The sequence below is a fragment of the Streptomyces sp. NPDC093018 genome, from assembly GCF_040684035.1.
Lineage (GTDB): Bacteria > Actinomycetota > Actinomycetes > Streptomycetales > Streptomycetaceae > Streptomyces > Streptomyces murinus.
The window spans coordinates 109,659-166,050 of the sequence record NZ_JBFBFF010000004.1 but is presented as its reverse complement, the minus strand read 5'-3'; the positions used below and the strand labels follow the sequence as shown (position 1 = coordinate 166,050).

The following is a 56,392-nucleotide window of genomic DNA, read 5'->3' as shown; positions in this document are numbered from 1 at the left end:
GGTGCAGGTGGTCTTGGTGCTGCGGTCGTACAGGCCGATGGCGACGGTGCTCTTGCGGTTCGCGAGCGCCGCGGTGATGTCCTTGGTCAGCTTGGCGGCGAGGCCGGCCTTGCCCGACGTACAGCTCACGGCGGGCGTCGTCGCGGCGGCCGGGGTGGCGGCCGCGACGGTGGGTATGAGCAGCGCGGCACCGAGCGCCGCGGCCGACGCCTTGGCGCGCCGGCTGAAGCGGTGGGTCATGGAGGGTCCCCCTGGGAACGACGTGTGGACGCACCCCTGATGGGCACGTACGGCCCTTTGACTCGCAGGGGTGATCGGAAGTTGCACACATGTTCTCAAGACGAGCGTTCCAACTGACCAAAAACCGGCAATGCTTCGTCCATGCCGGAGCAGAACGAGTTCCCTTTCGACCGGTTGGGGCTGAGGCGCGGCCGGGTCACGCCTCGAAGTCGTACTCCAGGACGTACGCGGCGGAGTCGAGGACCATCTCGTTGAGCTCGGCCACCCGGCCCTCCGCGTCGAAGGCCGTGCGGGCGAGGTGGATCACGGGGGCGCCGGGTGGCAGCTGCAGCCGCTCGGCCTCGGTCCGGCTGGGCATCCGGGAGCGGAGTTCCTCGCGGAAGCGGGCCGGGGCGTGGCCGAGGTCGGCGAGGCGGGCGTAGACACCGCCGGGGCCGGTGTCCGGCTGGGTGATCGGGGTGCCTGTGACAAGGTCGGCGGGCAGGTAGGACGTGGCCAGCAGGACCGGCTTGCCGTCGAGGACGAAGCGACGGCGGCGGACGCACAGGCTCACGGCCTCGTCCAGGCCCATGACCCCGGCCACGGCCGCCGACGCGGGCTCGTGCGCCACCCCGACGGAGTCGACGGCGAGTTCACGGCCCCCGATGTCCGCCGCCCAGACGGACCGGCCCTCGCCCCATCCCGCCCGCGCGAGCCGCTCGATGCCGCGACGCCGGATTGGCCGGAAGTCCCTTGCGAACGGCGTCCGTTCCATGTCCTGACCGTTCATATGGCCCACTCCGCATGTCCCTCGTGGTCGGTGCCGACCACATACGACGGTACGGCGAACCCGAACCCGACGGCGCAGGCCGTGGCCAACGCCGAGGGTTCGGCGGCAGAAAGCGGTGTGTGACCGTCTTCTACTGCTCCAAGTGCGGGTGCGAGCTCACCGGGGATCTGGTGGTTCTGCCTGCCGTCCCGGATGTCGACGACCCGGACGACGGCCGGGGCAAGAAGAGCGGGCAGGCCCGGTCCACAGTCCCTCGTGGGTGCTGTGCCATCGACCCCGAGCCGTGGGGCGCCGATTGCATGGGGCCCAATGAACTCCACCTCGACCCCGTCCGCGTCTACGCCGGGTAGCCGGGGTTCGCTACGCGCCCTGCCCCAGATGCGTCGGCGCGAACATCCGCAGTACCGCAGGGAGTACGACCACCGAAGGGCCCGGGGTCGAGAGGGCTCGGGTCAGGTCGGATTCCAGGGATTCCGGGGTGGTCCGTACGCCCGGGACGCCGAAGGACTCCGACAGGGCGACGTAGTCGGGGCGGGTCAGTTCCGTGGCGGTCGGTTCGCCGAAGGCGTCCGTCATGTATTCACGCAGGATGCCGTAGCCGCCGTCGTCGATGATCAGCCAGGTGACCGGGAGGTCGTGCTGGCGGGCCGTGGCCAGTTCGGCGATGGAGTAGAGGGCGCCGCCGTCGCCGGAGACCGCGAGGACCGGGTGGGTCGGGTCGGCGACCGCCGCGCCCAGGGCCGCCGGGAAGGCGTAGCCGAGGCCGCCCGAGCCCTGGGAGGAGTGCATCAGGTTCGTGCCCCGGGGGTCGAAGCCGCACCAGGCCCAGTAGGACAGGATCGTCATGTCCCAGAAGGACGGGGAGCGGGCCGGCAGCGCGCGGCGGACGGCCGTCAACAGCGACTGCTCCAGGGTGAGTTCCTGGGACGCGATGCGGTCCGAGACGCGGGAGAGCACCTCGCGCACCCGCTCCGCCGCCCCGGGGTCATGCCGCTCCGTCGCCGTCTCCAGCAGCGCCTGGAGCGCCAGGCGGGCGTCCGCGTGGATGCCCAGCGCGGGGTGGTTCGACTCCAGCTTCCCGAGGTCCGCCTCGATCTGGATGACCCGGCCGCGCGGCTTGAACGTGTGGTAGTTCGAGGAGAGTTCACCAAGGCCCGAACCCACGACCAGCAGGACGTCGGCGTCCTCCAGGAAGTCCGTCGTGTGCCGGTCCTCCAGCCAGGACTGGAGGGACAGCGGGTGCGCCCAGGGGAACGCGCCCTTGCCGCCGTACGTCGTGACCACCGGCGCGTCCAGCAGTTCCGCCAGCCGGCGCAGCTTGCCGGAGGCGTCCGAGCGTACGACGCCGCCGCCCGCGATGATCGCCGGGCGGGCCGCGCCCGACAGCAACTCCGCTGCCACCGCCGTCAGTTCGGGGCGGGGGACCAGGTCGTCCGGGGTCGCGTCCATCGCTGTCACCACCGGCAGTGACGTCGGGGCCCCCAGGACGTCCTGGGGGATCTCGACCCACACCGGGCCGTGCGGGGCCGTCAGCGCGGACTTCCAGGCCGCGGCGATCGCCGAGGGGATCTGGGACTGGGTGCGGGCCGTGTGCACCGACTTCACCACGCCCCGGAACGACGCGGCCTGGTCGGGGAGTTCATGGAGATAGCCGTGGCGGCCGCCGCCCAGGCCCGCCGTCGGGATCTGGCTGCTGATGGCGAGCACGGGCGCGGAGGCGGCGGCCGCCTCCTGGAGCGCGGCCAGCGAGGTCAGCGCGCCGGGGCCGGTCGACAGCAGCAGCGGCGCCGCCTCGCCGGTGATCCGGCCGTACGCGTCCGCCGCGAAGCCCGCGTTGTTCTCCACCCGCAGGCCGACATAGCGGAGGGACGACCTGCGCAGGGCGTCGAACACGCCCAGCGCGTGCTGGCCCGGCAGGCCGAAGACGGTCGTCGCGCCCAGCCCGGCCAGGGTCTCCACGACCAGGTCTCCGCCGTTGCGGCCGGGGGGAGGGTTCAGCGCGGCCTCCCGCTGGGCTGCGGTCGGGCGGAGTACCAGGTCGTGGTCGTGCGTCACGTCGGTTACGCGTCCTTCCGGGCCGCCGCGATCTGGCGGGACATGATGGTGGTCAGTTCGTACGCCGTGTGGGAGGCCGCCACGGACGTGATCTCGGCGTGGTCGTAGGCCGGGGCGACCTCGACCACGTCCGCCGAGACCAGGTTGCAGGATGCCAGGCCGCGCAGGATCTCCAGCAGCTCGCGCGAGGTCATGCCACCCGCCTCCGGCGTGCCCGTGCCGGGGGCGTGCGCCGGGTCGAGGCAGTCGATGTCGATGGAGATGTACAGCGGGCGGTCGCCGATGCGCTGGCGGAGCTGGTCGGCGACCTCGTCGGCGCCCCGGCGGTAGACGTCCGCCGAGGTGACGATGCCGAAGCCCATCTTCTCGTCGTCGGTGAGGTCCTGCTTGCCGTACAGCGGGCCGCGGGTGCCCACGTGCGAGAGGGCGGAGGTGTCGAGGATGCCCTCCTCCACCGCGCGGCGGAACGGCGTGCCGTGCGTGTACTCGGCGCCGAAGTACGTGTCCCAGGTGTCCAGGTGGGCGTCGAAGTGCAGCAGTGCGACCGGGCCGTGCTTCTTGGCCACCGAGCGCAGCAGCGGCAGCGCGATGGTGTGGTCGCCGCCCAGGGTCATCAGACGGGCGCCGGTGCCCAGCAGATCGTCCGCCGCGGCCTCGATCGTCTCGACGGCCTCGTTGATGTTGAACGGGTTCACCGCGATGTCGCCGCCGTCCGCGACCTGCACGAGCGCGAAGGGGGACGCGTCCTGCGCGGGGTTGTAGGGGCGCAGCAGCCGGGACGCCTCGCGGATCGCGTTGCCGCCGAAGCGGGCGCCGGGCCGGTAGGAGACACCGGAGTCGAACGGCACGCCCACCACGGCGACATCGGCGGTGCCGACCTCGTCAAGGCGGGGCAGCCGGGCGAAGGTCGCGGGGCCGGCGTACCGGGGGACGCGGGAGGAGTCGACGGGGCCGCGGGGCGTGTCGTTGCTGCTCATTGCGTGTGCCTTCTTTCCTGCGTCCTGACTGCGGCCCGGCCGCGGTCCGACCGCGTCCCGACTGCGGCCCGACCGGCTTCTCGCCGCGATTTCCTGGGATCGACATTAGGTGGCCGGGCAGCCACTACGAAGTGTACGTTTTATCCATACAAGGGACCTGGAGTGGAGGAAGTGCACACCATGGCCGACGCGCGCCCCACGGCACCGGCCGCCCCGGCCGCCGCTCCCGTCCCGCCGACCCCGCCGGTCCCCCTCTCCGCCCTCCTCGCCCGCGACGACCTCGCGCTGCGCCAGCTCGCCGGGCCCACCGGCCCGGATGTCGTCATCCACTGGGCGCACACCTCCGAGATGGCCGACCCCTTCCCCTATCTCCTCGGCGGCGAACTGCTCCTCACGGCCGGGGTCCAGATCCCCGACGCCCCCTCGCCCGACACCTTCTTCGACTCCTACGTCGCCCGGGTCGTCGCGGCGGGCGGTGCCGCCCTCGGCTTCGGGCTCGCCCCGGTGCACGACACGGTGCCGGACGCCCTGGTCACCGCCTGCGCCACCCATGGGCTGCCCCTGCTGGAGGTCCCGCCGGGTACCACCTTCTCGGGGGTGGCCCGCGCGGTGTGGCAGCTGATGGCGCAGGCCCGCCTCGCCGAACTGCGCCGGGTCACCGAGGCCCAGCAGAGCCTCGCCGCGGCCGCGGCCCACGCCGATCCGGTGCCGTCCGTGCTGCGCCGGCTCGCCCAGCGGCTCGGCGGGCACGCGGTGCTCTACGGCCCCGACGGCACCGGGATCGCGGCGGCCGGCCGGGAGCCCGCGCCCGCCGTCACCGAGGCCCTGCGGAAGCTCGCGGCGGTGGTCCGCCCGGCCACCCCGTCCGGACAGGCCGCGTCCGCACAAGCCCCGTCCGGCCAAGCCCAGACCGGCCGCACTCCGCCCGGAAAGGCGCCCACCGCCCCCGCCGGACCCGCCCCCGCCCGGCCCTCCTCCGCCACCGACACCGCCGACGGCGTCCAGCTGTCCGCGTACGCCCTCGGCTCCGGCGAGGGCTTCGTGCTCGGGGTCGCGGCCCAGCGGCGCGAGGGCGGGGACCACACCATCGCCTCCGTGGGCGCGGTGCTGCTGTCCCTGCTGACCGGGGAGCACCACAGCGGGGCCGGGGCCGCCCGCTCCTCCGCGCTGGTACGGCTGCTGCTCGGGGCCGCGCCCCAGGAGGTCGCGCCGCTGCTCGACCCCGGTGACGGCACAAGCGGCGGCACAGGTGATGGCGCAAGCAGCGGCGGCGGCGAGCGGATCGTCGTGCACGCGCGCCCCGAGCGGCAGACCCCGGACACCGTGGCCGCCGCCGCCCTCGGCACCGCCCTGGGCACGCCCCTGGTCGACCTCGACCCCGGCGGGGAGGTCGTACGGCTGCTGGTGCCCGCCGGACGGGAACCCGCCCCGGTGCCCGGCTGGACCCTCGGGGTCAGCGCCCCCGCGGGGCCCGGCGGCTGGCCGGCCGCCGACACCCAGGCGGCCCGCGCCCTGGCCCGCGCCCGCGCCACCCGCGTCCCGCTGGTCCGGCACGGCGCCCGCCCCGGGCTGTCCGAGCTGGTGCCCGAGGCGGCGGCGCGGGCCCATGCCCAGGCCCTGCTCGCACCGCTCGCCGCGCAGCCCGCGCTCGTGGACACCCTGCGCACCTGGCTCTCCCTGCACGGCAGTTGGGACCGCACCGCGGTCGCGCTGGGGGTGCACCGCAACACCGTGCGGCAACGCGTCGCCCGCGGCGCCCTGCTGCTCGGCGCCGACCTGGACGACCCGGACGTACGCATGGAGTTGTGGTTCGCGCTGCGGCACGGCTGACCCCGCGCACCGCCCGGGAGAAGGTGATGCCCGTCCCAGCGGGCGAAACCTCTGGGACGCCCGCGCCGGGCTGCCCCACAATGGATGCCATGCCGATATCCGGGACACCCAGCCGCGCCCAGCTCGTCGACCATCTGGTGAGGACCCGTATCGCGGGGGACGTCGCCACACCTCGCGAGAACAACCTCTCCCACTACCGGCTGCTGGCCAACGGCGACCGCAACTTCTGGCTCGGCCTGGAGCTGGGCGACCGCTGGGCGGACGAGCAGGACGTGCTCGCGGTGATGGCCGAGCGGGTGGGCGTCAACGACGACCCGGAGTACCGGTACGGCCAGGACACCATCGACCCGGAACTGACCGTGGACGGCCTGGACCGGCTCGCGGCGCGGCTGCGCAAGGCGGCCGAGGGGCGCGAGCGGGTGCTGTTCGCGACCGGCCACCCCGGCGGGCTGCTGGATGTGCACCGGGCCACGGCCGCCGCGCTGCGCACCGCCGGCTGCGAGATCGTCGTCATCCCGGACGGGCTCCAGACGGACGAGGGGTACGTCATGCAGTTCGCGGACGTGGCCGTCCTGGAGCACGGCGCGACGCTGTGGCACACCCACTCCGGGGAGCCGATGCGGGCCATCCTCACCGGACTTGAGCAGGCCGGGCGGCCACTGCCGGACCTGGTGGTCGCCGACCACGGCTGGGCCGGGTACGCCGCGCAGCACGGCCTGGACTCGGTCGGCTACGCCGACTGCAACGACCCCGCGCTGTTCCTCGCCGAGTCGGAGGGCACCCTCCAGGTCGCCGTGCCGCTGGACGACCATGTGGTCAGCCCGCGCCACTACGACCCGATGACCGCGTATCTGCTGGCCGCGGCGGGCCTGACCGAGGACTGAACGAGGCCGGTCCGGACGAGGCCCCTCTGAACAAGGCCGGTCCGAACGAGGCCGGGAACAAAGGGATGTGCGGCCCCGCGCGCGGAGCCGCACATCGTGTCACATCGGGTCGGGACTCGGCTCAGCGACCGTGACCTCCGCCGCCGTGGCCTCCACCGCCGTGGCCTCCGCCACCGTGGCCTCCGCCATGACCGCCGTAGCCTCCATGGCCACCGCCGTAGCCACCGTGGCCGCCATAGCCACCGCCGTAGCCACCGTGGCCATAGCCGCCGTAGCCGCCGTAGCCCCAGTCGTCATCGTCGTTGCCCCACCAGCCGCCGTGTCCGCCGCGGCCGTGGTCACCGTGACCACCGTGGCCGCCGCCCCAGTCACTGCTGTAGGAGCTGTGAACGTTGGACGGGCTCGCCGAGGCGGTGCCCGCCGCGCCGATCGCGGCTCCGCCTGCCAGCAGCAGGCCGGTGGCGGACATCGCGACGAGGCGCCGCGTGCGTGTTGCTCGCATGGGAATTACCTTCCATCGTCTCTCGCGGCCCCCCAGGGGGAACACGGCGAGGTGGATGGCCGCCGCCGCGCGGAAAGACGCACGGCGCGGTCTTCGGATGTCACCGCGAGATCAATGTGTGGCACGGTACGTCTGTACGGTCGACGCCTGCGGTCCACCCGGACGCTGGCGCGCCATCAGGTGCCGCGGCTGAGGTCAGAGGTGTCCCGAAACCTCGCCGGCCGCTCATACCGTGCATTCGCGGCTTTCACTCACTGAGCCTAGTACTCCACACGTCAATTGGCACCTCAGGAAGCCGGTCCACGTCCGGGCCGGCGCGGGACGCGGACGACGCCCTCCTGGATGACGGTGATGGCCAGCTGTCCGTCCTGGGTGTATATACGGGCCTGGCCGAGGCCGCGGCCGCCGTGCGCGGAGGGCGACTCCTGGTCGTACAGCAGCCATTCGTCGGCGCGGAAGGGGCGGTGGAACCACATCGCGTGGTCCAGGGAGGCGCCCACCACGTCGCCGACCGCCCAGCCGCCGCGGCCGTGCGCGAGCAGCACGGAGTCGAGCAGCGTCATGTCGGAGACATAGGTGGCGAGGACGACGTGCAGCAGGGGGTCGTCGTCCAGCTTGCCGTTGGTGCGGAACCACACCTGGCTGTGCGGCTCGCGCGGCTCGCCGAAGCGGCCGTACGGCGGCTCGTCCACGTATCTCAGATCGACCGCCTCGCGCGCCTCCAGGAAGCGTTCCACCACGTCGGGCGCGAGATGGCCGTAGCCGCGCAGCCGCTCGTGGGAGGTCGGCAGGGTCGCCGGGTCGGGCGCCGAGGGCATCGGCGCCTGGTGTTCGAGTCCCTCCTCGTACGTCTGGAAGGACGCCGAGAGATGGAAGATCGGCTTGCCGTGCTGGACGGCGACCACGCGGCGGGTGGTGAAGGACCGGCCGTCGCGGATGCGGTCGACGGTGTAGACGATGGGCGCGCCGGGGTCACCGGGGCGCAGGAAGTACGCGTGCAGGGAGTGGGCGGGACGGTCCGCGGGGACCGTGCGCCCGGCGGCGACCAGCGCCTGCGCCGCGACCTGCCCGCCGAAGACACGGGGGACGACGGCGGAGCGGGAGCGGCCGCGGAAGATGTCCTCCTCGATCTGTTCGAGGTCGAGCAGATCGAGGAGGTCCTGGAGTGCCTGGCTCATGGCGATCAGTTGTACCGGGCGGTGATTGCCGGGGCCTTACAGACCCATGTCCTTGGCGATGATCGTCTTCATGATCTCGCTGGTGCCACCGTAGATGCGGTTGACGCGGTTGTCCGCGTACAGGCGGGCGATCGGGTACTCGTTCATGTACCCGTAGCCGCCGTGCAGCTGGAGGCAGCGGTCGATGACGCGGTGCGCGACCTCGGTGCAGAACAGCTTGGCGGAGGCGGCCTCGGCGGGGGTCAGCTCACCGGCGTCCAGGGCCTCGGTCGCGCGGTCGGCGACGGCCTCGGCGGCGTCCACCTCGGCCTGGCAGGAGGCCAGCTCGAACTTGGTGTTCTGGAAGTGCGCGACCGGCTTGCCGAAGACGGTGCGCTCCTGGACGTAACTCTTGGCGAACCGGACGGCGGCCTTGGCCTGGGCGTAGGCGCCGAAGGCGATGCCCCAGCGCTCGGAGGCCAGGTTGTGGCCGAGGTAGTAGAAGCCCTTGTTCTCCTCGCCCAGCAGGTCCTCGACGGGGACCTTGACGTCCACGAAGGCCAGCTCGGCGGTGTCGGAGGTCTTCAGGCCGAGCTTGTCCAGCTTGCGGCCGACGGAGTAGCCCTCGGACTTGGTGTCCACCGCGAACAGGGAGATGCCGTGGCGGCGGTCCTCGGCGGTGGGCGCGGCGGTGCGGGCGCACACGATCACCCGGTCGGCGTGCACACCGCCGGTGATGAAGGTCTTGGCGCCGTTGAGGACGTAGTGGGTGCCGTCCTCGCTGAGCTTGGCGGTGGACTTCATGCCCGCGAGGTCGGAACCGGTGCCCGGCTCCGTCATCGCGATGGCCCACATCTCCTCGCCGGTGACGAACTTCGGCAGGTAGCGCTTCTTCTGCTCGTCCGTGGCCAGCATCTTGATGTACGGCAGGGCGAGCAGCACATGCACGCCGGAGCCGCCGAACTGGACGCCCGCGCGGGCGGTCTCCTCGTAGAGGACGGCCTCGAACTTGTGGCTGTCCAGGCCCGCGCCGCCGAACTCCTCGGGGACGTTGATGCCGAAGATGCCCAGCTCACCGAGCTTGTAGTAGAAGTCGCGGGGCGCCTGGCCCGCCGCGAACCACTCGTCGTACACCGGTACGACCTCGGCCTCGATGAAGGCGCGCAGGGTCTCCCGGAACGCCTCGTGATCCTCGTTGAACACCGTACGGCGCACGCCGTCCACCTCCACGTACCTCGGGCATGCCGGAAAGGGGCATGTCTAAGCGCTTGCTCATCCGAGCGTACCGGCGGGTAGGGAGGGCGTCCAGGGTGAGGTGCGCCACGGATCCGGTGGCACTCCGGTCAGTTGCCCGCTTTGCCGTAGCGCCGGAAGGCGGAGGTGTCCACGCTCCAGGGCCCGAAGGGTACGGAGTCGCCGTAGATGTACGAGTCCTTGCGCATGTAGCGGCCCTTGCACGGGTCGGAGTGGACCTCGATGGTGCCGGTGCGGGGGTCCACGATCAGGTAGTGCGCGATGCCCATGGCGGGGTAGTCGGCCAGCTTCTCGATGTAGTCGTTGGTGGGGTTGGAGGGGGAGACGATCTCCACCACGGCGAGGACCTGGGTCGCGTCGACGGCGAGGCCCTCCTCGTCCAGGACCGCCTCGGGGATGACCATCGCGTCGGGAAGCCGCATGCGGCCGATCGCCGGGTGCTCGATCTCCGGCCCGCTCGCGCAGATGTGGCCGGGATGTGTGGTGCGGAGCTGCTCGTCCAGCTGCATGCAGATGCGGTGGACCGTGCCCGCGTGCCGCTTCGACGGGCGCATCATGGCCAGTATCGGGCCCGACGGTCCGATCTCCACGCTCCAGGCCCCTTCGAGCCGCTCCGCGTAGGCACCCAGCTCCTCGGCGATCGCGCGCATCTTCGCGTACTCCATGACCCGATCCTAGTGGCCCACGTCACTCTCCCGCCGCCGCGAACGCCCCCCGCGCCATCCGGTGCAGCAGCGCCGACATCGCCCCCCGGCCGGGGAGGGTGCCCGCGCGGCCCAGGTGGGGGGTGGAGTTGAGGAGGCCGAAGACCGAGTGGACGGCGGAGCGGGCGGTCGGCTCGGTCAGCGCCGGGTAGACCTCGCGGACCACGCCCACCCACAGCTCGACGTACTGCCGCTGGAGCTGGCGCACCAGCTTGCGGTCGCTGTCGCGCAGCCGGTCCAGCTCGCGGTCGTGCAGGGTGATCAGCGGCCGGTCGTCCAGGGCGAAGTCGATATGGCCCTCGATCAGGGAGTCCAGGACCGCGGTGGCGCAGGCGTCCCCGTCGGCCTCCGCGAGCCGCCGCCTGGCCCCGGTGAGCAGCTGGCCGCTGATGCCGACCAGGAGCTCGGCGAGCATCGCGTCCTTGCCGGGGAAGTGCCGGTAGAGGCCGGGGCCGCTGATGCCGACGGCCGCTCCTATCTCGTCCACGCCGACGCCGTGGAAGCCGCGCTCGGCGAAGAGGCGGGCGGCCTCCTTGAGGATCTGCTCGCGGCGGGTCGGGGCGTCGGTTCTGGCCATGAAGACGATTCTAGACAGCACGGTTAGCGGTCGTTAACCTGAAGGAAATGGTTAACGCTCATTAACCGGTTCGAGCACCGGGTGAGGGGACCGCAGGATGCAGGAGGCACCGGAACTCCGGAGCGCGGCCGAGCCCGCGTCGGAGGCCTGGCGGGCCAATGAAGGGGCCCATCTCGCGCTGGTCGAGGAGCTGCGCGGCAAGCTCGCCGCGGCGGCGCTCGGCGGCGGGGAGCGGGCGCGGGCCCGGCACACCGCGCGCGGCAAGCTGCTGCCGAGGGACAGGGTCGACACACTCCTCGATCCGGGCTCACCGTTCCTGGAGCTGGCCCCGCTCGCGGCCGACGGGCTGTACGAAGGGCAGGCGCCGGCCGCCGGTGTGATCGCCGGGATCGGCCGGGTCAGCGGGCGCGAGTGCGTGATCGTCGCCAATGACGCGACCGTCAAGGGCGGCACGTACTACCCGATGACGGTGAAGAAGCATCTGCGCGCCCAGGAGGTGGCCCTCGACAACCGGCTGCCCTGCGTCTACCTGGTCGACTCGGGCGGCGCCTTCCTGCCGATGCAGGACGAGGTCTTCCCGGACCGCGAGCACTTCGGGCGGATCTTCTACAACCAGGCCCGGATGTCCGGCGCGGGCATCCCGCAGATCGCGGCCGTCCTCGGCTCCTGCACGGCGGGCGGCGCGTACGTCCCGGCGATGAGCGACGAAGCGGTCATCGTCCGCAATCAGGGCACCATCTTCCTGGGCGGCCCCCCGCTGGTGAAGGCGGCCACCGGTGAGGTGGTCACGGCGGAGGAGCTGGGCGGCGGCGAGGTCCACTCCCGGATCTCCGGCGTCACCGACCACCTCGCGGAGGACGACGCGCACGCCCTGCGCATCGTCCGGAACATCGTCGCCACCCTCCCGGCCCGGCAGTCGCCGCCCTGGGAGGTCACCGCGGCGATCGAGCCGAAGGTGGACCCGGCCGGGCTGTACGGCGCGGTGCCGGTCGACTCCCGTACGCCGTACGACGTCCGGGAGATCATCGCCCGCGTGGTCGACGGCTCCCGGTTCGCCGAGTTCAAGAGCGAGTACGGCCAGACGCTGATCACCGGTTTCGCGCGCATCCACGGGCACCCGGTCGGGATCGTCGCCAACAACGGCATCCTGTTCGCCGAGTCCGCGCAGAAGGGCGCGCACTTCATCGAGCTGTGCGACCAGCGCGGCATCCCGCTGGTGTTCCTCCAGAACATCTCCGGCTTCATGGTCGGCAAGGACTACGAGGCGGGCGGCATCGCCAAGCACGGCGCCAAGATGGTGACCGCGGTGGCCTGCACCCGGGTGCCCAAGCTGACGGTCGTGGTCGGCGGTTCGTACGGCGCGGGCAACTACTCGATGTGCGGCCGGGCCTACTCCCCCCGCTTCCTGTGGATGTGGCCCAACGCCAAGATCTCCGTCATGGGCGGCGAGCAGGCCGCCAGCGTCCTCGCCACGGTCAAGCGCGACCAGCTGGAGGGCCGCGGCGAGAGCTGGTCCGCCGAGGACGAGGAGACGTTCAAGGCGCCGATCCGCGCGCAGTACGAGACCCAGGGCAACGCCTACTACGCGACCGCCCGGCTGTGGGACGACGGCGTGATCGACCCGATGGAGACCCGTCAGGTGCTCGGACTCGCCCTGACGGCCTGCGCCAACGCGCCACTGGGAGAGCCCCAGTTCGGCGTCTTCCGGATGTGAGGAGGGGAATCGTGTTCGACACAGTGCTGGTCGCCAACCGGGGCGAGATCGCGGTACGCGTCATCCGTACGCTCCGCGAGCTGGGCGTGCGCTCGGTGGCGGTCTTCTCCGACGCCGACGCGGGAGCGCGGCACGTCCGGGAGGCCGACACGGCGGTCCGGATCGGCCCGCCGCCCGCGGCCGAGAGCTATCTGTCGGTGGAGCGGCTGCTGGAGGCCGCGGCCCGCACCGGCGCGCAGGCCGTCCACCCGGGCTACGGCTTCCTCGCCGAGAACGCCGCCTTCGCGCGGGCCTGCGAGGAGGCGGGCCTGGTCTTCATCGGCCCCTCGGCCGACGCCATCGCGCTGATGGGCGACAAGATCCGCGCCAAGGAGACGGTGGCGGCCGCCGGAGTGCCGGTGGTCCCCGGCGGCCGTGACCCCGAACTCGCCGAGGCCGCCCGCACCTTGGGCCCGCCGGTGCTGCTGAAGCCGTCGGCCGGCGGTGGCGGCAAGGGCATGCGCCTGGTGCGGGACCTCGCCGTCCTGGACGAGGAGATCGCCGCCGCCCGCCGCGAGGCCCGCGTCTCCTTCGGCGACGACACCCTGCTGGTGGAGCGGTGGATCGACCGCCCCCGGCACATCGAGATCCAGGTGCTGGCCGACGGCCACGGCAATGTCGTGCACCTCGGCGAGCGCGAGTGCTCGCTGCAGCGGCGCCACCAGAAGATCATCGAGGAGGCGCCCAGCGTCCTCCTGGACGAGGCCACGCGCGCGGCGATGGGCGAGGCGGCCGTGCAGGCGGCCCGCTCCTGCGGCTACCGCGGCGCGGGCACCGTGGAGTTCATCGTGCCGGGCGGCGACCCCTCCCAGTACTACTTCATGGAGATGAACACCCGGCTCCAGGTCGAGCACCCCGTCACCGAGCTGGTGACCGGCCTCGACCTGGTCGAGTGGCAGCTGCGGGTGGCCGCGGGCGAGCCGCTGGGCTTCGCCCAGGACGACGTGACGCTGACCGGGCACGCCGTCGAGGCCCGTATCTGCGCCGAGGACCCGGCCCGCGGCTTCCTGCCCTCCGGCGGCACCGTCCTGCTGCTGGACGAGCCGGGGGGCGACGGCGTGCGCACCGACTCCGGGCTCAGCGAGGGCACCGAGGTCGGCAGCCTGTACGACCCGATGCTCTCCAAGGTGATCGCGTACGGCCCCGACCGCGCGACCGCGCTGCGCAGGCTCCGGGCGGCGCTCGCGGGGACGGTCACGCTGGGCGTGCAGACGAACGCGGGCTTCCTGCGCCGGCTGCTCGGCCATCCGGCCGTGGTGGCGGGCGAGCTGGACACCGGCCTGGTGGAGCGGGCCGTGGACGACCTGGTCACCACGGACGTACCGGAGGAGGTGTACGAGGCGGCGGCGGCCGTACGACTGGAGGCGCTGAAGCCCACCGGCGAGGGCTGGACCGACCCCTTCTCGGTGCCGAACGGCTGGCGGCTCGGCGGCACCCCGAAGCCGCCCGCCTTCCATCTGAAGGCCCAGGACCCGGTGACGTACACCCCGCGCGGCACCGCCACCGTCACCGGCGACACGGTCGCGGTCACCCTCGACGGGCTGCGGCACACCTTCCGCCGCGCCGGTGACTGGCTCGGCCGGGACGGCGACGCCTGGCAGGTGCGCGACCACGACCCGGTGGCCGACTCGCTGTCTCAGGCGGCGCACGCGGGCGCCGACTCGCTGACCGCCCCGATGCCCGGCACCGTGACCGTCGTCAAGGTCGCCGTCGGGGACGAAGTGGCCGCCGGGCAGAGCCTGCTGGTGGTGGAGGCGATGAAGATGGAGCACGTCGTCTCCGCCCCGCACGCGGGCACCGTCGCCGAGCTGGACGTCACGCCGGGCAGCACGGTCGCCATGGACCAGGTGCTGGCCGTCATCGCGCCGAAGGAGGAGACGGAGTGAGCGCCGAGCGGCTGCCCATGGTCGTACCGGCCTCGGACCTGCCCGCCCGGGTGCGGATCCACGAGGTCGGCGCGCGCGACGGGCTGCAGAACGAGAAGGGTGCCGTACCGACCGAGGTGAAGGCGGAGTTCATCCGCCGCCTCGCCGAGGCGGGCCTGACCACGATCGAGGCGACGAGCTTCGTGCACCCCAAGTGGGTGCCCCAACTCGCCGACGCGGAGGAGCTGTTCCCACGGGTCCGCGAGCTGCCCGGGGTGGAGCTGCCGGTCCTGGTGCCCAACCAGCGCGGCCTGGAGCGGGCGCTGGCCCTCGGCGCCGACCGGATCGCGGTGTTCGCCAGCGCCACCGAGTCCTTCGCCAAGGCCAACCTCAACCGCACGGTGGACGAGTCCCTCGCGGTGTTCGAGCCGGTGGTGCGCGGGGCCAAGGACGCGGGCGCGTGGGTGCGCGGCTATGTCTCCATGTGCTTCGGCGACCCGTGGGAAGGCGCGGTCCCGCTGCATCAGGTGGCCCGCGTCTGCACCGCGCTGCGGAACATGGGCTGCGACGAGCTGAGCCTCGGCGACACCATCGGCGTGGCCACCCCCGGACATGTCCAGGAACTCCTGAATTTGCTCAACGAGGAGGGCGTGCCGACCAACGAGATCGGCGTGCACTTCCACGACACCTACGGCCAGGCGCTCGCGAACACCTACGCGGCCCTGGAGCACGGCGTGACGACGGTCGACGCGTCCGCCGGCGGGCTCGGCGGCTGCCCGTACGCCAAGTCCGCCACCGGCAACCTCGCCACCGAGGACCTGGTCTGGATGCTGCACGGCCTCGGCATCGAGACCGGCGTCGACCTCGGCCGGCTGACCGCCACCAGCGTGTGGATGGCCGCCCATCTGGACCGGCCCAGCCCCTCGCGCACCGTCCGCGCTCTCTCCCACAAGGACCAGTGATCAGCATGGACCACCGCCTCAGCCCCGAGCTGGAGGAACTCCGCCGTACGGTGGAGGAGTTCGCGCACGATGTCGTGGCGCCGAAGATCGGCGACTTCTACGAGCGGCACGAGTTCCCGTACGAGATCGTCCGCGAGATGGGCCGGATGGGTCTGTTCGGGCTGCCGTTCCCGGAGGAGTACGGCGGCATGGGCGGCAACTACCTGGCGCTCGGCATCGCCCTGGAGGAGCTGGCCCGGGTGGACTCCTCGGTGGCGATCACCCTGGAGGCCGGTGTCTCGCTCGGCGCGATGCCCATTTACCTCTTCGGCACCGAGGAGCAGAAGCGCGAGTGGCTGCCCCGGCTGTGCTCGGGCGAGATGCTCGGCGGCTTCGGTCTGACCGAGCCGGACTGCGGCTCGGACGCGGGCGGCACCCGTACGACGGCCCGCCTGGACCCCGACACCGACGAATGGGTGATCAACGGCTCCAAGTGCTTCATCACCAACTCGGGTACGGACATCACCGGGCTGGTCACGGTCACCGCGGTCACCGGCCGCAAGCCCGACGGCAAGCCGCTGATCTCCTCGATCCTCGTGCCGTCCGGCACCCCGGGCTTCACGGTCGCGGCGCCGTACTCCAAGGTGGGCTGGAACGCCTCGGACACCCGTGAACTCTCCTTCGTGGACGTCCGCGTGCCCGCCGCCAACCTGGTCGGCCAGGAGGGCCGGGGCTACGCCCAGTTCCTGCGCATCCTGGACGAGGGCCGCATCGCCATCGCCGCGCTGGCGACGGGTCTGGCGCAGGGCTGTGTGGACGAGTCGGTGAAGTACGCCAAGGAGCGGCACGCCTTCGGCCGGCCGATCGGCGCCAACCAGGCGATCCAGTTCAAGATCGCCGACATGGAGATGAAGGCGTACACGGCGCGGCTCGCCTGGCGTGACGCGGCCTACCGGCTGGTCGCAGGTGAGCCCTTCAAGAAGGAGGCGGCGATGGCGAAGCTGTACTCCTCCACGATCGCCGTCGACAACGCCCGCGAGGCCACCCAGGTCCACGGCGGCTACGGCTTCATGAACGAGTACCCGGTGGCCCGTATGTGGCGCGACTCCAAGATCCTGGAGATCGGCGAGGGCACGAGCGAGGTGCAGCGGATGCTGATCGCACGGGAGTTGGGGCTGGCGGGCTGAGCCTGCCGGGGCAGCGGTCGAGGGGGCGTGTCCACGTGGGCACGCCCCCTCGCTTTCCTGTGCCACGGGCCGGTTACGGCGTGGTGCAGTACGCGTACGCCGTGACCGTGCCGGGCAGCAGCCCGGTCGGACCGGTGGCCGTCACGTCCCGCTGGCCGGGGTTCGTGTCATCGGCCTTCGAGGCGGTGACCTGGATCAGGTCGGACGACAGCGCGTACCCGCCGCTGAGCAGCTGAGTACCCGCCGGGCAGGTCGCCGTCACGGTGACGGACCCGAGGAGCGGCGTGACGGTCTCGGGGTCGCCGACGACGGTCTGGGTGACCGCAGTCGTTCAGCAGGTTGCGGCCACCGGCGCATACGTACGGCTTGTGGGCGTCGGCGTCCGTATTCGCCGTGCCCGCGGCGGCGGTCCCCGCGAACACGGACGCGGTCAGCAGCACACCCCCCCTGCCGCGCCCCACCCGGCACGCAGGCCAGAGCGACGCCCGCGCGGCGAGGACTCCGGCCGGGCCCGCCGTCAGGGCGCGGACTCCCACAGCTCGACCCCCGCCGCGACCCACTCCCGTACCGCGCGCCGCTCGTCGGGGGTCCAGTCGCCGCACTCCCCCACGAACAACTTCTCGTACGCACCGTCATGCACCGCGCCCTGCCGGGGCAGCCGATGACCCTCACCGAGCCCGCGCGCCAGGTCCTCGAAGAAGTTCCACGCCTCCAGCACCGCCCCCGCGGGCACCCGCCGACGCACCGGGTCCGCCAGCCAGCGCTGCACCCGGACGAGTTCCAGCGTCCCGACCCCGGACGCGGCCACCCTCCAGCCCTGCCGCCCCGCGAACACCCGCGCCTGCCGCCCCGTCGCGAACACCGGCACCCGACGGCGCCCGCCCTCCCCCACCGCCACCACCCGATCGAGCTCGTCCCCCCGCCCCCCGACCCAGAGCACCACCCCACTGCGCCCGGCCCCCCGCACCCGATACGCGTAGAGCCTCCCGCCCCCGGCCACTCCCATGAACCCCGCCTCTCCCGAGCACCCCCCACAGTCAACGCAGTTGAGCGATCGACGGCAAAGGCGTTCCGCGCCGCGTGGAGCACCCGCCTGCGGGAACCCGTACCACCCCCTGGACGGAGGGAAAGGTTAGGCTAACCTAAGCCTCGCACTTGTCCGGCGGGCGCTGCGCCCCGTTCGAAAGCGGTCCTCTCCATGTCCCATGCCCGTGCCATCCACCTCTCCCGCCGCGGCCTGCTCGCCGCGGGCGGCGCCGTAGGGCTCGGCGTCGCGCTCGCGGCCTGCGGGGACGACAAGGGCAAAGCCAAGGACGGCGGCAGCGGGTCGACCGCGGCGAAGTCGGGTCCCTGGTCGTTCAAGGACGACCGCGGCAAGACCGTGAAGCTCGACAAGGTCCCCGCGAACATCGTCGCCTTCACCGGCGTCGGCGCCGCGCTCTACGACTACGGCGTCCAGGTCAAGGGCGTCTTCGGCCCGACCACGACCACGGGCGGCAAGCCCGACGTCCAGGCCGGCGACATGGACGTCAGCAAGGTGACCGTCCTCGGCAACGCCTGGGGCCAGTTCAACGTCGAGAAGTACGCCGCCCTCGCCCCCGACGTGCTGATCACCACGATGTTCGACGACGCCGGCACCCTCTGGTACGTCCCCGAGCAGTCCACCAAGCAGATCGCCGAACTCGCGCCCAGCGTCGGCATCTCCGTGTACGACCGTCAGCTCACCCAGCCGCTCCAGCGGATGTGGGACCTCGCCGAGTCGCTCGGCGCGGACATGAAGGCCGCCAAGGTCACCGACGCGAAGAAGCGGTTCGAGGCGGCCGCCGCCCGGCTGCGGGCCGCCGCCAAGGCCAAGCCGCACCTCAAGGTGATGGCCGGCAGCGCGAGCGACCAGCTCTTCTACGTCTCGGGCACGCACCTGTCCATCGACCTGGAGTACTTCAAGGCCCTCGGCGTGAACTTCGTGGAGCCGCCGGAGAGCGCGAAGAAGCAGGGCGGCGGCTGGTACGAGTCGCTGAGCTGGGAGAACGTCGACAAGTACCAGGCCGACATCATCATGATGGACGACCGCTCCTCGGCGATCCAGCCCAAGGACATCACCAAGCCGACCTGGAAGAAGCTGCCGGCGGTCAAGGCGGGACAGGTCATCGGCCGCTCCCCCGAGCCGATCCTGTCGTACGACAAGTGCGTCCCGCTGCTGACGAGCCTCGCGGAGGCTCTGGAGAAGGCGAAGAAGGTCAGCTAGAGCAGCCCCCACCCCTTCCGACAGGAGCCCCCATGGCCACGGCCGCCGTCGAACCCTTCACGCTGTTCTCCCTCCAGGTCGCACGCACCCGACGGCTCGGGCCCTCCCTGGTGCGGGTCACCTTCGACGGGGCCGAGCTGAAGGGCTTCCACTCCGACGGACGCGATCAGTCCCTCTCCCTGTTCCTGCCGCACCCCGGGCAGACGGAGCCCGTCGTGCCGCTCGACCTGGGAGAGGCGTGGTGGCAGGAGTACCGCGAACTCCCGGAGGACGTACGGGCCGTGATGCGCTCGTACACCCTGCGGGAGCTGCGGCGCGAGCCGGACGAGATCGACATCGACTTCGCCCTGCACGGGGTCGAACCCGGCGCCGCCGCCCCCGCGGGGCCCGCCTCCCAGTGGGCCGCGCGGGCCGTCCCCGGCGACCGGGTACTGGTCCTCGGGCCGGTGCTCGCCGACAACCGGGCCATCCGGTTCCGCCCGCCCGCGGACACCGACCTCGTGGTGATGTGGGGCGACGAGACCGCCGTACCCGCCGCGACCGCGATCCTCGAATCCCTCCCGGCGGGCACCCGGGTGCGCGCCTGGCTCCAGGTGCCGCACGCCGGTGACATCCAGGACGTGCGCACGGACGCCGACGCGGAGATCACCTGGCTGGTGCGCGGCGAGGGCGCCCCCGAACCGCTCGCCGCCCTCCAGAGCGCTCAACTCCCCGACACGGCACACCCGTACGTCTGGATCTCCGGCGAGTCCGGGCAGGTGAAGGCGCTGCGGCGGCACTTCGTCAGAGACCGCGGGGTCGACCGGCGCAGGGTGACCTTCGTCGGGTACTGGCGGCGCGGACTGACCGAGGAACAGCTCCGGGCGACCGGCGAATAGCCGCCCCCGCCTCACCCTCGCCCCGCCCACTTCCGCCCCTTTGCCCCCTTCCCCCCACCCTTGGGCACACGTGTGCCTCGACCCAAAGAACTTAGGTTAGGCTAACCTAAGTTCCATCCCCCACGGACTTCCCCCCGGAGGACCCCCCATGCGCTCCCACCTGCTCAATGGCCTTACCGCGGAGCACTACCGCCGTTCCGTGACCGAAGGAGTCGAGCGGGTGGCGGCCAAACTCGCCGCCACCGAGCGCCCGTTCACCGGCGTCACCGCGGACGAACTGTCCCCCCGCGTCGACGCCATCGACCTCGACCGCCCGCTCGGCGACACCGCCGCCGTCCTCGACGAGCTGGAGGACGTCTATCTGAAGGACGCGGTCTACTTCCACCACCCGCGCTACCTCGCCCACCTCAACTGCCCGGTCGTCATCCCGGCCCTGCTCGGCGAGGCAGTGCTCTCCGCGGTCAACTCCTCGCTGGACACCTGGGACCAGTCGGCCGGCGGCACGCTCATCGAGCGCAAGCTGATCGACTGGACGACCGCGCGGATCGGCCTCGGCCCCGCCGCCGACGGCGTGTTCACCTCCGGCGGCAGCCAGTCCAACCTCCAGGCGCTGCTGCTGGCCCGCGAGGAGGCCAAGAGCGAGGACTCCGCGAAACTGCGGATCTTCGCCTCCGAGGCCGGCCACTTCAGCGTGCAGAAGTCGGCGAAACTGCTCGGGCTCGGCCCCGACGCGGTCGTCACCGTCCCCGTCGACCGCGACAAGCGGATGCAAACCGTCGCGCTGGCCCGTGAGCTGGAGCGTTGCCGCGCCGAGGGCCTGGTGCCCATGGCGGTCGTCGCCACCGCCGGGACCACCGACTTCGGCTCCATCGACCCGCTGCCCGAGATCGCCGAGCTGTGCGACCGCCACGGCGCCTGGATGCATGTGGACGCGGCCTACGGCTGCGGGCTGCTCGCCTCGCGCAAGTACCGGCACCGCATCGACGGCATCGAGCGCGCCGACTCGGTCACCGTGGACTACCACAAGTCCTTCTTCCAGCCGGTGAGTTCGTCCGCCGTGCTGGTGCGCGACGGGGCCACGCTGCGGCACGCCACCTATCACGCGGAGTACCTCAACCCGCGCCGGGCGGTGCACGAGCGCATCCCCAACCAGGTCGACAAGTCCCTCCAGACCACCCGCCGCTTCGACGCCCTCAAGCTGTGGCTGACGCTGCGCGTCATGGGCGCCGACGGCATCGGTGAACTCTTCGACGAGGTCTGCGACCTGGCCGTCCAGGGCTGGCATCTGCTCGCCGCCGACCCGCGCTACGACGTCGTGGTCGAGCCGTCCCTGTCCACCCTCGTCTTCCGCTACATACCGGCCGCCGTCACCGACCCGGCCGAGATCGACCGCGCCAACCTCCATGCCCGCAAAGCCCTGTTCGCCTCCGGCGACGCCGTGGTCGCGGGCACCAAGGTGGGCGGCCGCCACTACCTGAAGTTCACCCTGCTCAACCCCGAGACGACGCCGTCCGACATCGCCGCCGTCCTCGATCTCATCGCCGGCCACGCCGAGCAGTACCTGGGAGAGTCCCTTGACCGCGCTTCCTGAATCCAGCCGCATCCACGACCTCGTGGGGATCGGGCTCGGCCCCTTCAACCTCGGCCTCGCCTGCCTGAGCGAGCCGATCGCCGAACTGGACGCCGTCTTCCTGGAGTCGAAGCCCGACTTCGAGTGGCACGCCGGGATGTTCCTGGACGGCGCCCACCTCCAGACCCCGTTCATGTCGGACCTGGTCACCCTCGCCGACCCCACCTCGCCGTACTCCTTCCTCAACTACCTGAAGGAGAAGGGCCGGCTGTACTCCTTCTACATCCGGGAGAACTTCTACCCGCTGCGGGTGGAGTACGACGACTACTGCCGCTGGGCCGCCGGCAAGCTGAGCTGCGTCCGCTTCGGCACCACCGTCACCGAGGTGTCGTACGAGGACGATCTGTACGTGGTGCGGACCGAGGCCGGTGACACGATCCGCGCCCGGCACCTCGTGCTCGGCACGGGCACGGTGCCCTACCTCCCCGAGTCCTGCCGGGATTTGGGCGGGGACCTCCTGCACACCTCCCAGTACATGCACCGCAAGGAAGAGCTGCAGGGAAAGAAGTCCATCACGGTCGTCGGCAGCGGGCAGAGCGCGGCCGAGATCTACTACGAGCTGCTGTCCGAGATCGACGTCCACGGCTACCAGCTCAACTGGGTCACCCGCTCCCCGCGGTTCTTCCCGCTGGAGTACACCAAGCTGACCCTGGAGATGACCTCCCCGGACTACATCGACTACTTCCGCGCGCTGCCCGAGGAGACCCGCTACCGGCTGGAGAAGCAGCAGAAGGGTCTGTTCAAGGGCATCAACTCGGAACTCATCGACGCGATCTTCGACCTGCTCTACCAGAAGAACGTGACGAGCGGGGACCGGCCGGTGCCCACCCGGCTGCTCACCAACTCCTCGCTGCACAGCGCCCGTCACGAGGACGGGGCGTACACCCTCGGCTTCCGCCAGGACGAGCAGGGCAAGGACTTCGAGATCCGCACCGAGGGCCTGGTGCTGGCCACCGGCTACCACTACGCGCCCCCGGCCTTCCTCGCCCCGCTGCGCGAGCGGCTGCGCTTCGACGGCCACGGCCGCTTCGACGTCGCCCGCAACTACGCCATCGACGTCACCGGGCGCGGTGTCTTCCTGCAGAACGCCGGCGTCCACACCCACAGCATCACCAGCCCCGACCTGGGCATGGGCCCCTACCGCAACGCGAGCATCATCCGCGAGGTGCTCGGCAGCGAGTACTACCCGGTCGAGAAGTCCATCGCCTTCCAGGAGTTCGCCGTATGACCGACCTGACCTTCACCTTCCGGCCCGTCGACCCGCTCGCGGACGCCGAGCTGCTGCACTCCTGGATCACCCACCCGAAGGCCGCCTTCTGGATGATGCAGGACGCGAAACTGGAGGACATAGAGCGGGCGTACATGGAGATAGCCGCCGACGAGCACCAGCAGGCACTGCTCGGGCTCCGGGACGGCGCCCCCGCCTTCCTGGTGGAGCGGTACGACCCCGTCCACCGGGAACTGGTCGGCCTCTACGAGCCGCAGCCGGGCGATGTCGGGATGCACTTCCTGACCCCCGCGACCGACACCCCCGAGCACGGGTTCACCAAGGCCGTCATCACCGCCGTCATGGCCCACCTCTTCGAGGACCCGGCCGTGGAGCGCGTCGTCGTGGAGCCGGATGTCCGCAACAAGGCGGTGCACGCGCTGAACACGGCCGTCGGCTTCGTGGCCGAGCGCGAGATACAGAAGCCGGAGAAGGAAGCCCTGCTGAGCTTCTGCACCCGCGAGCAGTTCACCAAGGCGGTGTCCGCATGACCCCCGCCGAGTCCGTGGCCCATCTGTCCCCCGAGCGCTGGGCGCAGGCCAACCGGCTGCTGATCCGCAAGGCGCTCGCCGAGTTCGCGCACGAGCGCCTGATCACCCCCGAGGCGGACGGCGAGGGCTATGCCGTCCGCAGCGACGACGGGCTCACCGCCTACCGGTTCACCGCCGTGCGCCGCGCCCTCGACCACTGGGAGGTCGACGCCGGCTCGATCACCCGGCACCGCGACGGCGCCGAACTCCCGCTCGCCGCACTGGACTTCTTCATCGAGCTGAAGGAGTCGCTGGGTCTGAGCGACGCCATCCTGCCCGTGTACCTGGAGGAGATCTCCTCCACCCTCTCCGGCACCTGCTACAAGCTCGCCAAGCACCAGCTCACCTCGGCCGAGCTGGCGTCGAGCGGCTTCCAGGCGATCGAGACCGGGATGACCGAGGGCCACCCCTGCTTCGTCGCGAACAACGGGCGGCTCGGCTTCGGGGTCCACGAGTACCTGTCGTACGCCCCGGAGACCGCGCACCCGGTCCGGCTGGTGTGGCTGGCCGCGCACCGCTCCCGCGCCGCCTTCACCGCGGGCACCGGCATCGAGTACGAGGGCTTCGTCCGGGCCGAGTTGGGCGAGGAGACCGTCGAGCGGTTCGGGCGGACGCTGACCGCCCAGGGCCTCGACCCGGCCGACTACCTCCTCATCCCCGTCCACCCCTGGCAGTGGTGGAACAAGCTGTCCGTCACCTTCGCGGCGGAAGTGGCCCGCAGGCATCTCGTGCCGCTCGGCGAGGGCGACGACGAATACCTCGCCCAGCAGTCCATCCGGACCTTCTTCAACACCAGCGCCCCGCACAAGCACTATGTGAAGACGGCCCTGTCCGTCCTCAACATGGGCTTCATGCGCGGTCTTTCGGCCGCCTACATGGAGGCCACCCCCGCCATCAACGACTGGCTCGCCCAGCTGATCGAGAACGACCCGGTGCTCAAGGGCAGCGGTCTGACGATCATCCGCGAGCGGGCCGCCGTCGGCTACCGGCATCTGGAGTACGAGCAGGCCACCGACCGCTACTCCCCCTACCGCAAGATGCTGGCCGCGCTGTGGCGGGAGAGCCCGGTGCCCTCCCTCGCGGACGGCGAGACGCTCGCCACCATGGCCTCCCTGCTCCATGTCGACCACGAGGGCGCGTCCTTCGCGGCCGTCCTGATCGAGCGGTCGGGGCTCGCGCCCGCCGAGTGGCTGCGCCGGTACCTGCGGGCGTACTACACCCCGCTGCTGCACAGCCTCTACGCCTACGACCTGGCGTTCATGCCGCACGGCGAGAACACCATCCTGGTGCTGCGGGACGGGGTCGTGCAGCGGGCCGTCTACAAGGACATCGCCGAGGAGATCGTGGTGATGGACCCGGACGCCGTGCTGCCGCCGGAGGTCGCCCGGATCCGGGCCGACATCCCCGAGGACCAGAAGCTGCTGTCGATCTTCACCGACGTCTTCGACTGCTTCTTCCGCTTCCTCGCCGCGAACCTCGCCGCCGAGGGCGTCCTCACCGAGGACGAGTTCTGGGGGACGGTCGCGGAGATCTCCCGCGAGTACCAGGAGGCGAACCCCCAGCTCGCCGACCGGTTCGCGCAGTACGACCTCTTCGCGCCCGAGTTCGCGCTGTCCTGCCTCAACCGGCTCCAGCTGCGCGACAACCGGCAGATGGTGGACCTCTCGGATCCCTCCGGGGCGCTCCAGCTGGTGGGCACGCTGCGCAATCCGCTGGCCGGTCGCTGACGGCGGACACCGACGGACGGGCGCCCCGGAGTACGGTCCTCCGGGGCGCCCGTTCACCTTCTTCTCAGCCGCTGGGCCAGGGCACCTGCGGCGAGTGGTAGTAGCCGATGCCGAGGGCGTCCCAGCGCGGGCCCTGGGCGGCCAGCCGTACCTTGTAGGTGTTCCAGTCGTGGGTGGCGGCGGGCGACCAGCCCAGCTCGGCCGCGCCGGGCAGCCGCGGGAACGCCATGTAGTCGATGTCGGCCGAGGTCTTCAGCGTCTCCGACCACAGGGGCGCCTCCACCCCCCGCACCGCCGACGCGGGCACGCCCGCCAGATAGGCGCCCGGGTCCCAGTCGTACGACCGCTGGACCTCCACCAGCCCGGCCCAGGACAGCCCGAGCGCGGTGTCCTTGGTGTACTTCATGTCGAGGTAGACCCGGTCGGCCGGGGACAGGATCAGCCCCGTGCCGTTGCGGGCGGCCTGTGCGACCTGCTCCTTCTCGGCCGCGCTGGTGCTGTCCAGCCCCCAGTACTGGGCGAGCGCGCCCTTCGCGGGGTGGGCACCGGTGAGCTGATGCCAGCCGGTGATCTTCTTGCCGTACTTGGCGACGATCGGCTGTACGCGGTCCATGAAGGTCACATAGTCGGCATGGCTGGTGGAGTGCGCCTCGTCGCCGCCGATGTGCAGATAGCGGCCCGGGGTGAGCGCGGCCAGCTCCTTGATGACGTCGTCCACGAAGGTGTACGTGACGTCCTTGGACACGCACAGCGAGCTGAAGCCGACCTCGGTGCCCGTGTAGCGCGGGGGTGCCACGCCGTCGCAGTTGAGCTTCGCGTAGGAGGCGAGGGCCGCGTTGGTGTGGCCGGGCATGTCGATCTCGGGCACGACCTCCACATAGCGGGCGGCCGCGTAGGAGACGAGGTGCCGGTACTCGGCCTGGGTGTAGAAGCCGCCCTTGCCCCCGCCGACCTCGCTCCCCCCACCGTAACTCGCCAGTCTGGGCCAGGAGTTGATGGCGATGCGCCAGCCCTGGTCGTCGCTGAGGTGCAGATGCAGCTCATTGACCTTGTACAGCGCGAGTTCGTCGATGTACCGCTCCACCTGGGCGACGCTGAAGAAGTGCCGGGAGACGTCCAGCATGGCGCCCCGGTAGGCGTAGCGCGGGCGGTCCTCGACGGTGCCGCCCGCGATCTGCCAGCTCTGCCGCTGGACCGTCCTCTTCTCGACAGCTGCCGGGAGGAGTTGGCGCAGCGTCTGCACGCCGTGGAAGAGGCCGGCCGGGGCGCTCGCGGTGAGCGTGACACCGGTGGGGCCGCTGCGCAGCCGGTAGCCCTCGGCGCCGTAGTCCCCCTTCTCCAGATGCAGCCGGATGCCCCCGCCGCCGTGCTCGGTGAGCGGCAGCGGATAACCGGTGGAGGGCCGCAGGATGCCGGCGAGATAGGCGCCGACCCGCCGGACCTCGGCCGAGCCGTCCACGCGGACGGCGGTGGCACGGGTGATGCGGTACGGCGCTCCGCCCGGGGTGACGGAGGCGGGCGCCGGGACCACCTGGTTCAAGGGGGTGACGGGGGCCTTGGGCGGGGCGGGCGCGGCGCCGAGGGTGAAGACACCGGCCGCCGCCACGAGCAGCAGTGAACCAAGGACGCGGGCGGTTCGGGGAGTCGTACGGTCGTTCCGTGTCACATGCGCTCCCTTCGAATCTGGTCGTGACCACTCTCCCGCAGATCCGCCGAAACCAGCCCGACGGATCCGGTGAAACAATCCCGCTATGGCAGAAATCATCCAGAAGGACGGCACCTGGGTCTTCGACGGCGACGCCCTGCGGCTCATCCCCGGCCGGGACAAGGGTGTCGGGCTGCTCCGCCGGGAACTGGGCGAACTCCTCATTCCTTTAAGTGCGTTGGCGTCCATATCCGTCGCGCAGGGCAGGCGGTCCGGGCTGCTGAGACTGCGGCTGCGCGACGGCGCCGATCCCCTGCTCCAGGCGACGGGCGGACGGCTGCGCGATGCCGACGACCCGTACCGGCTGGTCGTGGAGCCCGATCGGGGCGCCGTCGCCGAGTACTTCGCGCACGAGGTGCGCAACGCGCTGCTGCTGGAGGGGATTTCACCGGAGCCGACCGACCGGTATCTGCTGCCGGGTCCCGCGCTGCCGGTGTCCGCGTCCGCCGGGGACGGCAGCGCGAGCTTCGACGGGGAGCGGGTGCGGCTGGAGTGGAACTGGAAGACCGAGGACGCCAAGGCGCAGACCGGCACCCGGACCGTCCCGCTCGGCGAGATCCTGGGCGTGGAGTGGCAGCCGGCGTCCGGGCTGGAGAACGGTCATCTGCGATTCCTGGTCCGGGGCGCCCCGGCCGCCGGGCGGGCGAAGTACGACCCGAACGCCGTGGAGCTGTGGGGGTTCAAGAAGGATCCGCTGATGGCGCTGGTGGGGGCCGCCGTACAGGCGCGGCTGCCGCACCCCGCGGGGCGGCGGCCGGACTCGCCCGCCCTGCCCGCGCCCACCGAGCAGGCGCCGGAGCAGCCGCCCGCGGCGGACGCCGGTCATGACGCGCTGCTGCGGCGGTTGCGGGAGCTGGGCGAGCTGCGCCGCGACGGCGTGCTGACCGAGGAGGAGTTCACCCGGGCCAAACAGGCGGTCCTCGGTCAGCTGTGAGGCCCGTGTTCCCCCTCAGGCTGTCCGCTGCGCGACATCGGTAGTCCCGGTGCGTTGTTTCCGTCAGGTCGGTCGGTCCCTAGCGTGATCGGTGCGGCGTGGACCGCGCACGGCGGTGCTTCTCCGCGACTCCTCGACACCTGTCTCACCAGGGGGATTCATGTCCTTGACCGTGTCAACCGCACGCGGGGTGCCACCCGTGGCCGCATCGCGCCGATCGGGGCTGGTGCTGCTTCTGGTCTGTGTCGCGAACTTCATGCTGATGCTCGACGCGACCGTCGTCACCGCCGCCCTCGCCGACATCCGAGCGCGCTTCGACGCCTCCATCGACGGCCTCCAGTGGGTCGTCGACGCCTACTCGATCCCGCTGGCCGGGTTCATGCTGACCTTCGCCACGCTCGGCGACCGGCTCGGACGCAAGCGGATGTTCCTGTCCGGCATGGCCGTGTTCACCGGCGCGTCCCTGGCGTTGACGCTCGCGGACACCATTGTGCAGCTCGACGCCCTGCGCGCGGTCCAGGGCGTCGGCGCCGCGATGCTCTTCGCCACCGCGCTGCCGCTGCTGTCGGCCGCGTTCCCCGAGGCCGCGGCCCGCGCGAAGGCGATCGGCGTCTACGGCGCCGTGATGGCGGGAGCGACCGTACTCGGCCCGGTCATCGGCGGCGCGCTGGTGACGGAGTTCGGCTGGCGCTCGATCTTCACCGTCAACCTGCCCATCGGCATGGCGGTCCTGCTACTGGCCGCGCTGAAGATGCCCGAGCCGCCGCGGGCCTCCGGCCTGCGGACGGACGGGCTCGGCTCGCTGCTGCTCACCGGCGGCCTGGTGACCGGGGTGTTCGCCGTGACCCGCAGCAGCGCGCTCGGCTGGACGTCGCCGACCGTGATCGCACTGCTCGGCGCGGCGGCCGTGCTCGTACTCGGCTTTCTGGCCTGGCAGATGAAGGGGGCCAAGCACCCCTTGCTCGACCTCGCCATGGCGCGGAAGCCCGGGTTCGTCGGCACCGCGATCGTGTCCGTCGGGCACATGGCCACGCTGATGGCCGCGGCCACCTACCTCTCGCTCTTCCTCATGGGCACGCTCGACTGCACCCCGCTGCAGATGGGACTGCGGGTGATCCCGATCAGCGTCAGCGCGATGATCGCCGCTCCGCTGACCGCGGTCTTCGCGAAGAAGCTGCCGATCTCGGTCTCGCTGACGGCCACCATGGCGCTGGTCGCGGTCGGCCTGTTCCTCCTCGGCGGCTTCGGCTACCACGACAGCTGGACCCACTTCCTGGCCGGGGAGGTGATCGGCGGTGCCGGCCTCGGCGCGATCACCGCGGCCAACCAGGCCGCGTCCCTGACCTTCGCCGCACCGGAGAACGCGGGCATGGCCAGTGCCACCTTCGGCACGCTGCGGCAGGTCGGCATGGCGGTCGGCATCGCCGGGCTCGGCTCGATGTTCAGCCATGTGGCCGAGCAGCAGGCCGCCTCGGGGATCGCGGCGATCCCGGGCGCGCGGGCGGTGCCGGGAGAGCTGCGGGAACAGTTCGTCCACCAGGTCGGGTCCGCGTCCGGTCACCAGGTGGTCGCGGCGCTGCCACCGGGGCTGCGGGACAGCGCGCCCGCGCTGACCCGGATCGCCGACCACGCGTCGATCGACGCGCTCAACTCGATGCTGACCCTGGGCTCGGTCGTCGCCGCGGCCTCCGTGGTGCTCGCGCTGGCCGCCTTCGCGGTCGACCGCCGTCGGGTCGGCCGACGGGCGCCCGAGCGGGAGGTCACGGCGGGGTGAGTGCGGGCCCGGCGCCGCTCGCACCGAAGTACGCGGCCGGAGTGGCGCCGATCTCCCGTCGGAACGCGGCGACGAACGCGCTCGGGCTCCCGTAGCCGACCGCGCGGGCGACCCGTGCGACCGGCTGCCCGGCACCCAGCAGCGGCAGCGCGGCGCTGAGCCGCTGGAAGGTACGCCAGCTGGTGAAGCTCACCCCGGTCTCGGCCCGGAACCGGCGCGACAGGGTGCGGGACGAGGCGCCGAGCTCCCGGCCCCAGTCCGCCAAGTCCCTGCTGTCCGCCGGGTCCTGGCGTATCGCGAGGGCGATCCGCAGGGCCAGCGGGTCGGTGGGAAGGATCGTCGGGAGCGTGGTGACCGACAGGGGCTTCATCAGATCCCACAGCACCGCCGTGGCGCGGGCACGGCGGTCCGCGACGCCGGGGCCGTCGCCCAGTTCCACGAGGTAGGACAGCAACGGCCCGACCGGTCCGGTGGCATCGAGGACGGTCGGCGCCGCCCAGTGCAGCGGGCATTCGTACGGCTCGAAGTACAGCGAGAGCATCGCGCAGGAGGAACCGGGGAGGACGGCGTGGTCCACACCGCCGGGGAGCCACAGGGCACGCGAGCGCTGCACGACCCATTGGGAGCCGTCCACCGCCATCGTCAGCAGACCGGTCGGCACCCAGGTGAGCTGGTGCTGCGGGTGGCTGTGCGTGGGCAGACCCGCCCCGGGCGTGAGCGGGATGACGATGCTCGCGCGCGTCTCGTAACTGATGGTGATGCGCCCCGAGTTGGTCACGGGATCCGACTCTACCGGGGTCCGCCGCCGTACGGGTGACCGTCTTGCTCAGGCAAGCAAACACGGCTATGGTCTTGCTCATGCAAGCAGGAAACAGCACGGGCAAGCAACGAGCTGGCGGGCGGGCCAAGTCCTTCACGGAGACGGGCCGCCGCGCCCAGATCGTCACCGCGGCGATCGACGTCATCGCCGAGGTCGGCTATCAGCGGGCCTCGTTCATGAAGATCGCGCAGCGCGCGGGGCTGAGCAGCACGGGGATGATCTCCTACCACTTCGACGGCCGGGACGACCTGATGCGCGAGGTCGTCGCCGAGGCGATGCGGGTCGCGGACGTCTACATGCGCCCCCGCATCGAGGCCCACGAGCGCTACGCGGCCCGCCTGCGCGCCTCCATCGAGGGCAACCTCGATCTGCTCGCCGAGTACCCGAACCATCTGGCGGCGCTCGCCGAGGTCCTGGGCAACCTTCGTGGCGGCGACCCCGGCATGGTCGCGTTCACGCAGGGGATGGAGGCGATCCTCGCCTTCCAGGTGGAGCAGCTGCGCAAGGGGCAACAGGCGGGCGAGTTCCGCGACTTCGACCCGTGGGTGATGATGCGGGCGATCCGCGCCGCCATCGACGACGTCGTGCGCCGCGCCCGGGACGAGCCCGGCCTCGACGTACGCGCCACGGGCCGCGAGCTCGCAGACCTCTTCGACCGCGCCACCAGCGCCACCGCACGGTAATCACGGACACCACACATACGGGGGAAATCGCCATGAACACCCACCAGATACCGCAGACCGACCCAAACCCGGCCGCCGAGGCCGCCGCCACAGCGGCCGAGGCGGCCACGGCGGCCGAGGCCCGACGCCGTACCACCGCGCTCCGCCGGCAGATCGGCGCGCAGCTGCTCTTCGAACTCGTCCTGCCGCTCGGCTCCTACTACGGCCTGCGCGCCGCCGGCACCGGCCAGTGGCTCGCGCTGGTCGCAAGCGGCCTGCTGCTGGTTCCGTGGATCGTCTACGGCATCGTGCGCCGGCGGCGGGTCAACGCGATGGCCCTGTTCTCGCTGAGCCTGGTGGCCATCGCCACCGCGCTGTCCATGGTCACCGGCAGCCCCCGGGTGCTGAACCTCAGGGACAGCTGGGTCACCGCCGCGATCGGATGCTGGATCCTCGGCACCCTCCTCACCCGGCGCCCGTTCATCATGACCTCCTCACGCGGCATCGTCATCGCCAAGGTCGGCGAGGCCGGCCTCAAGGAATGGGAGGGCCGCTGGGACACCGAGCCGGCGTTCCGTCACCACCTGCGGACGCTCACGGCGGTGTGGGGCGCGGTGTTCCTGCTCGACGCGGTCCTGCGCGTCGTGCTCGTCTACACCATCTCGGTGGACGCCTTCCCGCTCACCAGCACCCTGCTCTGGCTGGCCATGCTCAGCGGCCTGATCGGGTTCCACAACTGGTACGTCACCCGCAACGGCCTGAAGGTCTGAGGGAATTGACGGTGGACACCGACATCGAGGTACTGATCGCGGGAGCGGGCCCGACCGGCCTGCTGCTCGCCAATGAACTGGGCCTGGCCGGAGTGCGCGCCGCCGTCGCGGAGCGGCTGCCGCACCGGACCGGCCACTCCAAGGCGCTCAACCTGCAGCCGCGCACCGCCGAGGTGCTGGACTGCCGAGGCTGGCTGGCACCGGTCCTGGACCGGTCGCTGACCCTCCTGCCCGCCGGCCACTTCGCCGGACTGCCGCTCGACTACAGCGCGCTGGACACGGCCTTCCCGCACCAGGTCGGCATCCCCCAGGCCCGCGTCGAGGAGTTCCTGGAGGACCACCTCGCCCGGTACGGCGTCCCCGTGCTGCGCGGACAGGAACTGACCTCGCTCCGGCAGGACGCGGACGGTGTCACCGCCACCCTCCGCGGCGCCGACGGCACCGAGTCCACCTGCCGGGCCCGGTACCTGGTGGGCGCCGACGGCGGGCGCAGCACGGTGCGCCACCTCCTGGGCACCCCCTTCCCGGGGCGGGACGGGCGCGTCGGCATGGCCGTCGCCGACATCGAACTCGCCCCCGCCGAGGGCGGATCGGACCGCCCGGACGAGTCCTGGCAGCTGCCCGACCTCACTCCGGACCCCGCGGGCGTCGCCTTCCTGCTTCCGCTCGGCGAGGGCGTGCACCGGCTGATCCTCGGCGGCCCCGAGCAGCAGGGCATCGACCGCGACGCCCCCGTCACCGACGACGAGGTGCGCACGGCGCTGGCCCGCTGCCCCGGCCCGCCCCGCGCACTGCGCGCCGTGCGCTGGGCCTCCCGCTTCACCGATGCCTCCCGGCAGGCCGAGCGCTACGCCGAGGGCCGGGTCCTGCTGGCCGGTGACGCCGCCCACATCCACGCCCCCGCCGGAGGACAGGGCCTCAACCTCGGCATGCAGGACGCCTTCAACCTCGGCTGGAAGCTGGCCGCCACGCTCCGGGGCCGGGCCCCGGACGGGCTGCTGGCCACCTATCACGCGGAGCGGCATCCCGTCGGCGCCCGGGTCCTGGCCAACACCCAGGCCCAGATGGTGCTGACGCTCCCCGACCCGGACGCCATGGTGGTACGCGAACTGCTCACCGACCTGCTCACCGTGCCCGAGGCGAACCGCCGGGTCGCCGCCATGATCGCCGGCACGGACATCCGCTATCCCATGCCCGGTACGCCGGACCATCCGCTGCTGGGGGCGCGGGCGCCCGGCGTCCGGCTGCCGTCCGGCCGGGGAGCCCTGCTCGCCGACGCCGCATCGGCGGTCACCGCCGCGGCGAGCGCCTGGGCGGACCGTGTCGACCGCCTCGGCCGCGGGTCCCTGGCCGACGAGGGCGAGGCGCTGCTGGTCCGGCCCGACGGATACGTCTGCTGGGCGGGCCCGGACGACGACACGCACGAACTGCGCTCCGCCCTCACGCGCTGGTTCGGCCCGCCCACGACCCCAGCCGCCGGTCCCGGCCCGGCCGACGAGTTCCGCTGATCGCCCCCTCGGGTGACGCAGAACACAGCGACCGAACAGGAGTTCAGAACCTCGCCCACCCGTCCGGTGCCCGATATCGGGCAGGATTCTTGCGAAACCCGCGCCGGTACCCGAGGATCTACGGGTGCACGACGAACTCGTAGATCATCTGACGCGGTCCACGCCCCTCGGCAAGGGCGAGGCGCTGCGGGTGATCCAGGACGTGCTCGCCTATTTCGACGAGTCGACGGAGGATTTCGTCCGTCGCCGCCACCGCGAGCTCCAGGCCCAGGGCCTGGTGAACGCGGAGATCTTCGAACGGATCGGGGCGGACCTCAGATATCGAGCGGTGGCACCGCCCGAGCTGACGCTCAGGCAGCTGCGCCGCATGGTCTACGGCTAGGAATACCTGCATATGTGCGGAATTGTCGGTTACATCGGGAAGCGTGACGTCGCCCCCCTCCTCCTGGAGGGCCTTCAGCGGCTGGAGTACCGCGGGTACGACTCCGCGGGCATCGTGGTCACCTCCCCGAAGGCGCCCGGCCTGAAGATGGTCAAGGCCAAGGGCCGGGTGCGCGACCTGGAGGTCAAGGTCCCGGCGCGCTTCAAGGGCACCACCGGCATCGCCCACACCCGCTGGGCCACCCACGGCGCCCCCTCCGACGTGAACGCGCACCCGCACATGTCGGGCGACAACAAGGTCGCCGTCGTCCACAACGGCATCATCGACAACGCCGCCGACCTGCGCCGCAAGCTGGAGGCGGACGGCGTCGAGTTCCTCTCCGAGACCGACACCGAGGTGCTCACCCACCTCATCGCCCGCGCCACCGCCGACAAGCTGGAGGACAAGGTCCGCCAGGCCGTCCGGCTGATCGAGGGCACCTACGGCATCGCCGTGCTGCACGCCGACTTCCCCGACCGCATCGTGGTGGCCCGCAACGGCTCCCCGGTCGTGCTCGGCATCGGCGAGAAGGAGATGTTCGTCGCCTCGGACATCGCCGCGCTGGTCATGCACACCCGGCAGATAGTGACGCTGGACGACGGCGAGATGGCCACCCTCAAGGCCGACGACTTCCGCACCTACACCACCGAGGGCACGCGCACCACCGCCGAGCCCACCACGGTGGAGTGGGAGGCCGAGTCGTACGACATGGGCGGCCACGACACCTATATGCACAAGGAGATCTTCGAGCAGGCCGACGCGGTCGACCGGGTGCTGCGCGGCCGGATCGACGACCGCTTCTCCACCGTGCACCTCGGCGGCCTCAACCTGGACGCCCGCGAGGCCCGGCAGATCCGCCGGGTGAAGATCCTCGGCTGCGGCACCTCGTACCACGCGGGGCTCATCGGCGCCCAGATGATCGAGGAGCTGGCCCGCATCCCCGCGGACGCCGAGCCGGCCTCCGAGTTCCGCTACCGCAACGCGGTCGTGGACCCCGACACGCTGTACGTCGCGGTCTCCCAGTCCGGTGAGACGTACGACGTGCTCGCCGCCGTGCAGGAACTCAAGCGCAAGGGCGCGCGGGTCTTCGGCGTCGTCAACGTGGTGGGTTCCGCGATCGCCCGTGAGGCGGACGCCGGGATCTACGTCCACGCGGGCCCCGAGGTCTGCGTCGTCTCGACCAAGTGCTTCACCAACACCACGGTCGCCTTCGCGCTGCTCGCGCTGCACCTGGGCCGCACCCGCGACCTCTCGGTGCGCGACGGCAAGCGGATCATCGAGGGCCTGCGCAGGCTGCCCGACCAGATCACCGAGATCCTCAAGCAGGAGGAGCAGATCAAGGAGCTGGCCGAGCTGTACGCCGACGCCCGCTCGATGCTCTTCATCGGCCGGGTCCGCGGCTACCCGGTCGCCCGCGAGGCCTCCCTCAAGCTCAAGGAGGTCTCGTACATCCACGCCGAGGCCTACCCCGCCTCCGAGCTGAAGCACGGCCCGCTGGCCCTGATCGAGCCCGCGCTGCCGACGGTCGCGATCATCCCGGACGACGATCTGCTGGAGAAGAACCGCGCCGCGCTGGAGGAGATCAAGGCGCGCGAGGGGAAGATCCTCGCGGTGGCCCACCAGCACCAGGAGAAGGCCGACCAGACGATCCTCGTCCCGAAGAACGAGGACGAACTCGACCCGATCCTGATGGGCATCCCCCTCCAGCTCCTCGCCTACCACACGGCGAAGGCCCTGGGCCGCGACATCGACAAGCCGAGGAACCTGGCGAAGTCGGTGACGGTCGAGTAGAAGGCCGAGTAGAAGACATGGCGAAGGCGCCCCTGCCCCTTGGGAACACCAAGGGGCAGGGGCGCCTTCGCATCGGCCGGCTCATCGGCCCACACCTGCATACCCAAAGAGGCCGGTGACCGCATTGCTGCAGGTCACCGGCCTCTTATGAGGAGGGTGAGTGACGGGACTCGAACCCGCGGCATCCTGGACCACAACCAGGTGCTCTACCAGCTGAGCTACACCCACCATGACCGGCGCTTGGAAACTTGTCGTTTCCCCGACCGGCCGAGAAGAAGTCTACAGGGTCCGAGGGGGTGCTCGCGCACAGGTTTTCGCGCGGCCCCCCAGCGGACCCCGAACGGCCTCCGGGCGGACCCGGGGCGGCCTGTTCCGTCGGCTACTTCGCCGCCGGCAGCACGTGCTTCGCCGCGATCGCCCGCGCCGTCTCCGAGTCCGGTCCGGGCTGCGGGACGAAGACGGCCTCGCGGTAGTAGCGCAGCTCGGCGATGGACTCGCGGATGTCGGCGAGCGCCCGGTGGTTGCCGTTCTTCTCCGGGCTGTTGAAGTACGCCCTCGGGTACCAGCGGCGGGCCAGCTCCTTGACCGAGGAGACGTCCACGATCCGGTAGTGCAGCCAGTTCTCCAGCGTCGGCATGTCCCGCAGCAGGAAGCCGCGGTCGGTGCCGACCGAGTTGCCGCACAGCGGAGCCTTGCCGGGCTCCTTCACATGCTCCTTGATGTACGCCAGGACCTGCTCCTCGGCGTCCTCAAGGGTCGTACCGTTCGGGAGCTCGGCGAGCAGCCCGGACGCGGTGTGCATCTGACGCACCACCTCCGGCATCGTCTCCAGCGCCCGCTCCGGCGGGCGGATGACGATGTCCACCCCCTCGCCGAGTACGTTCAGCTCGGAGTCGGTGACGAGGGCGGCAACCTCGATGAGAGCGTCGTCGGACAGCGAGAGGCCGGTCATCTCGCAGTCGATCCACACCATGCGATCGTTCATGCGACCACCCTAAGGCGGACCTCGCCTTTTGGATGCCCCGCGGCGGCCCGGAAGTCGGCGGAGAGGCGGGGGCGAAGCAAGAGGCGGGGACGAAGCAAGGGGTGGGGACGGAACGGAGGGTACGGAGGGTGGGGACGAAGCGAGGGGGTACGGAGTCTGGACCCCGTACCCCCTCACCCGGCCTTCCGGCTTCGTACGTCCGCTCAGCTTCCGGAACGCGGTCCCGGCAGCAGCGTCATCGCCCCGGCCGCCGCCGTGCGCCTGCTCTGCATCGGCACCCCGTTGTCCCGCTCGGCGTGCAGCATCGACGGCATGGCGCCCAGCGGCCCCGGACCCGGCAGCCCCGCGGGCGGCAACGGCTGCCCGGCGGACTGCTGGAGCGCGGCCTCCGACTCACCCGGCTTGTCGGCACCGGGCCGACGGGCCCGGTACGCGGCCCGGTACGCGGCGGGCGAGGAGCCGAGCTGGCGGCGGAAGTGCCCGCGCAGCGCGACCGGCGAGCGGAACCCGCACCGGCCGGCCACCTCGTCCACCGAGTAGTCCGACGTCTCCAGGAGCCGCTGCGCCTGGAGCACCCGCTGGGTGATCAGCCACTGCAGCGGCGCGCTCCCGGTGAGCGAACGGAACCTGCGGTCGAACGTACGGCGGCTCATGTACGCGCGTGCCGCCAGCGTCTCCACGTCGAACTGCTCGTGGAGGTGCTCCAGCGCCCAGGCGACGACCTCGGCGAGCGGGTCGGCGCCGATCTCCTCGGGTAAAGACCGATCGAGGTAGCGCTCCTGACCGCCCGATCGGCGCGGCGGGACCACCAGCCGACGGGCCAGCGCGCCGGCCGCCTCATTGCCGTGGTCCGTCCGCACGATGTGCAGACAGAGATCGATTCCGGCCGCCGTACCCGCGGAGGTCAGCACGTCGCCGTCGTCGACGAACAGCTCCCGCGGATCGACGTGCACCGACGGATAGCGCTTGGCCAGCGTCGGCGCGTACATCCAATGGGTGGTCGCCGGGCGGCCGTCGAGCAGTCCGGCGGCCGCGAGCACGAACGCTCCGGTGCACAGTCCTACGATGCGGGCGCCCTCTTCGTGCGCCCGGCGCAGCGCGTCGAGCGCCTCCTCGGGCGGTGGTGCGGTGATCGAGCGCCAGGCCGGTACGACGACCGTTCCGGCGCGGGCGATCGCCTCCAGCCCATGCGGTGCGGTGAGTTCGAGACCGCCGGTGGTCCGCAGCGGACCTTCCTCGCCGCCGCACACCAGCAGTCGGTAGCGCGGCACCCCGGCGTCCTGGCGGTCGATGCCGAACACCGACAGCGGTATGGAACTCTCGAAGATGGGGCCGCCGCTGAACAGCAGCACCGCGACGATCTCCTTGCGGCGACGCCCGGACAGTTTCCGGACAGCGGCTTCCGGCGCGGCAGTGGAGTCGTGGCTCATACTGCTAAGCCCCCCTCGGTGGTCGCGGCTCCTCGGTTGTGTCGCTCCTGCACGTTTCCCCTCGGTCCTGCACGAGTCCCCCGCCGTAAAGACAGTCAAGATCGAAATCTACTGGGTCCCGCGGACGCACGGTGACCAGTTCCAAATGCGGCACATTGTCGACATGACAACTTGGCGTGAAGCATTCGATCACGAAGCGTTGCACTCGTGGGCCGTGCAGGGAAGTGCGCCTCGGGGCAGTGGCCAAACCGCGTAGGGTGCGCAGCGCCCCGTAGACCCTTTCCGTGCAGGTGGAACGGGGGTTGGGGGGTACCGGGGACCCCCCTTGGGCGATATCCAGAAGTTGGCTGAAAAGAAGCGCTTGGAGGCGCGGAAACCGGTCAGTCGACCGGTGTCCGCTCCCGGGTGTGACGTCCACCTCTTTGCACGCCGCAACGCCCGCCGCTCCGGGCACCGTTACGGCCCTCGCCCCGGCCGCCGTCCCGCCCGGCCCCCCGCGTCCCGGCGCGCCGTGCTCCACGCCCCCGGCTCCTGCCCGCACCCCGGCGCGCGCCGCGCCGCGCCCCGCGCTCCGAACGCCGCAGCAGAAGCCGGCACGCGCTCGTGACGGCGGCCAGGCCCAGCGCGGTGCCCGTGGCGCCGGCGAGCGAGGTGCCGTACCAGAGCAGGACCACCGGGACGAGGACGCAGGTGAAGGCGGCCCAGCGGATCAGCTCGCCCGTGCTGTCCTGTGCGCCGGGCTCCTCGTGGCGGGACCGGGGTCCGGACATCTCGTACTCCCTGTGGCGGACCGTGTCGGCCGGTGGCGCCTGGTGGCTCCCCGTGGCGGTGGCTCACCCTCTTCAACGCCCGGCCGACCGGTCGGTCACCGGCCGTGCGTCCGCGAACGCTGTGCAAAGCGCCTGTACGGGGCAGCAAGCATTGCGTAACGGGCGCGGCTCGTGCATGCTCCGGTGAACCCCTACGGATGTCGGGGTGCCGCTTACGGAGCGTGCAAGCGATCTGGGCTCGGGAGGCGTGCCGCCGTACCCTTGGGGGTATGGGGTGGGGAAGATGTTTCCCGGACACAGCTCCGCTGCACACTGTCGTCCCATCCCATAAAGGATCACAACGCCGAGACAGCCATGGCCGGTCACGAATTCTTCGAACCCGCGGACCGCAAGCGACCGGTCGCCGATCCTACGGCGGCCGATCCCCAGGCGGCCGAAGAGTCACGTCATTCCTGCGACCCCGCCTTCCGGCACGGAGTCGTCGTCGGCTTCGACGGCTCCACCTCCAGTGAGCGCGCCCTCGCGTACGCGGTCGGCATGGCGCACCGTTCCCACTCCGGTCTGATCATCGTGCATGTCGCCAACCGGTTGCCCACCACGGTGTGGGCGGGCTGCGAGCCACCGGTCTTCGTGGACGTGCCGGATCACCGTACGGAGGTGCTCGGCCTCGAACTCGCCTGTGCGGACTATCTGTCCGAGGTGCCCTGGATCCTCGTCGAGCGCGGCGGTGACATCTGCCACGAGCTGGAGGAGGTGGGGCGGGAGTACGAGGCGGACGCGATCGTCGTCGGCTCCACGCACGGGATCGTGGGCCGGATCTTCGGCTCCGTCGCGGGCCGCCTCGCCCGCCGGGCACGACGGCCGGTGATCGTCATCCCCTGAGGGGTTCCCCCTGAGAGCACCGCCGGCCTACCGGGCTACACCCCTACGGAGGCCGGAGGAACACCGACCCCTCGGTGGGAGGCCCACGCCTCATACGCCCGGACCATGGCCCTCAGCCACCCCTCGGCGGGCCTGCGCCGGGCGCGCTCGCGGTACATCCGAAGTCCGGCGACCGCAAAGGCGTCGACCGCCTCCGGCTCCGCCTCGCGCCACGCGGGAACCCGGGCCGCCCACTTCTCCGCCTCCCAAAGTTAAAGCCTTGTACGAGGGTTGGGGCTACCGCACGGTGGGGGAGACGCAGCCCCATGACGACTCCCCGCTGTACTCCGGCATGGTGCGGCAACTCTGAGAGCCCCCAGAGAACAGTGCGAACCCCCTACGACGACGCCCGCACCACCAGTTCCGTCGGCAGCACCGCGTGCCGTCGTTCGCCCCGGCGGAGTCCCGAGGGGCGTTTGTCGGATATCTCGGTCAGCAGGAGGTCGATCATGGCGCGGCCCATGTTGTCGATGGGCTGGCGGACGCTGGTCAGGGGCGGGTCCATGTGGCGGGCGATGGCGGAGTCGTCGTAGCCGACGAGGGCGACGTCGTCGGGGATGCGCAGCCCGGACTCGCGCAGGACCTGGCGGGCTCCGGCGGCCATGACGTCGGAGCCGGCGAAGACGGCGTCCAGGTCGGGGCGCCGGGACAGCAGGGCGGACATCGCCTTGCGGCCGCCCTCCTCGGTGAAGTCGCCGGATTCGACCAGGAGTTCGTCCACCTCATGGCCCGCCGCGCGCAGGGCGTCGCGGTAGCCGTCGACGCGGCGGCGGGCGCCGTAGACGTCCAGGCGGCCGGTGATGTGGGCGACGCGGGAGCGGCCGCGCCCCAGCAGGTGCTCCACGGCCGCGCGGGCGCCGCCGTAGTTGTCCGAGTCGACCGAGGTCAGCGTCTCCGTGGCCGAGCGCGGGCCGCTGACCACGGCCGGGATCTCCAGCTGGGAGAGCAGCTCGGGGAGCGGGTCGTCGGCGTGCACCGAGACCAGGAGGACGCCGTCGACGCGGTGGGCGGCCAAGTACTCGGCGAGGCGCCGCCGTTCCCGGTCGTTGCCCGCGAAGATCAGCAGCAACTGCATCTCGGTGTCGGCCAGTTCGGCGCCGACCCCGCGCAGCATGTCGGAGAAGTACGGCTCCGCGAAGAACCGGGTCTCCGGCTCGGGGACGACCAGCGCGATGGCGTCGGTGCGGTTGGCGGCCAGTGCGCGGGCCGCCGTATTGGGGACGTAGCCCAGCTCGGCGACGGCAGCCTCCACCGCGGCGCGGGTCGCGTCGCTGACCCGGGGCGAGCCGTTGATCACCCGGGAGACCGTGCCCCGGCCGACCCCCGCACGCGCGGCGACCTCCTCCAGCGTGGGTCGGCCCCCGCTCCGGCCCCGCACTCCGTGGCTCGCCATGCGCTCCGCCTCCCTCACTTCCTCCGGCTGGCCGCTTCCTCCGGTTGGCTGGAATCTAACAGTCCCACCCGGGACCCCATCGGCCCCGTATGCCCCTGGCGCCCCGAACGCCCCACCTGTGCGGGCCAGTTAACGCTCCGATAACTGAACCCAACCCCCCGCGTCAGGTCCCTTGACACCCCGCTCCGAACCGACGACTCTTCAAGCCATCACTTGTGGGAGCGCTCCCACAGTACCTGACACCTACACAACCCGCACGTTCCCCGCCCGAGCCGCAGCGCGTGACGAACGGGCCCGATTCCATGCAGTCGGCCGGGGGGTCGGCACGTCAGGCAACAGGAGGACGCAATGCGCACGAACTTCCGCCGGTCCAGGCGGATGATGGCCCTGGCGGCCGTCGCCGCGCTGACCACGAGTTTGTTGGCCGGCTGCGCCAAGGACGCCAAGGACGGCTCCTCGGACAACGCGGACGGCGGCAACGGCAACGGCAAGATCACGCTGACCGTCGGGACCTACGGCGTCTTCGGCTACAAGCAGGCCGGCCTCTACGACGAGTACATGAAGCTGCACCCGGACATCAACATCAAGGAGAACGTCACCACCCGTACCGACGTCTACTGGCCGAAGGTGCTCACCCGCCTCCAGGCCGGCTCCGGCACCGATGACATTCAGGCCATCGAGATCGGCAACATCACCGAGGCCGTGCAGACGCAGGCCGACAAGTTCGTCGACATGAGCAAGTACGTCGACAAGTCCCAGTGGCTGGACTGGAAGAACGCCCAGGCCACGACCAAGGACGGCAAGCTGATCGGGCTCGGGACCGACATCGGCCCGATGGCGATCTGCTACCGCAAGGACCTGTTCCAGAAGGCGGGCCTGCCCACCGACCGGGACAAGCTCGCCCAGATGTGGAAGGGCGACTGGGCCAAGTACGTCGACGTCGGCAAGCAGTACATGCAGAAGGCGCCCAAGGGCACCAAGTACGTGGACTCGGCGGCCTCCGTGTACAACGCGGCCCTCGGTGGCGGCGCGGACCGCTACTACGACAAGGACGGCAACGTCATCTGGGACAAGTCGCAGGGCGTGAAGAAGGCCTGGAACGTGGCGATGACCGTCGCCACCAGCAACATGTCGGCGAAGCTCAAGCAGTTCGACCCGACCTGGGACCAGGGCTACGCCAACGCCTCCTTCGCCACCGTCGCCTGCCCGGCCTGGATGGTCGGCTACATCGAGCAGAAGTCCGGTGACTCCGGCAAGGGCAACTGGGACGTGGCGGCGGCGCCCACCGCGTCCAACTGGGGCGGCTCCTGGATCGGTGTGCCGAACGCGGGCAAGCACCAGAAGGAGGCCATCGCGCTGGCCAAGTGGCTGACCGAGCCCGCGCAGCAGGAGAAGGTGTTCTCCAAGCAGGCGAGCTTCCCGTCGACCCCCTCGGCCTACCCGGACCTGAAGCCGGCCGCGGACACCACCGCCTACTTCTCGAACGCGCCGCTCACCCAGATCTTCTCCGACTCGGCGAAGACGATCCCGACGCAGATCTTCGGCATCAAGGACCAGCCGATGACCACCGCCATCACGGACGTCGGCATCCTCCAGGTCGAGCAGAAGGGCAAGACGCCGGCCCAGGGCTGGGACGCCGCGTCCAAGGAGATCAAGGACGTGCTCGGCCAGTGACCAGCTCCAACGAGGCTCTCGCGCACTCCGCGTCGAGCGCCGAGGCCGCGCCCGGCACCCCGCCGGGCGCGGCCCGGGGCGCTCACGGCCCCGGCGGGCCGTCGGCCGGCTCCTGGCGCAGCCGGCTCTACCGCTGGGACATGAAGGGGTCGCCATACGCGTTCGTCGCCCCCTTCTTCATCCTGTTCGGGGCCTTCACCCTGGTCCCGCTGCTCTACACGGCCTGGTACTCACTGCACAATGTGCAGCTTTCCTCGCTGGACCACCAGACCTGGACCGGCCTGGACAACTACAAGAACCTGTTGTCCTCGGACTTCTTCTGGAACGCGCTGAAGAACACCTTCACCATCGGTGTGATCTCGACGGTGCCGCAGCTGCTGGCCGCGCTCGGGCTCGCCCATCTGCTGAACTACCGGCTGCGCGGCTCGACCGTGTGGCGCGTGGTGATGCTGACCCCGTACGCCACCTCGGTGGCCGCGGCGACCCTGGTGTTCACGCTGCTGTACTCGTGGGACGGCGGCATGATCAACTGGCTGCTGCACTTCGTCGGGGTGGGCCCGGTCAACTGGCGTGAGTCCGACTGGGGTTCGCAGTTCGCGGTGTCCTCCATCGTGGTCTGGCGGTGGACCGGCTACAACGCGCTGATCTATCTCGCCGCCATGCAGGCCATACCCGCCGACCTGTACGAGTCGGCGGCGCTCGACGGTGCCAACCGCTGGCAGCAGTTCCGCCATGTCACCGTCCCGCAGCTGCGCCCGACGATCCTGTTCACGGTCGTGGTCTCCACCATCGGCGCGACCCAACTCTTCGGTGAGCCGCTGCTGTTCGGCGGGGTCAGCGGGTCCAAGGGCGGCTCCGAGCACCAGTACCAGACGCTCGGTCTGTACATGTACGACCAGGGCTGGATCGTCGGCAACCTCGGCAAGGCGTCCGCGATCGCCTGGTCGATGTTCCTGATCCTGCTGATCATCGCCGCGGTCAATCTGCTGCTCACCCGACGGCTGAGGAAATCCCAATGACCACCAGTGAACTGACGCTGCCGCCGAAGGCGCGGCCCACGCGCACCCGGCGCCGGGTGCTGGGCGCCGGCAAGCAACTGCACGCGGGTCCGGTGACGTACGTCGTCCTGGCCGTCTTCGCGCTGGTCTCGCTCGCCCCGCTGGTGTGGACGGCGATCGCGGCCTCCCGCACCGACCGGCGGCTCGCGCAGACCCCGCCCCCGCTGTGGTTCGGCGGCAATCTGTTCAGCAACCTCCAGGCCGCCTGGGACCAGGCCGGGCTCGGCACCGCGATGGTCAACTCGGTGTTCGTGGCGGGCACCATCACGGTCAGCACGGTGCTGTTCGCGACGCTGGCCGGGTTCGCCTTCGCCAAGCTCCGGTTCCGCTTCTCCGGGCTGCTGTTGCTGCTGACCGTCGGCACCATGATGATCCCGCCGCAGCTGGCCGTCGTACCGCTGTATCTGTGGATGGCGAACCTCGGCTGGTCGAACCAGCTCCAGACGGTGATCCTGCCGAGCCTGGTGACCGCCTTCGGCACCTTCTTCATGCGGCAGTACCTGGTACAGGCGCTGCCCTCGGAGCTGGTGGAGGCGGCGCGGGTGGACGGGGCGAGCAGTCTGCGCATCGTCTGGCACGTGGTCTTCCCGGCCGCACGGCCCGCGATGGCGGTGCTCGGGCTGCTGACCTTCGTGTTCGCCTGGAACGACTTCCTGTGGCCGATCATCGCCCTGAACCAGCAGAACCCGACCGTGCAGGTGGCCCTGAACTCGCTGGGCACCGGCTATGTCCCGGACCAGTCGGTGATCATGGCGGGCGCACTGCTCGGCACCCTGCCGCTGCTGATCGCCTTCCTGCTGTTCGGCAAGCAGATCGTGGGCGGGATCATGCAGGGCGCGATCAAGGGTTGAGCCCGGCCGGCCGATCACCCCGCACGGGGCCGGGCCGTCACCGCCCGGCCCCCTCGTCCGCCCACCCCGGCCCGCGCCGGTCCGCACCCCGGGGTCCGCCCGCTCGGACCGCACCCCACCTCCGGCCCCTCCAACTCTCATGGGAGCGCTTCCATGCCTGAACCCCTCACCCCCGTCACCTTCCCGACCGACTTCCTCTGGGGCTGTGCGACCTCGGCGTACCAGATCGAGGGCGCGGTACGGGAGGGCGGCCGCACCCCCTCGATCTGGGACACGTTCAGCCACACCCCGGGCAGGACGGCGGGCGGTGACCACGGTGACATCGCCGTCGACCACTACCACCGCTACCGCGAGGACGTCGCGCTCATGGCCGACCTCGGCCTGAACGCCTACCGGTTCTCCGTCTCCTGGTCCCGGGTGCAGCCGACCGGCCGGGGCCCCGCGGTCCAGGTGGGCCTGGACTTCTACCGCCGGCTCGTGGACGACCTGCTGGAGCACAACATCCAGCCCGCCGTCACCCTCTACCACTGGGACCTGCCGCAGGAGCTGGAGGACGCGGGCGGCTGGCCGGAGCGGGAGACCGCACTGCGGTTCGCGGAGTACGCGCAGCTCGTCGGGGACGCCCTGGGCGACCGGGTGGAGCAGTGGATCACCCTCAACGAGCCCTGGTGCAGCGCCTTCCTGGGCTACGGCTCCGGAGTGCACGCCCCCGGCCGCACCGACCCGGCGGCCTCGCTGCGCGCCGCCCACCATCTCAACCTGGGCCACGGCCTCGCCGTCTCGGCGCTGCGCTCGGTGATGCCCACCCGCAACCAGATCGCGGTCAGCCTCAACTCCTCGGTGGTACGGCCGCTCTCGCAGGACCCGGCCGACCTCGCGGCGGTCAGGCGCATCGACGACCTGGCCAACGGCGTCTTCCACGGCCCGATGCTGCACGGCGCGTACCCCGCCTCGCTGCTCGCGGACACCGCCTCGGTCACCGACTGGTCGTTCGTGCGGGACGGCGACCTCGCCGCGGCCAAGGCACCGCTGGACGCGCTGGGCCTGAACTACTACACCCCCGCGCTGGTCTCGGCCGCCCCCGGCAAGGTCGCGGGCCCGCGCGCGGACGGCCACGGCGCCAGCGCGCACTCCCCCTGGCCCGGCGCCGACGACGTGCTGTTCCACCAGACGCCGGGCGAGCGCACCGAGATGGGCTGGACCATCGACCCGAGCGGCCTGCACGAGCTGATCATGCGCTACTCCCGGGAGGCCCCGGGGCTGCGGCTGTACATCACGGAGAACGGCGCGGCCTACGACGACAAGCCGGACGCCGAGGGCCGGGTGCACGACCCCGAGCGCATCGCCTATCTGCGGGCCCACCTCGCCGAGGTCGAGCGCGCCATCGCGGACGGGGCCGATGTGCGCGGCTACTACCTGTGGTCCCTGATGGACAACTTCGAGTGGGCGTACGGCTACGGCAAGCGGTTCGGCGCGGTGTACGTCGACTACGCGACCCTGGAGCGCATCCCGAAGTCGAGCGCCCACTGGTACGGCAGGGCGGCGCGGACGGGCGAGCTGCCGCCGGTCGACGCGGCGTGAGCTGACCGTGTGCGCGAGGGGCGCGGCAGCCCGCTGCCGCGCCCCTTACACGTGCCCATGGGTCACTTGAAGGCGGCGAAGGCCTTCGAGAACGCCCACTTGTCCTGGGCGACGGAGCTGCATGTCGGGTCGGCGGAGGGCTTGGGGCCGCCGGGGCACTGCTGGTCGCGGGCGGCGGACCACATGGACAGGCCGCCCAGGCCCTTGCTCGCGGCGAAGCCCGCCAGCTGGGTGGCGTCGGAGACCGTGAAGGTCTCGGCGGAGACATCGTTGACCCCGATCATCGGGGTGACGGCGACGGTCTTCCAGGCGGCCGCGTCGGAGAGCCCGAGCACGCTCTTGACCTGGGCCTGGGTGGCGGTCGCGGCCTGCTCGGCGTAGCCGCCCATGTCGCCGTTGTACGAGGAGCCGTAGTCCATCGCCATGATGTTGACCAGGCCGGTCCTGACGCCGTTGGCCTTGGCGTTGGACAGCAGGTTGACGCCGTCCTGGGTGAGGCCCTCGGGCATCACCGGGAGGGTGAAGGAGACGTCCAGACCGGGGTGCTGGGCCTGGAGCTTGGCGATGGCCTGGGCGCGGCGGGTGTTGGCGGCCGTGTTCGACAGCGCGCCGCCCTCCACGTCGAAGTCGACCTTGGTCAGCTTGAACGCGTCGATCGCCTTGCCGTACGCCGCCGCCAGCGCGTCCGCGGAGGTGCAGGTGGTGGCCAGCTCGGAGCCGGAGGCGCCGCCGAAGGAGACCCGGACGTCACCGCCCTTGGCGCGCAGGGCGCCGATCTGCGCGGCCACGGCGTCGCTGCTCACCTCGGTGACACCGCCCCACTTGGGGGTGCAGCCGCCGCCGTCGGTGATGAAGGCCAGGTTGTAGTTCTTCACCCCGGTGGCGTCGGCGGCCCCGAGGAGGTCGAAGGCCGGGTAGAGGGAGGTGTCCACGTAGGGCGCGAACCCGGCGGACGCGGCGGTGCCGGAACCGGTGCTCGTGGTCGGCGTGGGGGTGGGGGTGGCGGTCTTGGTGGGCGTGGGGGTCGGGGTGGGGGTCCCGGTCTCGGTGGGTCGGCCGCTCGGCTCGGGGGCCGGTCCGTCGTCGGTGGAGCAGGAGCTGTTGTCGATACGACAGCCCGTCGGGGCGCCGCCGCCCTCGACCACGAAGCCGACGGTCACCGACTTGCCGGGGGCGAGACCGGTGGTGTCCCAGCTCGCCGGGCGGACCGTGACATGGCTCCCGCTGACGCTCGATACGCCGTTCCACAGCGAGGACAGCTTCGCCCCGGCCGGCAGGTCGAACTCCAGGGTCCAGGTCTTCTCCTGCTGGGTGCTGTTGTTGGTGACGACGTACTGGCCGGTGTAGCCGGTGGACCAGTCGCTGGTCCTGGTGTACGCGGCGTTCACCCCGGCGGCGTTCGCCGTGCCCGTGAACAGGAGTGCGCCGCCGCCGACCACGGCCGCGGCGACGATGCCGCCTATCGCCTTGTTCCTGCCACTGATCCTGCGCCGGTGGGTGCTCATGCGCATGCCTGCCTTCGTTCGTCACGGGGGGTGTGGTGCGGCAGCACGCTAGCGAGCCGGAATCGGGCAAACCGCTTGATGCGGACGGCCGTTGTCGTCCTTAGGGTTCGCTTAAGGAAGGGATCGGGGCCGGTTAAAGGTCGAGACCAGCCGGCGTGCCCCACGCCGTCGCACGGCACCCCGGTGTCCCCGCCGCTGCGGCCCGCGCGCGTCCCGCTGGAAGCGGATGCGTATCTCGCTGCCGCCCAGCACGGAGGCGCCGATGCGGACGTCGCCGCCGGTGGACTCGGCGAGCCTGCGCACGATGTCGAGGCCGAGCCCGGTCGAGCCCGTGGTCCCCGAGCCCCGGCCGCGGGCCAGCGCCGCCTCGGGGTCGGGTATGCCGGGGCCCGCGTCGGAGACCAGCACGATCACCGCGTCCTCGCCCTGGTGCACGTCCACCGCGAAGGCGGTGCCCTCCGGGGTGTGCCGGAAGACATTGCCGAGCAGGGCGTCGAGGGCGGCGGCCAGGTCGGCGCGGGCCACGGGTATCCGCACCGGGCGGTCCGCCCCGGCCACCCGCCAGGTGCGGCCCTCGTCCTCGGCGAGCGCGGACCAGAACTCCATCCGCTCGCCGACCACTTCGGCCGCGTCGCACCCGGCACCGGGTCCGGGCGCGGCCGTCTGGGGCTTGGCCTCGCGCGCCGTGCGGATGATGGTGTCCACCTCGCGCTCCAGCTGGGCGACGGCCGCGCGGGTCTGCTCGGCGGCCGGTCCGGCGCCCAGCGAGGCCGCGTTCAGCCGCAGGACGGTCAGCGGGGTGCGCAGCCGGTGGGAGAGGTCGGCGGCCAGCTCCCGCTCGCCCGCGAGGAGCCGGACGACCTGGTCGGCCATGGAGTTGAACGCGACCGCCGCGAGCCGCAGTTCGGTCGGGCCCTCCTCCGGCACCCTGGCGCCCAGCTCGCCCTCGCCCAGCTCCCGCGCGCCCTCGACCAGCCGGCGCGCGGGCCGCACCATGCGCACCCCGAGCCGGTCGGCGACGGCGACCGAGCCGACGATCAGCGCGAGGCCGACACCGGCCAGCACCGCCCAGGCCGTGCCCACGCCATTGGTCACCTCGGACTCCGGGACGTACACCTCGACCACGGCGATCGCGCCGGAGCCGAGCGCCACCGGTTGCAGCAGCGCGAAGCCGCCGGTGACGGTGGTGGTGGAGGCGCGCCCGAGCCGTCGTACCGCCTGGATGTCATGGCCGGTGGCGCGGGAGGCGCCGATGTCGAGCGCGCCGCGGGCGCCCTCGGCGGGCAGATGGACGGCCCTCCCGGAGTCGGCGCCCGCGGCGGCCACCACCCGCTCCAGCTCGTCCCGGTCGGTGGTGATGGACAGCGCGGGCGCCACGGCGGCGGCCTCCCGCTCGGCACCCGCGAAGGCGCGGTCGCGGGCCATCTCCCGGACCACCAGGCCGAGCGGCACGGCGAAGGCGACGACGACCATGGTGGTGACCGCCAGGCAGACCTTGACCAGCGCCCACCTCATCGCACCGGCTCCGACTCCGCCGGGGGTTCCAGCTTCACGCCGACGCCCCGCAGGGTGTGCAGATAGCGCGGCCGGGCCGCCGTCTCCCCCAGTTTCCGGCGCAGCCAGGACAGATGGACGTCGATGGTCTGGTCGTCGCCGTACGACTGCTGCCAGACCTCGGCGAGCAGCTCCCTGCGGGGGACGACGACGCCGGGGCGGCCGGCGAGGAAGGCGAGCAGGTCGAACTCGCGGCGGGTGAGGTCGAGCCGGGTGCCGTCCAGCTCGGCCTGGCGGCGCAGCGGGTCCACGGTCAGACCGCCGACGCGCAGCACGGTGGAGGGCGGCACCTCGCCGCCGGTGGCGCGGGCCCGGCGCAGCACCGCCGAGATCCGGGCGGAGAGATGGCCGACGGAGAACGGCTTGGTCAGATAGTCGTCCGCCCCCGCGTTCAGCAGCCGTACTATCTCCGCCTCGTCGTCCCGGGCGGTGGCGATGATGACCGGCACGTCGGTGATGCCGCGCAGCATCTTCAGGGCCTCGGAGCCGTCCAGGTCCGGCAGTCCGAGGTCCAGGATGACCACGTCGAAGCGGTGATGGGCGACCTCGCGCAGCGCCTCCAGTGCCGTACCGACGGAGCGCACGGTGTGCGAGGCGTCGGTCAACTGCCGGATGAGCGCGGAGCGTACGAACTGGTCGTCCTCGACCACGAGCACACTTGCCATGCGCCGCACCGTACGCCATGCGCGAGAACCCGGTGCGGGCCTGTGGACAACTCCGCGGCTGTGGACAACCGGTGCCGATCGGGTGTGACCGGTGGGGCAGGATGGGCGCGATGCGCAGAGGACTCGTACACGTACTGGCCTGGCTGCTCGCGACGGGCGCGGCGGTCACGCTGTCGTGGTGGGGCGTGCACACGGTGATGGCGGGGACGGCGTACGCCCCGCCGCGCGCGCTGCCGGTCGTGGGCGCGGGCGCCCCGACGACGAGGGCGACGTCGGCCACGGCCCCGGACGCGCCGTCACCTCTCCGGCCGTCCCGCTCGCACCCCGCGGCCCCGTCCGCCTCCCCCTCCCCCACGGCGCCCGTCCGCCGCTCCCCGGGCCCCTCCTCCGCGCCTGCCCCCTCCGCCACCGCCTCCGGCAAGGTCAAGGCGTACGACACCGACGGCGGCCACGCGGTGTTCGAGCTGGGCGCGGCCGATGCCACGCTCGTCTCGGCGACGCCGGGGGCCGGCTGGTCGATGCAGGTGTGGAAGACGGCGACGTGGATCCGGGTGGAGTTCAGCCGGGGCACGGACCGGGTGTCGGTGTTCTGCACCTGGCACGACGGGCCGCCGCACGTGGAGATCGGCACCTACTGAGGCGGACCGCCGGGATCCACCGGCCCGCCGGGTTTCGGGGGAACACCGGGATTCACCGGCCCGCCGGGGTTCAGCGGAACACCGGCGCTCAGCGGAACACCGAGGGCGGCGGCGCCGGGGAGTCCACGGCCGCCGCGTCCGTCACCGGCTGCGCGCCGCCGGTGAAGTCGGTGAGCCGGCGGCCGTGTTCGACCCGGGCGGTGTGCGGGTCGGAGGCGGCGCGCCGGGTGAGTTCGGGCAGTGGCAGCGGCAGGTCGGAGGCGACCAGGATCGCGTTGCCGAAGCGTTTGCCGCGCAGTACGGCCGCGTCGGCGATCAGCGCGAGTTCGGCGAACCGGGCCGCCGCGGTGGCGATCTGGCCGCGCAGATGGGTGAGCGGTGGCCCGTCGGCGAGGTTGGCGGCGTAGATCCCGGACGGTTTCAGGGCGCGGCGCACCTCGTCGAGGAACTCGGTGGAGGTGAGGTGGGCGGGGGTGCGGGCGCCGCTGAAGACATCGGCGACGATCAGATCGGCCCAGCCGTCGGGCACCTTGCCGAGTCCCGCACGGGCGTCCGCGGAGCGCACCCGGATCCGGGCGTTCGGATCCAACGGCAGCTCCCGCCGGACCAGTTGCACAAGGCTCGCGTCCCGCTCCACGACCTGCTGGGTGGACCGGGGCCGGGTGGCGGCGACATAGCGGGCGAGGGTGAAGGCGCCGCCGCCCAGATGGACGGCGTGCACGGGCTTGCCGGGCGGCGCGGCGAGGTCGATGACATGGCCGAGGCGGCGCTGGTAGTCGAAGGAGAGATACCCGGGGTCGTCCAGGTCGACGTGCGACTGGGGCGCCCCGTCGATCAGCAGCGTCCAGGCCCGGCTCCGGTCCGGGTCGGGGACGAGTCGCGCCAGACCGCCGTCGACGGCTTCTTCTGCGGCGGCGGTGGCGGCCGCTGCCCGCCGCGGGTTCCTTGACCTGCCCATCCGGTCATTTTCTCAGGTCCCCGCGGTAAACGTTTCAGCAGCGTTCTCCGACGGCTTCAGCAGCATTTGTCGGCGGCCTCGATCAGGCGCGCCGCCTCGCCGAGTGCCTCGCGCAGGACGGCCGGGTCGGTGGCGAGGCCGTCCTCCTCACCGGGGGGCAGCAGCCAGTCGGCGCCCGCGACCGGAGGCTCCGGGGCGAGGCGCAGACCGCGCCCGTTGGTCTCCGTGCAGGTGCTGCCCGGCACGTCCCAGCCGGCCGCGGTGCCCGCGGGCACCAGGAAGCCGAGGGTGTCCCGGTCGTCGTCGTGCAGCACCGGTCCGACCGCGTCCGCGGCCGCGCGCCGCAGGATGTCGACCGCTTCCAGGCCCTGCCGGGCCGGTACGGTCACCAGGTCGCACACCGTGTCGCCCGGAACGGGCGGCGACGGCGAGGTACACGGTTCACTGCTCTGGCTGGTCTCCATGCCCGCCTCCACCACACAGCACTGTCGCGGTCAACACGTTCAACGCGCCATCCCGTCAACGGCTACGGCACAAGTGCGCCGCAAAGGATGGCACTTCATGGCAGATCACGGATGAGATATCCGCTTTTGTGGCCAAACCCAGCGTGGCGGGACCCTCACAGCCGGTACGTTCTTGCTCGCCGGAACCAGGGCACCACTCGGGCGCCATGTCCCGAACCCGCCCCGGTACCGGCATGGTTCGACGGTTCGCACGAGAGGACCCGGCCATGGCGTCGTCTACCGTGACCTCGTCACAGCCCGAGCGGCCATCCCGGCCGAACCTCGCCTTCCGGCGGCTGCGCGGCCGGCGCTCACCGGCCGAGTTCGCGGCGCTGGTGCGGCGGGCCGCGCGGGAGATCGGTGAGCGGGTGAGCTGTGACGCGCGCTACGTCGGGCGGGTCGAGGCGGGTGAGATCCGCTGCCCGAACTACGCCTACGAGCGGGTGTTCCTGCATATGTTCCCCGGTCGTACGCTCGCCGACCTCGGCTTCGCGCCCCGCTCGTCCGTCCGCGGCCGCGCGGCGCGTACCGCTCCGCCGGCGCTCACCGCGGGCGGGGTAGAGAAGGCCGTCGCCGGGTACCCGGGCGAGCCGCAGGACCAGCACCACGCGCATGACCCGTATGACCCGCACGAGGTGTGCGACCCCCAGGGGCCGTACCCGTACGACCATCCGAACCACGAGGAGAGCGACGTGCTGCGTCGCGCATTCATGACCGGCGGGGCCACCGTGGCCGCCGCCGCGCTGGGCCCGCTGGGGCTCACCCCGGACGCCGTACCCGCGCCCCGCCGCTCGCGCCGGCCGGGCAGCACCGAGGCGACGGCCCTGGAGGATGCGGTCCGCCGGATCCGGCTGCTGGACGACCGGCACGGCGCGGACGGCCTCTACCGGCGCGCGGCGGCTCCCCTGCGCGCGGCGTACGCGCTGCTGGACGCGGGCGCGACCCGGCAGGCCACCGTCGAGCGGCTGCACACGGGCGCCGGTGAACTCGCCATCTCCGTGGGCTGGCTGGCGCACGACTCCGGCCGCTTCGACGACGCGCGCTCGCACTACGCGGAGGCGCTGGCCACGGCCCGGATGACCGGGGACGAGGGGCTGGAGGCGCACGCCTTCTGCAACACCGCGTTCCTGGCGCGGGACGCGGGGCGGCCCCGGGAGGCGGTGCGCGCCGCACAGGCCGCGCAGCGGGCGGCCCGGCCGCTCGGTTCCGACCGGCTGAACTCCCTGCTCGCGCTGCGCGAGGCGGGCGGCTGGGCGGGGCTGGCCGACCGCACCGGCTGCGCGCGGGCGCTCGCCCGGGCACAGGCCCTGTTCGCGCGGGGGCGCTCCGCGGCCGACCCCGAGTGGATGAGCTTCTACGGCGAGGCCGAGCTGGAGGGGCTGGAGGCGCAGTGCTGGTCCACGCTGGGCGACTGGCCGCGGGCGTCCCGGCACGCCCAGCGGGCGGCGGACCTCCAGGACCCCCACTTCTCCCGGAACATCGCCCTGTACACGGCGGAACTCGCCGACGACCTCGCCCGCGAGGGCCGTCCCGACGAGGCGGCGGAAGCGGGGATGCGGGTGCTGTCGCTGCTGGACCAGGTGCAGTCGTCCCGTATCCAGACGATGCTGGCCGGGACGGCGCGGGTGCTGCTGCCGCATCGGCGCGCGTCCGGGGTCTCCGACTTCCTCGACCGGCACAAGGCGTATCCGAGGATCGCTGGGGCCTAGGCGAAAGACCCTAGCCCGCCAAGTGGCCCACGTCGTTCCAGCTCTCCAGTGCCGGTTCGCCGTACGCCCAGCCCAGGATCGACAGGGACGTCGGGTTCAGCCGGATGCGGGCGGCGAAGTCGAGAGGGAAGCCCAGCCAGCGTGCGGCCAGGGAGCGCAGGATGTGGCCGTGGGCGAAGAGGAGGACGTCGCGGTCGGCGGCGCGGGCCCAGGCGACGACCTCGTCCGCGCGGGCGGTGACCTCGGCGACGCTCTCCCCTTCGGGGACGCCGTCGCGCCAGATCAGCCAGCCGGGGCGGACCGCCTGGATCTCCGCCGGGGTCAGGCCCTCGTACGCGCCGTAGTCCCACTCCAGCAGCGCGTCCCAGGTCTCGGCCCGCTCCCCGAACCCGGCCAGCGCACAGGTCTCCGCGGCGCGCACGAGCGGGCTGGTGCGGACCTCCACACCGGGCAGTCCGCTGAGCGGCGCCCGGTGCAGGCGTTCCCCGAGCAGCTTCGCGCCGTGCCGGCCCTCCTCCAGGAGCGGCACATCGGTCCTGCCGGTGTGCTTGCCGGACAGCGACCAAGCCGTCTGTCCGTGCCGGGCCAGCAGGATGCGCGGTGCCATGGGGGACCTTTCCGGGAGACGGACGCCCAAAAGACGTCACAGGAACAACAAGAGTCGGCCCCTCCATCATCGCTCACACCCTCAGGGGCAACCCCGCGCCCGGTCTCGGCGTCTTTGTGGGCCGGAGCCGTCCACACCGGACGACTCCGGAGCACCCGCGTGGGCAGGAGAAGGACACCGTAAAGTGGCACGGTCGCCCGCCGGGGCGGCCGTACCGCAGAAGGGGGAGGGCGATCGGATGGCGCAGACCGAGACACCGGGCACCGAGGTGGCGCCCCGCACCCGGTTGCGCTGGTGGACCGAGCTGCCGCTGCTCCTGCTGGTCTACGGCTGTTACTCGGCCGGCCGCCTCCTGGTGCGCGGCGACGTCGACGACGCCGTGGACCACGGCCTCGCGCTGCTGCGCGCCGAGAAGCTGCTCCACCTGAACGCCGAGCACCCCCTCAACCGCCTGTTCACCCGCGAGCCCTGGCTCGGGATACCCGCGGACTTCTGGTACGCCTCGCTGCACTACCTGGTCACGCCCGCGATCCTGATCTGGCTGTTCCGCAACCGCGCCGAGCACTACCGGCGGGCCCGCGCCTGGCTGATGACGTCCACGTTCATCGGACTGATCGGCTTCACCCTGGTGCCGACCTGCCCGCCCCGGCTGCTCGCCGCGAACGAGGGCTTCGTGGACACCATGGCCCACTACAGCTCGTACGGCTGGTGGGGCGGCGACGCCAGCGCCCCGCGCGGTCTGGGCGGCATGACCAACCAGTACGCGGCGATGCCGAGCCTGCACGTCGGCTGGGCGCTGTGGTGCGGGGTGATGCTGTGGCGGCACGGCGGCACCCGGCTCACCAAGGTGCTGGCCGTGCTCTATCCGCTGGGCACCGCGCTGGTCGTCATGGGCACCGCCAACCACTACCTCCTGGACGCGCTCGCCGGCATCGCCGTGATGGGCGTCGGCCACCTGCTCGCGCCGCGTGTGCTGCGGGCCGTCGACCTGGTCCGGGCCCGGCTGTTCAAGGGCTTCGGGGCCGGGAGTTCCCCGATTGTCAGTGGCGGATGCCAGACTTCCGCGGGTGAGCGAATTCCACGGCAGCGCGAGTCGCGGCCCGGCACCAAAGCCGAGCCGGACCCCTCCCCCACGGACGCGGGCGACGGGGCTCCGGCAGCGGCTCGCTGAGCTGCGCGGCGCCGACGTACCGGCGAAGGCCCTGGACGCGCGCGCCCTCGCGGCGCTGGCCGCGAACCCCGGGTGCCGCAGACGGGCGATCCTGGACGGCGCCGGGGTGGACAAGGCCAAGCTGGCGAGCGCGCTCGGGGCGCCCTCCGGTTTCGGCCAGTCGCAGTTCGCGCTGACCCGGGGCAACGCGTTCGAGGCCAAGGTGAAGGCCGACGGCGGCGCCGAGCTGCTGCGCCTCGCGCACACCCGGCTCGACCCGGGCGCCGAGGCCCCGGAAGCCGCCGCGGTGCCCGACCTGACCGCCCAGGGCCCCGAGGGTCGTACGGCGCGTACGGCACTCGCGCTGCGCGAGGCCGCCCGCGCGGGCGGCTGGACGCTGCTGGACCACCCGATGCTCGCCCTGGGCGTGGCGGGCTCGCTCGCGTTCCTGGAGCCGGACGCGGTGGTGGTGCACCCGGACGGCAGCTGGTCCGTGGTGGAGATCAAGTCCTTCCCGATGCTGGACGGCTCGGCGGACCCGGCGAAGGTGGGCGCCGCCGCCCGGCAGGCCGCGGTGTACGTGCTCGCCCTGGAGGACGTCGCCGCCCGCCTCGACCCCGCCCCGCGGGTGCGTCACCGGGTGCTGCTGGTGTGCCCCAAGGACTTCTCGAACCTGCCGGCCGGCTCCGCCGTCGATGTGCGCAAGCAGCGGGCGGTCACCGCGCGGCAGCTCGCCCGGCTCACCCGGATCGAGGAGATCGCCGAGGCGCTGCCCGAGGGCACCTGTTTCGCGCCCGACCGGGACACCGAGGAGCTGACCGCCGCGGTGGCGGCGGTCCCGGCGACGTACGCGCCCGACTGCCTGTCCACCTGCGAACTGGCCTTCCACTGCCGGGAACGCGCCCGCGCGGCCGGTGCGGTCACCCGTCTCGGCCGCCCGCTGCGCGCCGAACTGGGCGGCCTGACCACGGTCGAGGACGTCCTCGCGGCGGCCCACGGCGAGCTGGGTGACCCGGACGATCCGGCGGTCGCGGCGCTGCGCCGGGCGGCGGCCCTGCGCGCGGAGGCGCTCCAGGAGGCCCG

52 protein-coding genes, 1 tRNA gene and 1 pseudogene (2 of these 54 only partly in view) are annotated in these 56,392 nt (G+C 71.9%); 30 read left to right on the top strand and 24 right to left on the bottom strand.

Annotated elements, in window-relative coordinates:
* Both AB0N90_RS11320 and AB0N90_RS11315 read right to left on the bottom strand, forming a co-directional pair.
* Positions 1–240, bottom strand: partial view of a serine hydrolase gene (locus tag AB0N90_RS11320; RefSeq protein WP_365195078.1) — the start only. It extends 681 nt beyond the left edge of the window; the window shows 240 of its 921 coding nt (coding positions 1–240); it begins with the start codon at positions 238–240; the stop codon falls past the left edge of the window.
* 196 nt (positions 241–436) lie between these two features.
* Positions 437–979 (bottom strand): annotated as a pseudogene (locus AB0N90_RS11315) (UTRA domain-containing protein); the annotation flags it as partial.
* A 149-nt stretch (positions 980–1,128) separates the two neighbouring features.
* Between AB0N90_RS11315 and AB0N90_RS11310 the strand changes: the two are divergent.
* A complete protein-coding gene (locus AB0N90_RS11310; protein WP_365195075.1) occupies positions 1,129–1,359 on the top strand; it encodes a hypothetical protein in 231 nt (76 codons plus the stop codon).
* A gap of 10 nt (positions 1,360–1,369) precedes the next feature.
* Here the strand turns inward: AB0N90_RS11310 and AB0N90_RS11305 are convergent, their stop codons facing one another.
* Both AB0N90_RS11305 and speB read right to left on the bottom strand, forming a co-directional pair.
* Positions 1,370–3,064, bottom strand: coding sequence for a thiamine pyrophosphate-binding protein (locus AB0N90_RS11305; protein WP_365195072.1), 1,695 nt, complete (start codon positions 3,062–3,064; stop codon positions 1,370–1,372).
* Positions 3,065–3,069: 5 nt separating this feature from the next.
* Complete coding sequence (speB, locus tag AB0N90_RS11300) at positions 3,070–4,041, bottom strand: agmatinase (RefSeq protein ID WP_365195069.1); 972 nt, start codon at positions 4,039–4,041, stop codon at positions 3,070–3,072.
* A gap of 180 nt (positions 4,042–4,221) precedes the next feature.
* Here speB and AB0N90_RS11295 point away from each other — a divergent pair, with 180 nt between their 5' ends.
* Positions 4,222–5,871, top strand: coding sequence for a PucR family transcriptional regulator ligand-binding domain-containing protein (locus AB0N90_RS11295; RefSeq protein ID WP_365195068.1), 1,650 nt, complete (start codon positions 4,222–4,224; stop codon positions 5,869–5,871).
* Positions 5,872–5,960: 89 nt separating this feature from the next.
* Entirely contained in the window at positions 5,961–6,755 is a 795-nt protein-coding gene (locus AB0N90_RS11290) for a phosphatase (protein WP_361668402.1), read from the top strand.
* A gap of 99 nt (positions 6,756–6,854) precedes the next feature.
* On the opposite strand, the gene AB0N90_RS11285 is transcribed toward AB0N90_RS11290, so the two are convergent.
* The 5 genes from AB0N90_RS11285 to AB0N90_RS11265 form a co-directional block, all read right to left on the bottom strand.
* Positions 6,855–6,992, bottom strand: a complete 138-nt coding sequence (locus AB0N90_RS11285) for a hypothetical protein (protein ID WP_365195066.1) — start codon at positions 6,990–6,992, stop codon at positions 6,855–6,857.
* Between the two features lie 552 nt (positions 6,993–7,544).
* Positions 7,545–8,435 carry an acyl-CoA thioesterase II gene (gene tesB / locus AB0N90_RS11280; RefSeq protein WP_361668407.1) on the bottom strand — a complete coding sequence of 297 codons (891 nt, stop codon included), beginning with the start codon at positions 8,433–8,435 and terminating at the stop codon, positions 7,545–7,547.
* 36 nt (positions 8,436–8,471) lie between these two features.
* A complete protein-coding gene (locus AB0N90_RS11275; RefSeq protein ID WP_256640941.1) occupies positions 8,472–9,629 on the bottom strand; it encodes an acyl-CoA dehydrogenase family protein in 1,158 nt (385 codons plus the stop codon).
* Between the two features lie 128 nt (positions 9,630–9,757).
* Positions 9,758–10,333, bottom strand: coding sequence for a Uma2 family endonuclease (locus AB0N90_RS11270; protein ID WP_365195062.1), 576 nt, complete (start codon positions 10,331–10,333; stop codon positions 9,758–9,760).
* Positions 10,334–10,355: 22 nt separating this feature from the next.
* The gene (locus AB0N90_RS11265) at positions 10,356–10,949 is read right to left on the bottom strand and encodes a TetR/AcrR family transcriptional regulator (protein WP_365195061.1); all 594 of its coding nucleotides are present in this window, start codon (positions 10,947–10,949) and stop codon (positions 10,356–10,358) included.
* Between the two features lie 97 nt (positions 10,950–11,046).
* On the opposite strand from AB0N90_RS11265, the gene AB0N90_RS11260 reads away from it, so the two are divergent.
* From AB0N90_RS11260 to AB0N90_RS11245, 4 genes are read left to right on the top strand one after another with little or no spacing between them, the layout of a single operon-like run.
* Positions 11,047–12,663 (top strand): carboxyl transferase domain-containing protein, encoded by a 1,617-nt coding sequence (locus AB0N90_RS11260; protein ID WP_365195059.1) that lies wholly within the window; start codon positions 11,047–11,049, stop codon positions 12,661–12,663.
* A gap of 11 nt (positions 12,664–12,674) precedes the next feature.
* Positions 12,675–14,588: a biotin carboxylase N-terminal domain-containing protein gene (locus tag AB0N90_RS11255; protein WP_365195057.1), complete on the top strand. Its 1,914-nt coding sequence runs from the start codon at positions 12,675–12,677 to the stop codon at positions 14,586–14,588.
* 17 nt (positions 14,589–14,605) lie between these two features.
* Positions 14,606–15,529: a hydroxymethylglutaryl-CoA lyase gene (locus tag AB0N90_RS11250; protein WP_365195781.1), complete on the top strand. Its 924-nt coding sequence runs from the start codon at positions 14,606–14,608 to the stop codon at positions 15,527–15,529.
* A gap of 5 nt (positions 15,530–15,534) precedes the next feature.
* The gene (locus AB0N90_RS11245; protein WP_365195054.1) at positions 15,535–16,695 is read left to right on the top strand and encodes an acyl-CoA dehydrogenase family protein; all 1,161 of its coding nucleotides are present in this window, start codon (positions 15,535–15,537) and stop codon (positions 16,693–16,695) included.
* A 73-nt stretch (positions 16,696–16,768) separates the two neighbouring features.
* Here the strand turns inward: AB0N90_RS11245 and AB0N90_RS11240 are convergent, their stop codons facing one another.
* Both AB0N90_RS11240 and AB0N90_RS11235 read right to left on the bottom strand, forming a co-directional pair.
* Entirely contained in the window at positions 16,769–16,957 is a 189-nt protein-coding gene (locus AB0N90_RS11240; RefSeq protein WP_365195051.1) for a hypothetical protein, read from the bottom strand.
* A 255-nt stretch (positions 16,958–17,212) separates the two neighbouring features.
* A complete protein-coding gene (locus AB0N90_RS11235; RefSeq protein ID WP_365195049.1) occupies positions 17,213–17,593 on the bottom strand; it encodes a hypothetical protein in 381 nt (126 codons plus the stop codon).
* Between the two features lie 300 nt (positions 17,594–17,893).
* Between AB0N90_RS11235 and AB0N90_RS11230 the strand changes: the two genes are divergently transcribed.
* From AB0N90_RS11230 to AB0N90_RS11205, 6 genes are all read left to right on the top strand, one after another.
* Positions 17,894–18,940: an ABC transporter substrate-binding protein gene (locus AB0N90_RS11230; RefSeq protein WP_361668427.1), complete on the top strand. Its 1,047-nt coding sequence runs from the start codon at positions 17,894–17,896 to the stop codon at positions 18,938–18,940.
* Between the two features lie 32 nt (positions 18,941–18,972).
* Positions 18,973–19,818, top strand: coding sequence for a siderophore-interacting protein (locus tag AB0N90_RS11225; RefSeq protein WP_365195047.1), 846 nt, complete (start codon positions 18,973–18,975; stop codon positions 19,816–19,818).
* Between the two features lie 148 nt (positions 19,819–19,966).
* Positions 19,967–21,409 carry a lysine decarboxylase DesA gene (gene desA / locus AB0N90_RS11220; protein WP_365195044.1) on the top strand — a complete coding sequence of 481 codons (1,443 nt, stop codon included), beginning with the start codon at positions 19,967–19,969 and terminating at the stop codon, positions 21,407–21,409.
* Positions 21,393–22,676 (top strand): lysine N(6)-hydroxylase/L-ornithine N(5)-oxygenase family protein, encoded by a 1,284-nt coding sequence (locus tag AB0N90_RS11215; protein ID WP_365195042.1) that lies wholly within the window; start codon positions 21,393–21,395, stop codon positions 22,674–22,676. Before desA ends, AB0N90_RS11215 begins: the two co-directional genes overlap by 17 nt.
* A complete protein-coding gene (locus AB0N90_RS11210; protein WP_365195039.1) occupies positions 22,673–23,206 on the top strand; it encodes a GNAT family N-acetyltransferase in 534 nt (177 codons plus the stop codon). The genes AB0N90_RS11215 and AB0N90_RS11210 overlap by 4 nt, the downstream gene beginning before the upstream one ends.
* Positions 23,203–24,972, top strand: a complete 1,770-nt coding sequence (locus AB0N90_RS11205; RefSeq protein WP_365195037.1) for an IucA/IucC family siderophore biosynthesis protein — start codon at positions 23,203–23,205, stop codon at positions 24,970–24,972. Before AB0N90_RS11210 ends, AB0N90_RS11205 begins: the two co-directional genes overlap by 4 nt.
* 64 nt (positions 24,973–25,036) lie before the next feature.
* Here the strand turns inward: AB0N90_RS11205 and AB0N90_RS11200 are convergent, their stop codons facing one another.
* Positions 25,037–26,638: a beta-N-acetylhexosaminidase gene (locus AB0N90_RS11200; protein ID WP_365195034.1), complete on the bottom strand. Its 1,602-nt coding sequence runs from the start codon at positions 26,636–26,638 to the stop codon at positions 25,037–25,039.
* An 85-nt stretch (positions 26,639–26,723) separates the two neighbouring features.
* Between AB0N90_RS11200 and AB0N90_RS11195 the strand changes: the two genes are divergently transcribed.
* A complete protein-coding gene (locus tag AB0N90_RS11195) occupies positions 26,724–27,611 on the top strand; it encodes a DUF4429 domain-containing protein (RefSeq protein WP_365195032.1) in 888 nt (295 codons plus the stop codon).
* Positions 27,612–27,810: 199 nt separating this feature from the next.
* The gene (locus AB0N90_RS11190) at positions 27,811–29,385 is read left to right on the top strand and encodes an MFS transporter (protein ID WP_365195030.1); all 1,575 of its coding nucleotides are present in this window, start codon (positions 27,811–27,813) and stop codon (positions 29,383–29,385) included.
* Here AB0N90_RS11190 and AB0N90_RS11185 read toward each other — a convergent pair.
* A complete protein-coding gene (locus tag AB0N90_RS11185) occupies positions 29,372–30,163 on the bottom strand; it encodes a helix-turn-helix transcriptional regulator (RefSeq protein WP_365195027.1) in 792 nt (263 codons plus the stop codon). The two genes, AB0N90_RS11190 and AB0N90_RS11185, sit on opposite strands and share 14 nt — an antisense overlap.
* 80 nt (positions 30,164–30,243) lie before the next feature.
* Between AB0N90_RS11185 and AB0N90_RS11180 the strand changes: the two genes are divergently transcribed.
* The 5 genes from AB0N90_RS11180 (at position 30,244) to glmS (ending at position 35,357) form a co-directional block, all read left to right on the top strand.
* On the top strand, positions 30,244–30,888 hold the full coding sequence (locus tag AB0N90_RS11180) for a TetR/AcrR family transcriptional regulator (protein ID WP_365195025.1): 645 nt from the start codon (positions 30,244–30,246) through the stop codon (positions 30,886–30,888).
* A 32-nt stretch (positions 30,889–30,920) separates the two neighbouring features.
* A complete protein-coding gene (locus AB0N90_RS11175) occupies positions 30,921–31,637 on the top strand; it encodes a VC0807 family protein (RefSeq protein ID WP_365195023.1) in 717 nt (238 codons plus the stop codon).
* An 11-nt stretch (positions 31,638–31,648) separates the two neighbouring features.
* Positions 31,649–33,145, top strand: a complete 1,497-nt coding sequence (locus AB0N90_RS11170) for an FAD-dependent monooxygenase (protein ID WP_365195020.1) — start codon at positions 31,649–31,651, stop codon at positions 33,143–33,145.
* A gap of 124 nt (positions 33,146–33,269) precedes the next feature.
* Positions 33,270–33,527, top strand: a complete 258-nt coding sequence (locus AB0N90_RS11165; protein ID WP_361668462.1) for a hypothetical protein — start codon at positions 33,270–33,272, stop codon at positions 33,525–33,527.
* A 12-nt stretch (positions 33,528–33,539) separates the two neighbouring features.
* Positions 33,540–35,357, top strand: a complete 1,818-nt coding sequence (gene glmS, locus AB0N90_RS11160; RefSeq protein WP_365195017.1) for a glutamine--fructose-6-phosphate transaminase (isomerizing) — start codon at positions 33,540–33,542, stop codon at positions 35,355–35,357.
* 155 nt (positions 35,358–35,512) lie between these two features.
* On the opposite strand, the gene AB0N90_RS11155 is transcribed toward glmS, so the two are convergent.
* From AB0N90_RS11155 to AB0N90_RS11140, 4 genes are all read right to left on the bottom strand, one after another.
* A tRNA-His gene (locus AB0N90_RS11155) sits at positions 35,513–35,585 on the bottom strand.
* Positions 35,586–35,736: 151 nt separating this feature from the next.
* The gene (orn, locus tag AB0N90_RS11150; protein ID WP_361668466.1) at positions 35,737–36,342 is read right to left on the bottom strand and encodes an oligoribonuclease; all 606 of its coding nucleotides are present in this window, start codon (positions 36,340–36,342) and stop codon (positions 35,737–35,739) included.
* Positions 36,343–36,545: 203 nt separating this feature from the next.
* Positions 36,546–37,772, bottom strand: a complete 1,227-nt coding sequence (locus AB0N90_RS11145) for a helix-turn-helix domain-containing protein (RefSeq protein WP_361668469.1) — start codon at positions 37,770–37,772, stop codon at positions 36,546–36,548.
* A 380-nt stretch (positions 37,773–38,152) separates the two neighbouring features.
* Entirely contained in the window at positions 38,153–38,542 is a 390-nt protein-coding gene (locus AB0N90_RS11140; protein WP_361668472.1) for a hypothetical protein, read from the bottom strand.
* 354 nt (positions 38,543–38,896) lie between these two features.
* Here AB0N90_RS11140 and AB0N90_RS11135 point away from each other — a divergent pair, with 354 nt between their 5' ends.
* Positions 38,897–39,424, top strand: a complete 528-nt coding sequence (locus tag AB0N90_RS11135) for a universal stress protein (RefSeq protein ID WP_361668474.1) — start codon at positions 38,897–38,899, stop codon at positions 39,422–39,424.
* A gap of 259 nt (positions 39,425–39,683) precedes the next feature.
* Positions 39,684–39,773, top strand: coding sequence for an acetyltransferase (locus AB0N90_RS11130; RefSeq protein ID WP_365195011.1), 90 nt, complete (start codon positions 39,684–39,686; stop codon positions 39,771–39,773).
* A gap of 27 nt (positions 39,774–39,800) precedes the next feature.
* On the opposite strand, the gene AB0N90_RS11125 is transcribed toward AB0N90_RS11130, so the two are convergent.
* On the bottom strand, positions 39,801–40,856 hold the full coding sequence (locus AB0N90_RS11125; RefSeq protein ID WP_365195009.1) for a LacI family DNA-binding transcriptional regulator: 1,056 nt from the start codon (positions 40,854–40,856) through the stop codon (positions 39,801–39,803).
* A gap of 348 nt (positions 40,857–41,204) precedes the next feature.
* Here AB0N90_RS11125 and AB0N90_RS11120 point away from each other — a divergent pair, with 348 nt between their 5' ends.
* The 4 genes from AB0N90_RS11120 to AB0N90_RS11105 all read left to right on the top strand — a co-directional run bounded on the left by AB0N90_RS11120 (position 41,205) and on the right by AB0N90_RS11105 (position 46,020).
* Positions 41,205–42,530: an ABC transporter substrate-binding protein gene (locus tag AB0N90_RS11120; RefSeq protein WP_365195006.1), complete on the top strand. Its 1,326-nt coding sequence runs from the start codon at positions 41,205–41,207 to the stop codon at positions 42,528–42,530.
* Complete coding sequence (locus AB0N90_RS11115; protein WP_365195003.1) at positions 42,527–43,549, top strand: sugar ABC transporter permease; 1,023 nt, start codon at positions 42,527–42,529, stop codon at positions 43,547–43,549. Before AB0N90_RS11120 ends, AB0N90_RS11115 begins: the two co-directional genes overlap by 4 nt.
* Positions 43,546–44,439 carry a carbohydrate ABC transporter permease gene (locus AB0N90_RS11110; protein ID WP_361668483.1) on the top strand — a complete coding sequence of 298 codons (894 nt, stop codon included), beginning with the start codon at positions 43,546–43,548 and terminating at the stop codon, positions 44,437–44,439. The genes AB0N90_RS11115 and AB0N90_RS11110 overlap by 4 nt, the downstream gene beginning before the upstream one ends.
* Positions 44,440–44,592: 153 nt before the next feature.
* The gene (locus tag AB0N90_RS11105; protein ID WP_365195000.1) at positions 44,593–46,020 is read left to right on the top strand and encodes a GH1 family beta-glucosidase; all 1,428 of its coding nucleotides are present in this window, start codon (positions 44,593–44,595) and stop codon (positions 46,018–46,020) included.
* A gap of 62 nt (positions 46,021–46,082) precedes the next feature.
* Here AB0N90_RS11105 and AB0N90_RS11100 read toward each other — a convergent pair whose 3' ends face one another.
* The 3 genes from AB0N90_RS11100 to AB0N90_RS11090 all read right to left on the bottom strand — a co-directional run bounded on the left by AB0N90_RS11100 (position 46,083) and on the right by AB0N90_RS11090 (position 49,744).
* On the bottom strand, positions 46,083–47,525 hold the full coding sequence (locus AB0N90_RS11100; protein ID WP_365194996.1) for a cellulose binding domain-containing protein: 1,443 nt from the start codon (positions 47,523–47,525) through the stop codon (positions 46,083–46,085).
* 111 nt (positions 47,526–47,636) lie between these two features.
* Complete coding sequence (locus AB0N90_RS11095) at positions 47,637–49,040, bottom strand: HAMP domain-containing sensor histidine kinase (protein ID WP_365194993.1); 1,404 nt, start codon at positions 49,038–49,040, stop codon at positions 47,637–47,639.
* A complete protein-coding gene (locus AB0N90_RS11090) occupies positions 49,037–49,744 on the bottom strand; it encodes a response regulator transcription factor (protein ID WP_365194991.1) in 708 nt (235 codons plus the stop codon). The genes AB0N90_RS11095 and AB0N90_RS11090 overlap by 4 nt, the downstream gene beginning before the upstream one ends.
* A gap of 110 nt (positions 49,745–49,854) precedes the next feature.
* Here AB0N90_RS11090 and AB0N90_RS11085 point away from each other — a divergent pair, with 110 nt between their 5' ends.
* Positions 49,855–50,382: a hypothetical protein gene (locus tag AB0N90_RS11085; RefSeq protein ID WP_365194988.1), complete on the top strand. Its 528-nt coding sequence runs from the start codon at positions 49,855–49,857 to the stop codon at positions 50,380–50,382.
* An 88-nt stretch (positions 50,383–50,470) separates the two neighbouring features.
* Here the strand turns inward: AB0N90_RS11085 and AB0N90_RS11080 are convergent, their stop codons facing one another.
* Both AB0N90_RS11080 and AB0N90_RS11075 read right to left on the bottom strand, forming a co-directional pair.
* Positions 50,471–51,340 (bottom strand): fused MFS/spermidine synthase, encoded by an 870-nt coding sequence (locus tag AB0N90_RS11080; protein ID WP_365194986.1) that lies wholly within the window; start codon positions 51,338–51,340, stop codon positions 50,471–50,473.
* Between the two features lie 56 nt (positions 51,341–51,396).
* Positions 51,397–51,804, bottom strand: a complete 408-nt coding sequence (locus AB0N90_RS11075) for a hypothetical protein (protein WP_365194984.1) — start codon at positions 51,802–51,804, stop codon at positions 51,397–51,399.
* A 266-nt stretch (positions 51,805–52,070) separates the two neighbouring features.
* Between AB0N90_RS11075 and AB0N90_RS11070 the strand changes: the two genes are divergently transcribed.
* A complete protein-coding gene (locus AB0N90_RS11070; protein ID WP_365194981.1) occupies positions 52,071–53,552 on the top strand; it encodes a hypothetical protein in 1,482 nt (493 codons plus the stop codon).
* A gap of 10 nt (positions 53,553–53,562) precedes the next feature.
* On the opposite strand, the gene AB0N90_RS11065 is transcribed toward AB0N90_RS11070, so the two are convergent.
* Positions 53,563–54,159, bottom strand: a complete 597-nt coding sequence (locus AB0N90_RS11065) for a histidine phosphatase family protein (RefSeq protein WP_365194978.1) — start codon at positions 54,157–54,159, stop codon at positions 53,563–53,565.
* A 238-nt stretch (positions 54,160–54,397) separates the two neighbouring features.
* Between AB0N90_RS11065 and AB0N90_RS11060 the strand changes: the two genes are divergently transcribed.
* Together AB0N90_RS11060 and AB0N90_RS11055 are read left to right on the top strand one after the other, a co-directional pair.
* Positions 54,398–55,330: a phosphatase PAP2 family protein gene (locus tag AB0N90_RS11060; protein WP_365194976.1), complete on the top strand. Its 933-nt coding sequence runs from the start codon at positions 54,398–54,400 to the stop codon at positions 55,328–55,330.
* Position 55,331: 1 nt separating this feature from the next.
* Positions 55,332–56,392, top strand: the 5' portion of a protein-coding gene (locus AB0N90_RS11055; protein WP_365195778.1) for a hypothetical protein. The gene runs 31 nt beyond the window's last position; only the first 1,061 of its 1,092 coding nucleotides appear in the window; it begins with the start codon at positions 55,332–55,334; its stop codon lies beyond the right edge, outside the window.

Coding starts and splice junctions, on each gene's coding strand:
- speB (WP_365195069.1), bottom strand. CDS start 4,041: ATGAGCAGCAACGACACGCCCCGCGGCCCCGTCGACTCCTCCCGCGTC.
- AB0N90_RS11295 (WP_365195068.1), top strand. CDS start 4,222: ATGGCCGACGCGCGCCCCACGGCACCGGCCGCCCCGGCCGCCGCTCCC.
- AB0N90_RS11290 (WP_361668402.1), top strand. CDS start 5,961: ATGCCGATATCCGGGACACCCAGCCGCGCCCAGCTCGTCGACCATCTG.
- AB0N90_RS11285 (WP_365195066.1), bottom strand. CDS start 6,992: ATGGCGGCCACGGTGGCTACGGCGGTGGCCATGGAGGCTACGGCGGTC.
- tesB (WP_361668407.1), bottom strand. CDS start 8,435: ATGAGCCAGGCACTCCAGGACCTCCTCGATCTGCTCGACCTCGAACAG.
- AB0N90_RS11270 (WP_365195062.1), bottom strand. CDS start 10,333: ATGGAGTACGCGAAGATGCGCGCGATCGCCGAGGAGCTGGGTGCCTAC.
- AB0N90_RS11265 (WP_365195061.1), bottom strand. CDS start 10,949: ATGGCCAGAACCGACGCCCCGACCCGCCGCGAGCAGATCCTCAAGGAG.
- AB0N90_RS11260 (WP_365195059.1), top strand. CDS start 11,047: ATGCAGGAGGCACCGGAACTCCGGAGCGCGGCCGAGCCCGCGTCGGAG.
- AB0N90_RS11250 (WP_365195781.1), top strand. CDS start 14,606: ATGGTCGTACCGGCCTCGGACCTGCCCGCCCGGGTGCGGATCCACGAG.
- AB0N90_RS11245 (WP_365195054.1), top strand. CDS start 15,535: ATGGACCACCGCCTCAGCCCCGAGCTGGAGGAACTCCGCCGTACGGTG.
- AB0N90_RS11230 (WP_361668427.1), top strand. CDS start 17,894: ATGTCCCATGCCCGTGCCATCCACCTCTCCCGCCGCGGCCTGCTCGCC.
- AB0N90_RS11225 (WP_365195047.1), top strand. CDS start 18,973: ATGGCCACGGCCGCCGTCGAACCCTTCACGCTGTTCTCCCTCCAGGTC.
- desA (WP_365195044.1), top strand. CDS start 19,967: ATGCGCTCCCACCTGCTCAATGGCCTTACCGCGGAGCACTACCGCCGT.
- AB0N90_RS11210 (WP_365195039.1), top strand. CDS start 22,673: ATGACCGACCTGACCTTCACCTTCCGGCCCGTCGACCCGCTCGCGGAC.
- AB0N90_RS11205 (WP_365195037.1), top strand. CDS start 23,203: ATGACCCCCGCCGAGTCCGTGGCCCATCTGTCCCCCGAGCGCTGGGCG.
- AB0N90_RS11195 (WP_365195032.1), top strand. CDS start 26,724: ATGGCAGAAATCATCCAGAAGGACGGCACCTGGGTCTTCGACGGCGAC.
- AB0N90_RS11180 (WP_365195025.1), top strand. CDS start 30,244: ATGCAAGCAGGAAACAGCACGGGCAAGCAACGAGCTGGCGGGCGGGCC.
- AB0N90_RS11175 (WP_365195023.1), top strand. CDS start 30,921: ATGAACACCCACCAGATACCGCAGACCGACCCAAACCCGGCCGCCGAG.
- glmS (WP_365195017.1), top strand. CDS start 33,540: ATGTGCGGAATTGTCGGTTACATCGGGAAGCGTGACGTCGCCCCCCTC.
- orn (WP_361668466.1), bottom strand. CDS start 36,342: ATGAACGATCGCATGGTGTGGATCGACTGCGAGATGACCGGCCTCTCG.
- AB0N90_RS11145 (WP_361668469.1), bottom strand. CDS start 37,772: ATGAGCCACGACTCCACTGCCGCGCCGGAAGCCGCTGTCCGGAAACTG.
- AB0N90_RS11140 (WP_361668472.1), bottom strand. CDS start 38,542: ATGTCCGGACCCCGGTCCCGCCACGAGGAGCCCGGCGCACAGGACAGC.
- AB0N90_RS11135 (WP_361668474.1), top strand. CDS start 38,897: ATGGCCGGTCACGAATTCTTCGAACCCGCGGACCGCAAGCGACCGGTC.
- AB0N90_RS11125 (WP_365195009.1), bottom strand. CDS start 40,856: ATGGCGAGCCACGGAGTGCGGGGCCGGAGCGGGGGCCGACCCACGCTG.
- AB0N90_RS11120 (WP_365195006.1), top strand. CDS start 41,205: ATGCGCACGAACTTCCGCCGGTCCAGGCGGATGATGGCCCTGGCGGCC.
- AB0N90_RS11110 (WP_361668483.1), top strand. CDS start 43,546: ATGACCACCAGTGAACTGACGCTGCCGCCGAAGGCGCGGCCCACGCGC.
- AB0N90_RS11105 (WP_365195000.1), top strand. CDS start 44,593: ATGCCTGAACCCCTCACCCCCGTCACCTTCCCGACCGACTTCCTCTGG.
- AB0N90_RS11100 (WP_365194996.1), bottom strand. CDS start 47,525: ATGAGCACCCACCGGCGCAGGATCAGTGGCAGGAACAAGGCGATAGGC.
- AB0N90_RS11095 (WP_365194993.1), bottom strand. CDS start 49,040: ATGAGGTGGGCGCTGGTCAAGGTCTGCCTGGCGGTCACCACCATGGTC.
- AB0N90_RS11090 (WP_365194991.1), bottom strand. CDS start 49,744: ATGGCAAGTGTGCTCGTGGTCGAGGACGACCAGTTCGTACGCTCCGCG.
- AB0N90_RS11085 (WP_365194988.1), top strand. CDS start 49,855: ATGCGCAGAGGACTCGTACACGTACTGGCCTGGCTGCTCGCGACGGGC.
- AB0N90_RS11080 (WP_365194986.1), bottom strand. CDS start 51,340: ATGGGCAGGTCAAGGAACCCGCGGCGGGCAGCGGCCGCCACCGCCGCC.
- AB0N90_RS11075 (WP_365194984.1), bottom strand. CDS start 51,804: ATGGAGACCAGCCAGAGCAGTGAACCGTGTACCTCGCCGTCGCCGCCC.
- AB0N90_RS11070 (WP_365194981.1), top strand. CDS start 52,071: ATGGCGTCGTCTACCGTGACCTCGTCACAGCCCGAGCGGCCATCCCGG.
- AB0N90_RS11065 (WP_365194978.1), bottom strand. CDS start 54,159: ATGGCACCGCGCATCCTGCTGGCCCGGCACGGACAGACGGCTTGGTCG.
- AB0N90_RS11060 (WP_365194976.1), top strand. CDS start 54,398: ATGGCGCAGACCGAGACACCGGGCACCGAGGTGGCGCCCCGCACCCGG.